We start from the raw sequence: 57671 nt of genomic DNA, 5'->3' as shown, positions 1-57671 counted from the left end.
AGGCTCTCGGTCAGGTACTTCGAGAAGATGTCCTGCGCGGCCTCCGCGTCCGGACGCTCGATCTTGATCTTCACGTCGAGGCGGCCGGGCCGCAGGATCGCCGGGTCGATCATGTCCTCACGGTTCGACGCACCGATGACGATGACGTTTTCGAGCCCTTCGACACCGTCGATCTCGGCGAGCAGCTGCGGCACCACCGTGGTCTCCACATCGGAGGACACACCGGAACCGCGGGTGCGGAAGATCGAGTCCATCTCGTCGAAGAACACGATCACCGGCGTGCCCTCGGACGCCTTCTCCCGGGCCCGCTGGAAGATCAACCGGATGTGCCGCTCGGTCTCACCGACGAACTTGTTCAGCAGCTCCGGGCCCTTGATGTTGAGGAAGAACGACTTCGCTTCCTTCGAATCGTCGCCGCGGGCCTCGGCGATCTTCTTCGCCAGCGAGTTCGCGACCGCCTTCGCGATCAGGGTCTTACCGCAACCGGGCGGGCCATACAGCAGCACACCCTTCGGCGGGCGCAGCGAGTACTCGCGGAACAGATCCTTGTGCAGGAACGGCAGCTCCACCGCGTCGCGGATCTGCTCGATCTGCCGGCCCAGGCCACCGATGTCGCTGTAGCCGACGTCCGGGACCTCCTCGAGCACGAGATCCTCGACCTCGGCCTTGGGGATCCGTTCGAAGGCGTAGCCGGCCTTGCTGTCGACCAGCAGCGAATCACCCGGGCGCAGCGTGAACGAGTTCTCGTCGTCGACGAGCACATCGGTCCTGTCGTCGGCGGCGGCCGCGGCGAGCGGGGCCGCCAGCCACACGATGCGTTCCTCGTCGGCGTGCCCGACCACCAGCGCGCGGGTGCCGTCGTCGAGCACCTCCCGCAGGGTGGTGATCTCGCCGACGCGCTCGAACCCACCGACCTCCACGACGGTCAACGCCTCGTTCAACCGCACCGTCTGACCGGGCCGGAAGGTGTCGAGTTCGAGATTCGGGGACACCGCGACCCGCATCTTGCGGCCCGAGGTGAACACGTCGACGGTCTGATCGTCGAACGTCTCGAGCAGCACCCCGTAGCCGCTCGGCGGCTGGGCCAGCCGGTCGACCTCCTCGCGCAGCGTGATCAGCTGCTGGCGCGCATCCTTGAGGGTCTCGAGCAGTTTGCCGTTGCGGACCGTGAGGGACTCGAGCCGGGCTTCGAGGTCGCGTACCTGATCGGACGGTTCGCCGAGCCGACGACGCAAGGTCGCCACCTCTGCGCGCAACTCTTCGATTTCGCGTGCCGCCGCAACCGCATCCGGCTTCTCTGACGAGCTCATAGCGACTCCCTCCACTGTCGGTCATTCCACGCTACCGGGACATCGCCCCACATGGGGGAGGACACGAAACAGTCGTGTTCCGAACATGTGTCGCGTGTGGGACGCGCCATGGCACCGCACACCCGACACGCTGTTAGGCTGCCCTAAATATCGTGCGTCGACCGTTTCTCTCGAAAGGTACTCCTCCGTGACCCCACGTCCAGTCCGCACACTCTGCGCCGCCACCGCGATCGCCGCCCTCACCGCCCTGACCGGCTGCAGCTCCGACGACGCCGGCGACGACACCGCCACCACGACCAGCGCGACGACGACCACCAGCACCACCGTGACCGCCGCGGTCACCGTCGAGCAGCTGCAGGAACAGATCGACGTGTTCTTCGACCCGGCCGCCACCACCGAGGACCGCGCCGCGGTCGTGGAGAACGGCACCGCGCGCACCGCCGTGCTCGACCAGTTCACCGGAGTGCTCGCCGGCTACCCGCTCACCGGCACCGTCGGCGAGATCACCACGGTCGACGCCGACACCGTCACCGCGACCACCGAGGTCGCCGGCCCGCACGGCGGCGCCCCGATGCCGCTGACCTTCGAGCAGATCGACGGCACCTGGGTCATCGCCGACGAGAGCGCCTGCTCGATCCTGGCCATGGGCACGCTCAGCTGCGAATAACCCCCGCCGGTCGGCGTCGGCTCAGCCCTTGCTGGGCCGACGCTGCGGCTTCGGGGTCTCCACCCCGTCCTGCAGACGCCGGGCACTGACCAGGAACGCCGTGTGCCCCTGCATCCGATGCTCGGGACGTACCGCCAGCCCCACCACGTGCCACCCGCGCACCATCGACTCCCACGAGCGCGGCTCGGTCCAGCAGGTCTGCTCCCGCATCGCCTCGACCACCCGCGACAGCTGCGTCGTCGTCGCCACGTAGACGATGAGCACCCCGCCGGGTACCAGCGCCTTCTTCACCGTCTCGAGCACATCCCAGGGGGCGAGCATGTCCAGCACCACCCGGTCCACACGGCCGTACTTCTCGACGTCGTAGTCCGCCAGATCCCCGAGCACCGTCGTCCAGTTCGCCGGGCGCTCCCCGAAGAAGGTGTCGACATTGCGCTCGGCGTATTCGAGATGGTCCTCGCGCACCTCATAGGAGATCACCCGGCCGCTCTCCCCGACCGCGCGCAGCAACGAACACGTCAGCGCACCGGAGCCGGCGCCGGCCTCGAGCACCGTCGCACCGGGGAAGATGTCGCCCTCCTGCACGATCTGCGCGGCGTCCTTCGGGTAGATCACCTGCGCACCGCGCGGCATCGACATCACATAGTCGACGAGCAGCGGACGCAACGCCAGATAGGGGGTGCCGTTGGTGGAGGTGACCACCACACCTTCGTCGGTGCCGATCAGGTCGTCGTGCAGGATCCCGCCGCGGTGGGTGTGGAACTCCTTGCCCGGTTCGAGCACCACGGTGTACTTGCGGCCCTTGGCGTCGGTCAACTGCACCCGGTCCCCCACCTGGAAGGGTCCGCTGCGCCCGAGTCCGCCTACTGCCATCGCCGTGTCCACCTTCGTTCCAGCCCCGCACCCGGGATCGGGCACGCGGGTCCGACACCGTGTCGGACCCGCGTCCTAGCCTGCCAGGTGTGACCACAGCTGCGCCCACACCCCCCACCGACACAGTGCGGCCGGTCGCCCTGTCCCCCTCCCGGGCCGCCGACTTCACCCGCTGCCCGCTGCTCTACCGCTTCAAGGCCGTCGACCGGCTCACCACACCCCCGACCCGCGCCCAGGCGCGCGGCACCGTCGTCCACGCCGCCCTCGAAGCGCTGTTCGGCCTCGACGGACCGGCCCGCACCCCCGCTGCCGCGCAGACCCTGCTGCCCGACGCCCTGGCCCGGGTCCTCGCCGCCACCCCCGATCTCGGCGTGGACACCGACGACGCGGGTTTCCTCGCCGAGGCCGCCGCGCTGCTGAGCACCTACTTCACCGTCGAGGACCCCACCACCGTCACCACCGGCGGCTGCGAACTGCGAGTGGAGACGACCCTCGACGGCGACGTTCCACTGCGCGGCATCATCGACCGCCTCGACGTCGACGCCACCGGGGCGGTGCACGTCGTCGACTACAAGACCGGCCGCGCCCCGTCCCCGCGCGGCGAGCGGGCGGCGCTGTTCCAGCTGAAGTTCTACGCGCTGATCCTGTGGCGGCAGCGCGGCGTCGTCCCGGCCTCGCTGCGGCTGCTGTACCTCGGCGACGGTCAGGTGCTGAACTACCGGCCCGACCCCGAGGAACTGTGCCGCTTCGAACGGATCGTGCGCGCGATGTGGGTGACGATCCGGCAGTTGCGCGCCAGCGGCGACTTCCGCCCCGACCCCGGTCCCGGCTGCCGGTGGTGCGATCATCGGGCATTGTGCCCGGCGTTCGGCGGTACCCCACCGCCGTATCCCGTCGACGGCGTTGCGACGCAGTCGATCCAGCAGTCGATCCAGTCGACCCGATCGACACCATCGCTCCAGTCGACACCGGGTGCGCCCCACCGCATCGAGCAGCAGGAGAATCCCGAGTGAGCGACGCCGCCTACTACGTGCCGGTCCCCCGGCCGACCACCCCCACCGGTCCGGTCGACGACGTCGAGATCGCGGTGTTCCGCCCCACCGAACACACCGTCAGCACCTGGGGACCACACCTGCAGCACGGCGCCCCACCCTCGGCGCTGCTCGCCCGCGCCATCGAACGGCACCGGCCCCGCCCCGACACCCGCCTGAGCCGGCTCACCGTCGAACTGCTCGGCCCCGTCCCGCTCACCGACCTCGAGGTGCGCACCCACATCGAACGACCCGGTCGCCGCATCGAACTGGTCGTCGCCGAATTGTGGGCCACCACCCCCGACGGCACCGACCGCGCGGTCGCGCGCGGCACCGGCTGGCGCCTCGAAACCGTCGACCTGCCGCAGGTCGCGCATACCTCGGAGACCCCGCTGCCCGCCCCCGGTCACCTCGAAGCCAGTGCCCCGCACCCTGCCTGGAAGGGCGGCTACATCGGCACCGTCGACTGGCGCATCATCGTCCCCTTCGGCGCTCCCGGCCTGTCGTCGGCGTGGATGCGCAGCGAGATCGCCCTCGTCGAAGGCGAAACCCCCAGCGGACTCGACCGGTTGATGAGCGTCGCCGACGTCGCCAACGGTGTCGGCTCCAAACTCGACGCCCGCGAGTACACCTTCCTCAACACCGAACTGACCGTGCACCTGTTCCGCGCCCCCGAGTTCCGCGAACAGGACTGGGTGGGGATCGCCGCGGAGATGTCCGTCGGACCCGACGGGATCGGCATGACCGCCGGTCTGCTCTACGACGAGACCGGCGCGCTCGGCCGCATCACCCAGAACGTGCAGGTGCGGCCCCGCTGATCAGCGGGGCCGCACCGGAAGATGTCGGGAACGGTGCGCGTCTATTCGGGGGCGCGCATCGCCCGGCACGAGCGGATGTTCGACGCGAGGATCGCGCGGGCACCGATCTCGGCGAGCCGGTCCATCACCGCGTTGTGGCCCTTGCGCGGCACCATCGCCCGCACCGCCACCGAGTTCTCGTTCGCCAGCGGCGAGATCGTCGGCGACTCGAGACCGGGCGTCACCTGTACGGCCTGGTCGAGCAGGTGCTTGGGGCAGTCGTAGTCGATCATCACGTACTGCTGCGCGAAGACCACACCCTCGAGGCGGGCGATCAGCTGGTTGCGGGCCCGATCCGAGCGATCCGAACCTTCCCGCTCGATCAGCACACCCTCCGAATCACACAGCGACTCGCCGAAGGCGACGAGATCGTGCTGCCGCAACGTCCGGCCCGAGCCGACCACATCGGCGATCGCGTCGGCGACGCCGAGCTGGATGGAGATCTCCACCGCACCGTCGAGCCGGATCACCTCCGCCTCGATGCCGCGGGCGGCGAGATCACGACGCACCAGATTCGCGTACGAGGTGGCGATGCGCAGCCCCTGCAGATCCTCGACCGACCAGTCGCGGCCCTTCGGCGCGGCGTACCGGAAACGCGAGGACCCGAAGCCCAGCGACAACCGCTCGGTGACCGGAGCCCCCGAATCCATCGACAGATCGCGGCCGGTGATCCCCAGATCCAGCTCGCCGGAACCGACGTAGATCGCGATGTCCTTCGGCCGCAGGAAGAAGAACTCGACATCGTTGACCGGGTCGATGACCGTCAGATCCCGCGAATCGGTGCGCCGACGGTAGCCGGCCTCCTGCAGGATCTCGGCGGCGGACTCGGACAGCGAACCTTTGTTGGGGACTGCGACGCGCAGCATGACGGATGGGGTCCTTTCGAACGACGAGCAGAAGCGAGGAAGGGATCTACAGGGCACGGACGGCGGCACCGACACAGCGGGCCACCGGCCGTCACAGATGCTTGTAGACGTCCTCGAGCTTCAGACCCCGCCCCACCATCAGCACCTGCACCCAGTACAGCAGCTGCGAAATCTCCTCGGACAGTTCCTCGTCGGACTGGTACTCGGCGGCGATCCACACCTCACCGGCCTCTTCGAGTACCTTCTTGCCCTGGAAATGCACGCCGGCGTCCAGGGCGGCGACGGTGCCGGAGCCCTCGGGGCGGGTCGCGGCGCGTTCGGACAGCTCGGCGAACAGGGAATCGAAGGTCTTCACAGGGGTCGATTGTTTCATGCCCCGCCACCGGCCCCGCAGCCAGGACACCGACACCCGCTCGGAAGATACCGACACCCGCTCAGAACTCGAGTTCGCGCCCGCTGACGAACTGCCGCGCCAGCCCGCTGATCGGATCGGTGAACTCCAGCGACCGCGCCAGCAACCGCAGCGGATCGGTGAAATCGTCCGCGTCGCGCCGCCGGAACCGCGGATAGAAGTTGTCCCCCACGATCGGCACCCCCAACGACGCCAGATGCAGCCGCAACTGGTGGGTGCGGCCGGTGCGCGGGAACAACCGGTAACGGGCCAGCTCCCCCCGCCGCTCGACCAACTCGATGCGCGTCTCCGAATTCGGCTCGTCGGCGAACTGCTCGGCCGTCAACTCCCCGTGCCGCTTGACGATCCGGGTGCGCACCACCTGCGGGAACGACAGGTCCGGCCGATAACCGGCGACCGCCTCGTACACCTTGCGCACCCGCTGCCGTTCGAACAGCTCCTGATAGGGCCGCCGCCACGCCGGGTCCGTCGTGCACAGCAGCACCCCGGCGGTCATCCGGTCGAGCCGGTGCACCGGCACCAGATGCGGCAACTCCAGCTCGCGCCGCAACCGCACCACCACCGACTCGCGGATGTGCGCGCCGCGCGGGATCGTCGCCAGAAAATGTGGCTTGTCCACGACCACGAGCCCGTCCTCCCGATGCAACACGTGCACCGGGAACGGCACCGGCACCTCCGGCGCCGGATCACGGTAGAAGTACACGAACCGCGTCGGCTGATACGGCGTGCACGCATCGATGCGGCGGCCGTGCTCGTCGACCAGCTCCCCCGCCGCCATGTGCGCCGCCCAGTCCTCCTCGGGATGGCCGGCCTGCAGGAACTCGACGATCGTGGCCGCGTCGACGTCACCGGGCATCCGGATGCGGTCGGGGCCGAGCCCGTCACGCACCGGCAGCGGTGCAGCACGCACCGGTCTACGCCTCCACGGGGTCCGGGACGCAACCCTCGCACACCAAGGTCAACTCCCGGCCGCGGAGGTCCGGATGATTCCGGTACCGCGAGGTCGGCGTCCCGCACAGGGCGCAGCGGCCGATCACCGTCGCCTCGTCGCTGAACTCGACGTTCATCCGCCCGTCGAAGACGTACAGCGAACCCTCCCACAGGCCCTCGTCACCGAAGGTCTCGCCGTAACGGACGATGCCGCCGTCGAGCTGGTAGACCTCCTCGAACCCGCGGTTGCGCATCAACGCCGACAGCACCTCACAGCGCACCCCACCGGTGCAGTAGGTCACCACCGGGCGGCCCTTGAGATGGTCGTAACGTCCACTGTCGAGCTCGGCGACGAAATCGCGGGTCGTGGCCACGTCCGGCACGATCGCGTCCCGGAACCGGCCGATCTGCGCCTCGAATCGGTTGCGGCCGTCGAAGAACACCACCTCGTCGCCGCGCTCGGCAACCAGCTCGTGCACGCCGTGCGGCGACAGATGGGTGCCGCCGTCGACGATGCCGTTCTCGTCGACCTTCACCTCGTCGGGCACCCCGAAGGTCACGATCTCCGGGCGCACCTTCACCGACAGGCGCGGAAAGTCGCCGCCGGTGCCGTCGGACCACTTGATGTCGATGTCCTTGAACGCCGCATAGCCGCGCAACCCACGGACGTACTTCTTCACGTCGGCGATGTCACCGCCGACGGTGCCGTTGATGCCGTGCTCCGAGATGAGGATCCGCCCGGTCAACCCCAGCGACGACGCGAGGGTGTGCTGCCACAACCGGATCGCCTCCGGGTCGGGCAGCGGGGTGAACTTGTAGAACAGCACGATCTTCGGAACCGCCACCTCAGGGCACCCCCGCACCGTGCAGCTCGTGTAGGTCCTCGGCGCTCAACCCCTCGAGCGTGGACCGGAACACCCGCCGCTCCGAGCCGGGCACATCCACCAGCGACGGCACCACCAGCACCGTGCACCCGGCCGCATCCGCCGCGGCCGCCCCGGTCGGGGAATCCTCCACCGCCAGGCACTGCGCCGGAGCCAGACCGAGCAATTCCGCGGCCCGCAGGTAGGGCGCCGGATCGGGTTTGCCGGCCGGCACCTCGTCACCGCACACCGAATGATCGAAATGCTCGCGGCCCAACGTTTCGAGGGCCACCTCGCACAACGCCCGCTCGGTGTTGGTCACCAGCACCGACCCCAACCCGGCCGCGCGGACGGTGCGCAGCGCCGCCTGCGCGCCGGGCCGCCACGACAACCCGTCGGCGAACAACCGGCCCATGTAGTCCGTCAGCCACGCCGCCGCAGCCGCCGCCTCGTCCGGGGTCGGTTCCAGACCGAGCCCGGCGAAGGTGCGCAGCACCGCCAGATCCATCGGCCCACCGATCGTGGAGATGCGGGTCTCGTCGCTCATTGGCCCACCGAGATGCAACGACAACTCGTGCATCCCGATGTCCCACAAGCGTTCCGATTCGAGCAAGGTGCCGTCCATGTCCCACAGCACCGCCCGCAGCGCACCGGTCTGCACCGCGAGCGGCGCCTCCACCCGATCAGACATTGAAGTACTTCGCCTCCGGGTGGTGCAGCACGAACGCATCGGTGGACTGCTCGGGATGCAACTGCAACTCCTCCGATAGCTCCACCCCGATCCGCTCGGGTTCGAGCAGCTCGACCAGCTTGATGCGGTCCTCGAGATTCGGGCACGCGCCGTAACCGAACGCGAACCGGGCGCCGCGGTAGGCGAGCTTGAAGTACTCCGCGACCTCCTCCGGATCCTCGTCCGCCGCCGTGCCGCCCTCGGCGAACGCCAGCTCCTGCCGCACCCGCCGATGCCAGTACTCGGCCAGCGCCTCAGTCAGCTGCACACCGATGCCGTGCACCTCGAGATAGTCGCGGTACGAATTCGACGCGAACAACTCGTTCGCGAAGTCCGCGATCGGCTGCCCCATCGTCACCAACTGGAACGGCCACACATCCACCTGACCCGACGCGAGCGCATCCTCCCGCGACCGCACGAAATCGGCGATGCACAGGAACCGCGAACGCTGCTGCCGCGGGAAGGTGAACCGGTAACGCTCGGGAGCATCCGGACGCGGCTCGGTCAGCACCACCACGTCGTCACCCTCGGACACCGCCGGGAAGTAGCCGTACACCACCGCGGCGTGCTGCAGGATGCCCTCGGTCGCCAACCGGTCCAGCCAGTACCGCAACCGCGGCCGGCCCTCGGTCTCCACGAGCTCCTCGTAGCTCGGGCCGTCGCCACCGCGCTGCCCGCGCAGCCCCCACTGCCCCAGGAACAGCGCACGCTCGTCGACCAGCGCCGCATAGTCCGCCAGCGGGATGCCCTTGATCACCCGGGTGCCCCAGAACGGCGGCGTCGGCACCGGCAGATCCTTCGCGACATCACTGCGCTCGGGGATCTCCGCCGGCGTCTCCGCGGCCTTGCGCTTCTCCGCGATCCGCTTGCTGCGCTCGTGACGCTCCTTGCGCTCGGCGGCCTTACGCGCGGCCTCGATCGCCTCCGGGCTGTCCGGCGCCGGACCCTCACCGCGCTTCTCGGCCATGACGCGGTCCATCAACGACAGACCCTCGAACGCATCGCGGGCGTAGGACACCTTGCCCTCGTAGACCTCTGCCAGATCGTTCTCGACGTAGCTGCGGGTCAGCGCCGCACCACCGAGCAACACCGGGAACTGCTCGGCGACCCCGCGAGCGTTGAGCTCCTCGAGGTTCTCCTTCATCACCACCGTCGACTTCACGAGCAGACCCGACATGCCGATCACATCGGCGCGCTTGTCCACCGCCGCGTCGAGGATCGTCGCGATCGGCTGCTTGATGCCGAGGTTGACCACCTCGTAGCCGTTGTTCGACAGGATGATGTCCACGAGATTCTTGCCGATGTCGTGCACATCGCCCTTGACCGTCGCCAGCACGATCCGGCCCTTGCCCTCGTCCCCGGTCGACTCCATGTGCGGCTCCAAAAAAGCCACCGCGGTCTTCATCACCTCGGCGGACTGCAGCACAAACGGCAACTGCATCTGACCCGACCCGAACAGGTCACCGACGGTCTTCATGCCCGACAACAGCGTGTCGTTGATGATCGCCAGCGGCGGAGTGGTCTTCATCGCCTCGGTCAGATCGTCCTCGAGACCGTTGCGCTCCCCGTCGACGATGCGCCGCTCGAGCCGCTCGAACAACGGCAACGCCGCCAGCTCCTGCGCCCGCGACTCGCGTGCCGACGCCGCCGACACCCCCTCGAAGAGCTCCATCAGCTTCTGCAGCGGGTCGTAACCCTCCCTGCGCCGGTCGTACACCAGATCCAGCGCCACCTGCCGCTGCTCCTCCGGGATCCGCGCCATCGGCAGAATCTTCGACGCGTGCACGATCGCCGTGTCCAGCCCCGCCTCGGTGCACTCGTTCAGGAACACCGAGTTCAGCACCTGCCGCGCCGCCGGATTCAGACCGAACGACACATTCGAGATACCGAGGGTGAAGTGCACCTCCGGATGCGCCTCGTGGATGCGGCGGATCGCCTCGATCGTCTCGATCGCATCGCGCCGCACCTCCTCCTGGCCCGTCGAGATCGGGAAGGTCAACGCATCGACGATGATGTCCTGCGGCGACAACCCCCACTTACCGGTCAGATCCGCGATCAGCCGCTCGGCGATGCGCACCTTGTGCTCGGCGGTACGGGCCTGGCCCTCCTCGTCGATCGTCAACGCGACCACCGCCGCGCCGTGCTCGACGACATGCTCCATGATCCGCTCGAACCGCGAACCCGGACCGTCACCGTCCTCGTAGTTCACCGAGTTCACCGCGCAGCGACCCCCGAGATGCTCGAGGCCCGCCTTGATCACGTCCGGCTCCGTCGAGTCGATCATGATCGGTAACGTCGACGACGTCGCGAACCGCGACGCCAGCACCGCCATGTCCGCCGCCCCGTCGCGCCCGACGTAGTCGACGTTCAGATCCAGCATGTGCGCACCGTCGCGGATCTGGTCCTTCGCGATGTCCAGGCACTTCTGCCAATCCGCGGCGAGCATCGCCTCACGGAACGCCTTCGACCCGTTCGTGTTGGTGCGCTCACCGATCATCAGGATCGACGCGTCCTGCTCGAACGGCACCGAGGTGTACAGCGACGACACACCCGGCTCCGGCTGCGGTGCGCGCGGCGCCGGCTGCACCCCGCGCACCGCCTCGGCGACCTGCCGGATGTGCTCGGGGGTCGTGCCGCAGCAGCCACCGACGAAGGTCAGCCCGTACTCGGAGACGAAACCGGCCAGGGCCTCGGCGAGCTCCTCCGGCTGCAGCGGGTACTCGGCGCCGTTCGCGCCCAGCACCGGCAGACCCGCATTCGGCATCACCGACACCGGGATCGTCGCGTGCTGCGACAGATACCGCAGGTGCTCGCTCATCTCCGCCGGACCGGTCGCGCAGTTCAACCCGATCAGGTCGATGCCGAGCGGCTCGAGGGCGGTCAGCGCGGCACCGATCTCGGAACCGAGCAGCATCGTGCCGGTGGTCTCCACCGTCACGTGGGTGACGATCGGGATCCGGCGACCGGCCTGCTCCATCGCCCGCTTGCTGCCGATGATCGCGGCCTTCGCCTGCAACAGGTCCTGGCAGGTCTCCACGAGGATCGCGTCGGCACCACCGTCGAGCATGCCCAGTGCCGCCTCACCGTAGGCGTCGCGCAGCACAGCGAACGGTGCGTGGCCGAGGGTGGGCAGCTTCGTACCCGGACCCATCGACCCGATCACCATGCGGGCCACGCCGTCGGCACCGGGGCCCATCTCGTCGGCGACCTCGCGGGCGAGGCGGGTACCGAGCTCGGACAGCTCACGGATGCGGTCGGCGATGTCGTAGTCGGCGAGGTTGGGCAGGTTGCAGCCGAAGGTGTTCGTCGAGACGACGTCGGCGCCGGCCTCGAAGTACGCCCGGTGGATCCCCCGGATCACATCGGGACGAGATTCGTTGAGGATCTCGTTGCACCCCTCCAAACCGCGGAAGTCGTCGAGCGAGAGATCCGCGGCCTGCAACATGGTGCCCATCGCCCCGTCTCCGATGACAACGCGCTGGGTCAGCGCATCGAGCAGGACAGAATGAAGTGGGGTGGACATGCCCTTCAGACTAGTGGGCGCCCGGATCGGGCCGGGTCGTAGGCTGGACGAGTGAGTACACCCGAGTATCCCGAGACCCCGGACCAGGACGTCCCCGTCCTGCGCGATCCGGTGCTCGTCGCCGCCTTCGAGGGGTGGAACGACGCCGGCGACGCCGCCAGCGGCGCCGTCGAACACCTCGAGCTGATCTGGGACGCCGAGCCCTTCGCCGAGCTGGACTCCGAGGAGTACTACGACTACCAGGTCAACCGGCCACAGGTCCGTCTCGTCGACGGCGTCACCCGCGAGATCGACTGGCCCACCACCCGACTATCGCTGTGCTCCCCGCCCGGCAGCGACCGCGACGTCGTCCTGCTGCACGGCATCGAGCCGAGCATGCGCTGGCGCAGCTTCTGCGACGCCATCATCGAACTCGTCGACGAGTTCGAGGTCCACACCGTCGTCCTGCTCGGCGCACTGCTCGCCGACACCCCGCACACCCGCCCGGTCCCGGTGACCGGCACCGCCTACAGCTCCGAGGCCGCCGAACGCTTCAAGCTGCAGACCTCCCGCTACGAAGGACCCACCGGCATCACCGGCGTGCTGCAGGACGCCTTCGTGCGCGCGGGCATCCCCGCCGTGTCCTTCTGGGCGGCGATCCCCCACTACGTGTCCAACCCGCCGAACCCCAAGGCCACCGTGGCGCTGCTGCGCCGCGTCGAGGACGTCCTCGACCTCGAGGTACCACTCGGCGAACTCCCCCTCCTCGCCGAGGAATGGGAACAGACCGTCACCGACATGATCGAGGACGACGAGGAGATCGCCGAGTACGTGCGCACCCTCGAGGAGCGCGGCGACGCCGAAGCGGAGGAGGACATCTCCGAGGTCATCGCCAAGATCGACGGCGACGCCCTCGCCGCCGAGTTCGAACGCTATCTGCGGCGACGGGGTCCCGGCGGCTTCAACAGGTGAGGGATCTGCGCGAACCGCTGCAGCGCACGGCGCTGTACGCGGGGGGCTTCCTCGGTCCCTTCGGCGGCAGTGTCGTCGTATCGATGCTGCCGGAGATCGGCGCCGACACCGGTGTGTCCACCGGAACTGCCGCGACAACCGTCACCGCCTATCTCGGTGTGTTCGCCGCCGCGATGCTGTTCTCCGGCACGCTCGGCGCACGGTGGGGACGCGTCCGCACCGTCCGCACCGCCTATCTCGTCTACGCGGCGGTCTCCATCGCCGCGGCGCTGGCGCCGACCTTCTCGGTGCTCATCGGCACCCGCATGCTGCAGGGCGCGGCCAACGCGTTCACCACTCCACTGCTGCTCGCGGCGCTGGCCGTCATCACCCCGAAGGACAGGCTCGGCCGTGCGCTCGGCTTGTTCGGGGCGATGCAGGCCGCCGGCCAGACCGTCGCCCCGCTGATCGGCGGTCTCGCCGCCGAGGTGAGTTGGCGATGGGCGTTCGTCGTGCTCGCCGGCGCCGCGCTGGTTCTGGCGCTCGCCGGCCTGCCCGAATCGGTGCGCGACGACCCGTCCGGTACCACCCGGGTCCGTCTGCGTGACGCGCTCACCCCGCGCGTCCTGCGTATCGGACTGGTCGCGTTGCTCGGCTGGGGTGCCCTCGGCGGGCTCGGGTTCCTCCTCGCCTTCCGGGTCGAGGACGACTTCGGGTTGTCCCCGTCCGAACGCGGCGTGGTACTCACGGTGTTCGGACTCGCCGGCATCCTCAGTTCCAGGCCGGTCGGGATGCTCATCGACCGCGTCGGTGCTCGCGCGATCGTGCTCATCGGCGCGGTGAGCGGCGCAGCGCTGGTCGTGGTCGTCGGTACCGTCCCGTGGCTCGTCGTTCTCGGCGTCGCGTGGTTCCTGGCGGGCGTCGCTTCGCAGTTCATCCTCGTCGGGGTCAACGCCGCGGTACTCGGTGGGCCGGGCGGCAACCGCGGTGGTGCGGTGTCCGTCGTGCAGGCCTTCCGCTTCGGCGGTGCAGCCTTCTCCCCTCTCCTGCTGACACCGGTGTACGGCGCCGATCCGGTCGTCGCGTTCCTGCTGCCCGCCGCGCTGCTCGGTGTGCTGGTCCCCCTGGCAATGACTCGACGCCCGGAGGCATCGAGCCGCTGACACCCCCGTTTTCTTGGCTGGGTTGGTGTTTGGTAGCTGGTGCCCTGGTGTGTGGTGAGTAGTTTGCAAAGGAGGATAGGTTCTGGTTTTCTATGATTTCCGTATTGTTCAGAATATCGCCAGGGGCTCTCGAACCGGTTCCCGCAGTGGCCTCAGACCGAGCGTCTCTCCCGTCGTCGCCCACCCGGCGTCCGGCCGGTCCACTGCTTGAACGCCACCGAGAAGCTCGACGCATCGGCGTAGCCCAGACGGTGCGCCACCCTCTCCACCGGCAGGCCCGCATCCAGCAGCTCCCCCGCCATCGTCCTCAGTGTCTCGGCCACGATCGCCCGGTACGAGGTCCCCTCCTCCCCCAGCTGCCGCCGAAGGGTACGCACGCTCGACCCCAGTTCCGCAGCTACCTGGTCCTGGGTGGGGCTCTCGGCAGCGCGACGCAGCAGCACTTCCCGCACGCGGGCACCGAGCTCGCCGTGATTCTGTCTGCGCTGCAGCAGTTCCGCGCACTCCCGTAGCAGTACGGCGGCGGCCTCCGGGCTCGCGGTCGGCATGGGCCGGTCCAACGCCCGCGCGTCCACCACCACCGCATGCGGCGACGCCGTCGTCTCCACCCGGAAACCCCGGTCGCGGAAGACCGGCGCGACCCGCTCACCGAGCGATTCGGCCACCTCGATGCGACGCACCTCCGACGGCTGCCCCCACAGCGCACCCCAATGGGCGAGGATCCCCGAGACGTCGCGCTCCAGCAGGAAGCCCCGCAGCTGCGCCGGCACGTGCCGGTCGTCGAGGCAGAAGCGGACCTCGTCGCCCGCATACTCCAGGGCGGCGCGCGAGAAGGCGAAGGTGAGATCGAAGAAGCGGGTGCCCACCTCGATGCCGTCGCGCACCGTCGCACAGCTCATCAGGGCGTAACCGAAGATCCCGTGCACCGCCGCCTGGTAGCGCAGACCGAGAGCGAACCCTTCCCCGGGCCGATCGTCCAGCGCGGTCACGAGATTCCCGATCACGGCCAACTCCTGGTCGTCGGTGATCTCCCCACCCGGATCGGTGATCTCCTCCTCCCCCAACCCGGTACCTGCCAGCAACGTGCCGGCATCGAGACCGCGCTCGCGTCCGAACGACACCATCAGGGCCGCGCTCGTCGCCGCGCGGCGGGAGGTCCAGGGGTTCACGAGGCTCCATCCTCGGCAGCGTGGCCGAAATTCACAAGAACTTGCCGATAGTGGCATGGATCACGGAGGGCTCGATTCGTAGCGTCGACTTCACCAGCACAGCGAGGAAAGGACGACACGGCATGAGACCGAACGTGCACGGCAAGAGGGTTGTCATCACCGGCGGAGCGCGCGGCATCGGACAGGCGACGGCCGAAGCCCTCGTTGCGGCCGGCGCGCGAGTGGCCATCGGCGACATCGACAAGGATCTCGTGCAGGACACCGCCGCCCGGATCGGTGCGCGCTTCGGCACCACGGTGCTCGGGTTGCCCCTCGACGTCACCGACCGAGGATCCTTCGACGAATTCCTCAGCCTGGCCCACATGGAGTTCGGCGGGATCGACGTGCTCGTCAACAACGCCGGCATCATGCCCACCGGCGCGTTCCTCGAGGAGACCGACACCGTCACCGACCGGCAGATCGACGTCAACGTCCGCGGTGTGATCCTCGGTTCGAAGCTGGCCGCCGCCCGGTTCACCGAACAGGGCTACGGACACATCGTCAATCTCGGCTCCGTCGTCGGCATCGAAGGCGCCCCCGGACTCGCGGTGTACTCCGCGACCAAGCACGCGGTGATCGGCCTCGGGTCGGTGCTGCGCCAGGAACTTGCCGGCTCGAACATCGTGGTTTCCACGATCGCCCCGGGCTTCGTGCGCACCGAGCTGATCGCGGGCATGAAGCCCAACGCGCTCATCGAGAAGCTCGCCATGGTCGGCCCGGACGAGGTCGCCGCCGCGATCGTGCAGGTGATCGCGACGGCTCGCCCCGGCCTGCGGTACGTGCCCCGCACGGCGGGCGCGATCCTCGGAGCGCTGAAGGCGGTGCCGGAGGCGACCCGTCACCGCATCTCCGCGGCGTTCGGTCTGCAGTCGCTGGCATTGAACACCGACGAGACCGCGCGGGCGGCCTACCGTCGGCGCACCGAGGCTCCGAATCAGGCGGGGGCCGGCGAGGGCTCGGTGGCGAAGGATACCTCCGGCAGCGCACGCTGATCCGACGCGCGCTGCCGGTCGGGCTCAGTCTCCGGTCGGCAGCGCACGCAGCGAGCGCACCGTGGCGTCGACGGCGCGAGCCGCCTCGGCGCCCTTCTTGACGAAGTGCCGCGTGAAGTACTCGACGTGCTCGTCGTGCTCGTGGAAGTTGTGCGGGGTGAGCACCACGGAGAAGACCGGCACATCGGTGTCGAGCTGGACCCGCATCAGGCCGTCGATCACCGCGGTGGCGACGAAGTCGTGCCGGTAGATGCCGCCGTCGACGACCAGCCCGGCCGCGACGATCGCGTCGTAGCGCCCGGTCTTCGCCAGTCGCTTGGCGTGCAGCGGGATCTCGAACGCGCCGGGGACCTCGAAGAAGTCCAGGGCGTCCTGTGAGACGCCGAGGCGGGTGATCTCGTCGGTGAAGCCTGTGCGTGCCTGGTCGACGATGTTGCGGTGCCAGGTCGCCTGAACGAACGCGATGCGCCCGGTGATGTCGGTCATGGTCACGAAACTAGCGCATGTCGCGTCATAGTTTGTCGTGCGGGAGGGGCGCTGTTCCGTCCTATGAGATTTCGTTTATTTCTCTTTTCCGTCATGCACAGAGTGACTACAGTGGTGGATGTGACACAGTCGGTTCCCGCCCCCGAGAACACCGTCGGTCCCCGCCCCGAGCGGTACATCGACATCTACCGCCGCGCCACCGCCCGACTCGAGGCGTGCTTGCCGCTCGGCTGGTCGCTGTCGAGCGACCGTCCCCGCTCCCCCGAGGCACCCACCCGGATGCTCGTCTCCGCCCCCGACGGCGACACCGTGTCCTTCTCCGTGGTCGCCTCCCGCGGTGTGCTCTCCGGCGACGTCGCCCGCATCGCCGCCGACCTGTCCGAGTCCGACCGCGGCTTCGTGTGCGCCCACTATCTGTCCGATCCGGTGCGCCGCCAGCTCGACCGGCACGGCATCTCCTACGCCGACGCGACCGGCAACCTCTCGCTCGTCGCCAACCGTCCGGCGGTGTGGGTCCGCGACCGCGGAGCCGACGCCGACCCGTGGCGCGGCCCGGGCCGCCCGTCCGGGGTGCTCACCGGCGAGCCGTCCGACCGCGTGGTGCGCGCGCTCGCCGATCACGTCGGGGAGATCTCCGTCCCGGAACTGATCAAGCTGTCCGGCGCGTCCACCGGCGCGACCTACCGGGTCGTCGAGGTGCTCGTCGAACGCGAGCTCGTGCGCCGAGTCCCGCGCGGCCCGATCGTGGAGGTGCGCTGGGAACCGATGCTGCGGGCCTGGGCCGCCGAACGGAAGGTGTGCGCGGTCCGGCGGTTCACCGCCGCCGAGGGCGTCACCGCGACCCGCGCGCGACTGGCCGAACGCATCGACATCCCATACGCGCTCACGGGCGTCGGCGCCACCGATTATGCGGCCCCGGCGTTGCTCGAGGTCTACGCCGACGACCCGGACGACTTCGCCGACAGTCTCGGTCTGCGCGCGGTCGAGCACGGTGGCGACGTGGTGGTGGCGATTCCCTGGTCGCCGGTGGTCTTCGAACGGATGGACCGTCGCGGCGGACTGCGCCACGCCGCGATCTCGCATGTGTACGCCGACCTGCTGGCGGGCCCGTTCCGCAACGACGATGCCGCCGAACACGTCCGCTCCCGGCTCACCGCGGACGAGCACTGGCGGCGTCCGGTGCGCTGACCGCTGTATCCGGCCGATCCGCCTCCCCGGATCCCCGGCCGAGCATTTCGATCTTTGTGTACGGTGCGAACCATGACGGGTCGCCGCGACGACAGGAGTACCGATCAGATGACCGCGCCGCGCACCGTGGAGGACCTGCCGTCGGCACTCGACGGCGCCGCCTTGTCCGATCGTCTCGCGGGCCGCCGGCCCGCGGTCTTCCTCGACTACGACGGCGTGCTCACGCCGATCGTCGCCCGTCCCGAGGACGCGGTGTGGCCGGATGCCATGCGCCGCACCGTCCGCGAGCTCGCCGACCGCGTGTCGGTGTGCATCGTCACCGGCCGCGACCGCGACGTCGTCCAGCAGCTCATGGGGGTCGACGATCTCGTCGTCGCCGGAAGCCACGGCTTCGATATCTGGAGCCCCACCGACGGGCAGATCGCCCACGACGTCCTCGACGACTTCACCGATCTGATCACCGAGACCACCGAGACCCTGCGCACCCGCCTGGACGGTATCGACGGCGTCGGCATCGAACCGAAGCGCGCGTCGGTGGCCGTGCACTACCGGCAGGCCTCCCCCGAGGTGCACGACCGGGTGGGTGCGATCGTCGAGACGCTGTTACAGGAGAACCCCGAACGGCTCGCCGTGGTGCCGGGAAAGATGGTCTACGAACTCAAACCGGCCGTGGACTGGAACAAGGGCAAAGCGGTCCTGCACCTGATCGAGGTCCTCGGTCTCGCCTCCGACGAGGTCGTGCCGCTCTATCTCGGCGACGACATCACCGACGAGGACGCCTTCCGGGCGTTGCGGGGTCGCGGCATCGGGATCCTCGTCGGCAGCCCCGACGACCCGGAGATGGCCGGACGCCGCACCGACGCCGAGTTCGTCCTCGCGTCGGTCGACGACGTCGAACGTTTCCTGTCGGCCCTGGGTAGATGACAGCGCCGCCGGGTGACAGCACCGCCGGACAGTTCGTGTCGACTACGACCCGCCAGGAGGTTCGCGTGTACGACCCGGAGTTCACCCTCGACTACGACGGTTTCGATCCCGACGACGAACCCCTGCGCGAAGCCCTGACCTCGACGGGCAACGGCTACTTCTGTTCACGCGGCACCGCCGAGTGGGAGGACATGGGCGAGGTCCACTATCCGGGGACCTACGCGCATCGTTGCTACAACCGCGAGACCACCATCATGGGTGGTAGCCCGGTCCTGAACGAGGATCTGGTCAACCTCCCGAACTGGCTCGTGCTGAAGCTGCGCATCGACGGTGGCGAAGCGATCCGCCTGGCGCAGGTGGAGATCCTCGACTACCGGCACGTCTACGACATCCGCACCGCCACCGTGGTCCGCGAACTGCGGTTCCGGGATCGGCACGGCCGCGAGACGTCGCTGCGCAGCAGACGGTTCGTGAGCATGGAGCATCCGAACCAGGGGGCGCTCGAATGGTCGCTGACCCCGGAGAACTGGTCGGGGCGGGTCGAGATCGTCACCGCCCTCGACGGCCGGGTCTCCAATCGCGCGGTCGCCCGCTACCGCGATCTCGAGGCGCGGCACCTCGATCCGGTCTCGCCGCGCACCTACGGTCCCGAGACGATCGCGCTGAAGGTGCAGATCCGCCAGTCCGACACCTACATCGCCCAGGCCGCACGCACCCGGGTGTTCCGGGAGGGTTCGGGAGGAGCGATGCTCGTCGACCGGGATCTGTACCAGATGGAGGACTACATCCAGCAGGTCCTCTCCTTCGACATCGCCGAGGGTTCGACGGTGCGGATCGAGAAGATGGTGGCGATGTTCACTTCCCGCGACGACGCGATCACCGAGCCCCTCGCGTCGGCGGGCCGGCACGTGCTGCGTTATCCGGATTTCGCCGAGGCGTACGACGAGCACGTCGCGGCGTGGGACGAGCTGTGGGACATCTGCGCCATCCGGTTGCCGCGGGAGTCGCGCGCGCAGTTGCTGCTGCGCCTGCACGTCTCGCACGTACTGCAGGTCTGCTCACGGCACACCGCGCGCCTCGACGCGGGAGTGCCGGCGCGCGGACTCAACGGCGAGGCCTATCGCGGGCACGTGTTCTGGGACGAGATGTTCGTCTATCCCTTCCTGAACCTGCGGGTCCCGGAGATCACCAAAGGCCTGATCCTCTACCGCTACCGCCGGTTGGGTGAGGCGCAGGCCGCGGCGAGCGAGGCCGGTTACCGCGGCGCGATGTTCCCCTGGCAGAGCGGCAGCGACGGCACCGAGGAGACCCAGACGGTGCATCTGAACCCGATGTCGGGTCAGTGGGATCCGGACCTGAGCCGGAACCAGCGGCACGTCAGCGCCGCGATCTTCTACAACGTGTGGCACTACTACCAGGCCACCGACGATGTCGACTTCCTCGCCGACTACGGCGCCGAGATGATGCTCGAGATCGCGCGGTTCTGGGCGTCGATCGCGCACTACAACCCGGATCGGGACCGCTACGAGATCCACGGGGTGATGGGCCCGGACGAGTTCCACGAACGGTATCCGGGAGCCACCGAGGGCGGTGTGCGCAACAACGCGTACACGAACGTGATGGTCGCGTGGATCGCGGCGCGCGCCCTCGATGTCTTCGAGGTGCTGTCGAAGAGCCGGCGCACGGCCCTGCGGGCTCGGTTGCGGGTCACCGACGAGGAACTGCGCACCTGGTCGGAGATGAGCCGGAAGATGTTCGTGCCCTACCACGACGGGGTGATCAGCCAGTTCGAAGGCTACGAGGATCTCGAGGAACTCGACTGGGAGCACTACCGCACGGAGTACGGCAACATCGGCAGGATGGACCGCATCCTGCGCGCCGAGGGCCGTGATCCGGATGCCTACAAGGTCGCCAAGCAGGCCGACACGGTGATGTTGTTCTTCCTGTTCGACGATGCCGAGTTGCGGCAGGTGTTCGAGCAGCTCGGTTATCCGTTCGGTCGCGACCTCGTGCGCCGCACCGTCGACTACTACGACCAGCGCACGTCGCACGGGTCGACGCTCAGTCACGTGACGTTCGCCGGTGTGCTCGCCACCTTCGATCCGCAGTCCTCGTGGTTGCGGTTCAAGCTCGCGCTCGAGAGCGACGTCAGCGACCTGCAGGGCGGCACCACCAAGGAGGGCATCCACATGGGGGTCATGGGCGGCACCCTCGATCTGGTGCAGCGCTACTACGTCGGTGCCCGTGCGTACGGCGACGTGCTCGTCTTCCGGCCCAAGCTGGTCTCGCACCTCGACGGGGTGTCGTTCTCCATGCGGTACCGCGGCACTCCCCTACGGGTGCGGATCGACGGCGACAAGCTGTCGGTGCGCGCCGAGACCGAGGGTTTCCGGGTGCCGGTGCGGGTCGCGGTGGACGGCGAACTCGTCGCGCTCGGCGCCGGCGAGTCGCACGAATTCCGGCTCGCCGCCGTCCCGGCCTGACCGCGAGGAGGACATCGTGGCCGAGACGCAGTCGCGGTTCCGCGCGGCGATCTTCGACGTCGACGGGGTGCTCGTCGATTCACCGCACGAGACGGCGTGGCGGGAAGCGCTGGCGGAGTTGATGGCCAGCGACTGGTGCGACCTGCAGCCCGAGACCTCCTGGCAGGAGGACGCGTTCACCGCGGAGGTGTACCGGCAGGTGCTGTCGGGCCGGCCACGGATGGACGGTGCCCGCGCCGCCCTCGAGTACTTCGCGGTGCCCGACGCCGAGCGCCGCGCGGTCGACTACGCCGAGCGCAAGCAGGCCCTGTTGCTGCGGTTGATCGACGAGCGCAGGTTCCGCGCCTACGACGACGGAGTGCGCTTCGTCGCGGCCGTGCAGGCGGCGGGGATCGCGGTGGCCGCGGCGTCCTCGTCGAAGAACGCCGGACTGTTCCTGCGGGCGATCCCCGCCCACGACCATCCCGGCGAGACGCTGCTCGACCGCTTCGACGCCGATCTGTCCGGGCGCCCGGTCGCCCACGGCAAACCCGACCCGGAACTGTTCCTCACCGCCGCCGACGAACTCGGGGTGCCCGCGCAGGCGTGCGTGGTGGTCGAGGACGCGATCAGCGGGATCCGGGCGGCGAAGACCGGCGGCATGTGGGCGCTCGGTGTCGCCCGTTTCGACGACACCGCCGACCTCGAGGACGCAGGCGCCGATCTGGTGGTGACCTCCCTCGACGAGGTCGACGTCGACGCCTTCACCGCCGGACGACTGGGCCGCCGCCGCTCGGTGTGACGCTCAGTCGATTCCGACGCCCTGCCAGTGCCAGTCGGTGATCACCGGCATGTCCTCGCCGTGGGTGCGCACGTAGCGGGTGTGCTCGGCGAGGATGTTCTCGAGTTCCTCGCGGGCGTGCCCGGCGATGGGCCGGATCCGCTCGACGCGGTCGAGGACGTCGAGCGCAAGGTGGTAGCGGTCGATGCGGTTGAGCACGCACATGTCGAAGGGTGTGGTGGTCGTGCCCTCCTCGATGTAGCCGTGAACATGGAAGTTCTCGTGGTTGGTGCGCCGGTAGACGAGACGGTGGATCAGCCACGGATAGCCGTGGTAGGCGAAGACCACTGGCTTGTCGGTGGTGAACAGCGCGTCGAAGTGCGCGTCCGGCAACCCGTGCGGGTGCGCCCGGTCGTCCTGCAGCCGCATGAGGTCGACGACGTTGACCACCCGGATCCGCAGGTCGGGGAAGCGGCGGTGCAGGATGTCGACGGCCGCGAGGGTTTCCATCGTGGGGATGTCGCCGGCGCAGGCGAGCACCACATCCGGTTCGGCGTCGCGGTCGGTCGAGGCCCACTGCCAGATGCCGATGCCCTTGCGGCAGTGGGTCATCGCGTCGTCGATGTCGAGGAATTGCACGGCGGGTTGCTTCCCGGCGACGATCACGTTGATGTACTGGCGGGTGCGCAGGCAGTGGTCGGCCACCGAGAGCAGGGTGTTGGCGTCCGGCGGCAGGTAGACGCGCACGACCTCGGGTTTCTTGTTGACGACGTGGTCGATGAATCCGGGGTCCTGGTGCGAGAACCCGTTGTGGTCCTGCCGCCACACGTGTGAGGTGAGCAGGTAGTTCAGCGACGGGACGGGGCGGCGCCAGCGGATCCGGTTCGTGGTGAGGAGCCATTTGGCGTGCTGGTTGACCATCGAGTCGACCAGGTGCGCGAAAGCCTCGTAGCTGGAGAACAATCCGTGCCGGCCGGTGAGCAGGTAGCCCTCGAGCCAGCCCTGGCAGGTGTGTTCGGACAGGATCTCCATGACCCGCCCGTCGGGGGCGACCCGGTCGTCACCCGGGTCGATGCGCGCGTTCCAGGTGCGGTCGGTGGCGTCGAGGACCGCGTCGAGACGGTTGGAGTTGTTCTCGTCCGGCGCGAACACCCGGAAGTTCGTGGCGTTGCTCCGCATCACGTCGCGCAGGAAGGTGCCGAGGATGCGGGTGGCTTCGCCGGTGGCGGTGGCCGGTTCGGGAACGTCTACGGCGTAGTCGCGGAAGTCGGGCAGGATCAGATCGCGCAGCACCGCTCCCCCGTTGGCATGCGGGTTCGCACTCATCCGCCGGGTGCCGCGCGGCGCGAGGTCGCGCAGGGCCGCAGCAGGGGCACCGTCGTCGTCGAACAACTCCTTCGGTCGATAGCTCTGCAGCCACTCCTCGAGAGCGCGGAGGTGCTCGTCGTTCCCGCGCGGATCGCCGATCGGCACCTGGTGCGCGCGCCAGGTGCCCTCGACCGGGGCGCCGTCGACCTCGACCGGGCCGGTCCACCCCTTCGGGGACCGCAGCACGATCATCGGCCAGGCCGGGCGGGTCGCGTTTCCCGAGCTGCGAGCGGTCTGCTGGATCTCGGAGATCCGGTCGAGCGCCGCGTCGAGGGCGCCGGCGAAGCGCCGGTGCATGTCAGCGGGATCGTCGCCGGCGACGACGATCGGTTCGTGCCCGTAGCCACGCAGCAGCGAGATCAGTTCGTCCTCGCCGATGCGGGCCAGCACCGTCGGGTTGGCGATCTTGAAGCCGTTGAGGTGCAGGATCGGCAGTACCGCCCCGTCGCGGCGCGGGTCGACGAATTTCGTCGAGTGCCAGCTCGCGGCCAGCGGCCCCGTCTCGGCTTCGCCGTCACCGACGACCGCGGCGACGATCAGGTCGGGATTGTCGAAGGCAGCACCGTAGGCGTGCGAGAGGGAGTAGCCCAGTTCACCGCCCTCGTGGATCGAGCCGGGGGTCTCGGGGGCGACGTGGCTGGGAATGCCGCCGGGGAACGAGAACTGTCGGAACAGGCGCCGCATGCCGTCCTCGTCGCGGGAGACAGCCGGATAGACCTCGCTGTAGGTGCCTTCGAGCCACGCCGCGGCGACCGGTCCGGGGCCGCCGTGACCGGGACCCATGACGTACATCATGTCCAGGTCGCGGGTGGTGATGGCGCGGTTGAGGTGTGCGTAGACGAAGTTCAATCCCGGTGTGGTGCCCCAGTGTCCGAGCAGTCGCGGTTTGATGTGTTCGGGCCGCAGCGGTTCGCGCAGCAACGGGTTGTCCATGAGGTAGATCTGCCCGACGGACAGATAGTTCGCGGCCCGCCACCACGCGTCGAGGTCTGCGAAGTCCGGATCGATCGCGGCCCCCGGCTCGGAGGTGGCGTCGGAACTGGTCTGCGGTGTGCGGAGTGACATCGGTTTCCTCGTCGTCGGCGACCGGGGTGCTCGTTGCAGCGGTACCCATCGGGTGAGGGGCTCACTCGCCCCGGCGGCGCACCATCTCACCGATCCAGGCCGGCGCGTACGGCGACGTGCAGCCCGGGGACGTCGGATAGTCCTTCAGCACCTCGAGGCGTTCGCCGATGTCGAGCGCGCGGGCCCGGTGGGCGGGGTGTTCGATGCCGATCTGCGCCAGGCACGTGTTCATCGCCCACTGCAGACGTTCGGGGGCGTCGCGCATCTGGGCGTCGATGGTGTCGAGCAGGCCGGACAGGTCGAGTCCGTCGGCGTTCTTGACGACGCGCTCGGCGGTGAGCGCCCATCCCGCGCTCGCGACGACCGGATCGGGATCGGTCATCCACCGGCCACGCAGTTCCTCGGCGTGCGGGTACTTCTTCACGACATAGTTCACGAACCAGTCGTGCACCTTCGGGGTGCCGGTCTCGCGGACCATCGCATCGAGCTCGTCGACGGTGAACGCCTTGGGGCGGCAGATCAGCAGCGCGAGCAGCCGGGCGGCGGTGTCGCCGGTGGCCCAGAGTTGCTGCGCGAGCTCGTGCTGGGTCTTCACCCGCTTGGCGATGGCCCGCAGGGCGCTGAGGTTCACGCCGTGGTCGTCGCCGTGTTTCTCGTTCACCGCGCGGATCTTCGAGTCGTCGAGCGCGGTGAGTTCGGTGAGCAGCTCGTCGACGGTCGGAGTGTCCGTTTTCGTCTGTGCCACCGTGATCTCCTGTCCGTGCGTGTCGGTCGCGCCTCAGCCTACGAGCGCCGGGCGACAGCCTGGGCCGGTTCCGTCGTCGATTCGGGTGGTTCGGCCCCGCTGAGCGGGGTCGGATCCACCCGAACCCGGTCACAGGTCGAGCTGGGTGACCGCGTTGCCGACGAGACCGGCGTGGTGGCGGCTGTACAGCGCGACCATCCGTTCGTCCGCGTGCCCGGTCTGCGTCATGATCATCTGCGTGGTCGCGCCGCCGCGCACCGCCTGGGTGACGAACCCGGCCCGCAGGCTGTGCCCGCCGAGGGTGGCGACGAGGTCGTCGCTGAACCCGGCGCGGCGGGCGCGGCGCTGGATCATCGAGTGCACGGACTGCCCCGACAGCGCGCTCGTCCCCACCGCGCCGCTGTGGTGCACCGGCCGGAACAGGGGCCGGTCGCCGTCCTGCGTGCGCCCGGCCGCCAGGCCGCGGCAGCAGTGCTCGGCCGGGTCGGCGGTGGCGTTGCCGAGCAGGTCGACGACGGCCTCGCGTCCGGACTCGTCCCAGGCGTCGAGCACCTCCCGCCAGCGCCGATAGGCGCACACCGGGCAGGTGTGCGGATCGGACCCGTACGGCAGGGTGACGGTGCGGCCGCGGGCGCTGCGGTCGGTCTTGGACCGGCGGACCGTCACGTAGAGCCCGTCGGCGCGGTGCGGGACGACGTCGGTGACGACGAGCCCGGTGAGCTCGGAGCGGCGCAGCGCCCCGGCCAGTCCCATGAGCAGCAGCGCGGCGTCGCGACGTTCGGCGACGCGTTCGGCCCACCCGCCGTCGGCGGCCTCGGCGCGCATCGCGGTGAGGATGGTGCGGATGTCGTCGGTGAGCAGCGGGGTGCGCCGCGCCGGCGGGGTGGCCCGGTCGCGTCGGATGCCACGCAGCAGATCCCGAACCGATTCGTGCCCACCGGGTTTCGGCAGGCCTGCCAGGGCGTGCATCTTGTTGATGGTCGACACCCACCGCGACAGCGTCGACGGCGCGTACGCCCAGCGTCCGTCGGGGCGCACTTCGGCGGCCTTCTCGGTGAGGAACCAGCTCAGTTGCTCGGCGGTGGCCGGCATCGGACTGTGCCCGGTGCGTTCGCACCAGCGGGTGAAGATCGTCCAGTCGCCGATCTGGGCGGCGCGGGTGTTCTCCGAGGTCGCCTTCTCCCGCAGTCGCCGCATCGCGGTGGCGACCGCGCCCGGTACCGCGGGCACCTCGGGACGGGGCAGATCCGGGCTGGTCACGGCGTGTTGATCCTCTGGACACGCAGGTCGCGGGCGAGATGGTCGCGCTGTTCGATCACCAGGCGTCGCAGCGCGGCCGGGGCGTCGGTGTGGGCCTCGAGCCAGGTGTCGACGGGTTCGAGGCTGTCGGCCGCGGGAAACAACCCGACGACGATCCGGCGGGCGATCTCGATGCTGCGGCTCGTCCACGTCTCGCGGAGCACCGCGAAGTAGTCGGTGTCGTAGGCGGAGATCAAGTCGCGGCGCGCCCCGGCGCGGAACCCGGCGATGGTCGCGTCGAGATGGTCGTTGGTGAGGGTGTGGTCGGCGAGGATCGTCGCCCACGCGTGCGCCTTGACCTCGGCGCGGGGGCGGGAGGCGAGTGCGCGCAGGTGCGCGGTGCGTCCCGAGGCGGTGTCGTCGTTGCGCAGTTCCTCGTCGAGGTCGGCCTCGTCGGCGTCGCCGGTGGTGGTCAGCGCCGCCCACCAGCTCCACCGCAGGTCGGGGTCGAGACGTAGGCCCTCCGGCGGTGCGACGTGGCCGCACAGGATCGCTCGCAGGTCGGCGGCGTGCCGGTCGTCGACGCTCGCCGCGACACCGACGGCGCGAGCGAACGCCAGCTGGGTGTCGCTGCCGGGTGCGGCACCGTGCATCCCGTCCCAGACCGCGTCGAACCAGCCACGCCGCGCGTCGGTGCGCGCCGAGTCGGGCACATAGTGTTCGACGGCCTGGGCCGCGTTGGCGAGCACGGCGGTGAGCAGCGCGATGTCGGCCTCGTGCGGGGCGAATCGCGCGGCCATGGACAGATAGCGGTCGACGGCGAGTTCCCCGTCGCGGGTCGCGTTCCACAGCGCCGACCACAGCAGGCCGCGCGCGAGCGGTTCGCGGACGCGGTCCAGGGAGGCCTCGACCGTGTCGAGCGACCGGGCGTCGAGGCGGATCTTCGCGTAGGTGAGGTCGTCGTCGTTGAGCAGCAGCAGCGCCGCCTCGGGCAGGTCGACGGGGGTGCGTTCGTCGGCGAGGTCGACTTCGACGCGGTGGGTGCGGACGAGGTCGCCGGAGTCGTCGGAGTCGTAGCAGCCGACGGCGAGGCGGTGCGGGCGTGGATCGCTCTGCACGATCTCGTACCCGGTCCCGGTCTCCTCGAGGTGCAGGGTCGACACCCCGGTGGTCTGCAACCACGCCTGCGCCCAGGACGACAGGTCGCGGCCGGAGGTGCTCGACAGTTCGACGAGCAGATCGTCGAGGGTGGTGTTGCCGAAGGCGTGCTTGCGGAAGTACCGGCGGGCCCCCTCGAAGAAGGCGTCGCGGCCGACATAGGCGACGAGCTGCTTGAGCACGCTCGCGCCCTTGGCGTAGGTGATGCCGTCGAAGTTCAGCTTCGCGGCCTCGAGGTCGACGATGTCGGCGACGATCGGATGTGTCGTCGGCAGCTGGTCCTGCAGATACGCCCAGGCCTTGCGGCGGTTCGCGAAGGCCACCCACGCGTCGGTGAACTTGGTGGCCTCGGCGCTGGTGAAGGCGCCCATGAAGTCGGCGAACGACTCCTTCAGCCACAGGTCGTCCCACCACTTCATGGTCACGAGATCGCCGAACCACATGTGGGCCATCTCGTGGAGGATCGTGTTGGCGCGCCCCTGGTGCTGGGCGGCGGTGGCGGCGCCACGGAAGACGTAGGCCTCGGTGAACGTGACGCAGCCGGGGTTCTCCATTGCGCCGAGGTTGTATTCGGGCACGAACACCTGGTCGTACTTGCCGAACGGATACGGATAGTCGAAGTGTTCGGAGTAGAAGTCCATGCCCTGCCGGGTGATCTCGACGATCTCGTCGGCGTCGAGGTGCTCGGCGAGCGAGGCGCGGCACAGCACCCCCAGCGGCACCGTCAGCTCGTCGCGGCTCCACGACGCGTCCACCCGGTGGTACGGGCCGGCGACGATCGCGGTGATGTAGGTGGAGATCGGCTGGGTCGGCGCGAACGTCACGGTCTGGGTGTCGTCGCGCTGCACCGTGCGCTCGGCGGCCTCGTTCGACAGCACCTGCCAGCGGCGCGGCGCGGTGACCACGAAGGTGAACGGCGCCTTGAGATCCGGCTGTTCGAAGCACGCGAACACGCGACGCGCGTCGGCCGGTTCGTACTGGGTGTAGAGATAGGTTTCGCCGTCGACGGGATCGACGAAGCGGTGCAGCCCCTCCCCCGACCGGCTGTACCGGCCGGTCGCGACGACGGTGACGACGTTGATTTCCTTCAGACCGCCGATCGTGATCCGCGCGCCGTCGTAGACGACGGGCACGAGCTCGCCGTTGATCGTCACCGACTCGACGGAGTCGCCGATGAAGTCGAGCCAGGCCTCGTCGGTGGAGGCGGTGAATTCGAGCGTCGTCACCGTGGGGAATCCGGTGCGGCGGGCATCGACGGCACCCCGCAGGTCGAGTTCGACGCGGTAGGAGTGCACGTCGAGTGCGCGGGCGCGCGCGGCGGTTTCGGCACGGGTCAGATTCGCGGAGCTCACGAGTCCCGATCCTGCCATCACGCGCCCGGACTCGACGGCATTAGCGGGTGTCAGGCACCGATCGCTTCGGCTGCCGGCGTGGCGGGGCGTCCGATGAGGCGTTCGAGATCTCCGCTGTCGGTGTCGAGCGCGCCGACGGCGATGCCCGCGTCGGAGTCGGCGAGCACGGCTGCGAACTGTGCGGGCACACCGGCGTTCTCGAGGATCTTCGCGTACTCCTCCTTCGGCAGATCCTTGTAGGTGACGGGCACGCCGACGATGCCGGAGAGGACCTCCGCCAGTTCGGTGTAGGTCAGTCGCTCGCCACCGAGTTCGTAGACGGCACCGGCGTGTCCCTCGGTCGTGAGGACCGCGGTGGCCGCTTCGGCGAAGTCCTTGCGGGCCGCCCCGGCGACGCGGCCGGCCCCGGCTGAACCGAACAGCGCACCGGAGGCAGCAGCCGCGGCGACCGAGCTGTCGTAGTTCTCCCAGTACCAGCCGTTGCGCAGCAGGGCGTGGTCGATGCCGGAAGCCGCGAGCAGTTCCTCGGTGGCCTTGTGTTCACCGGCGAGGATCAGCGGACTCGTCGCTGCGTGCAGGATCGAGGTGTAGGCGATGAACGCGACGCCGGCGGCCTTGGCGGCGTCGATGATGTTGGTGTGCTGGGGCAGTCGCTGCCCCACTTCGCTGCCGGAGACGAGGAGCAGCTTGTCGACACCGGCCAGCGCGTCGCGCAGGGCATCCGCATCGGCGTAGTCCGCAACACGGACCTGCACTCCGTCGGCGGCCAGATCTGCGGCCTTCGCCGCGTCGCGCACGACGGCGACGATGTCGCCGGCGGCGACTCCGCGGGCGCGGAGAGCGGTGATGGTCAGGCGGCCGAGGTGACCGGCGGCTCCGGTGACAGCGATGGTCATGGGACTCCTCGAAGTGGTCGAGTGGGATCGGGAACGACACCATTCCATCACTTACTTTTAGTAAGTGCAACCGATCGAGTCAGTACCATTCGTTCTCATAGCCGTCGTATACTCGGCGTTCATGAGCACCGATCGCCTCCCCGAAGCCGACGTCTTCGCGCGCGAGTGCCCGTCACGTCCGGTGCTGCAGAGCATCACCGGACGCTGGGGTGTGCTGGTGCTGGCGGCGCTCGTCGACGACACGCGCCGGTTCTCGGAACTGCGCCGCCGGGTCGACGGCGTGAGCGAACGCATGCTGTCGCAGACCCTGCAGACCCTCGAACGCGACGGTCTGATCCACCGCGCCGTGCTGGGGACGATCCCTCCGCACGTCGAGTACTCGCTCACCGCCCTCGGACGCCGCATCACCGCGCCCCTGCTGACGCTCATCGACGTCGTGGAGGAGTCGATGCCCGAGATCGTCGCCGCGCAGGACGAGTACGACCGCAGCCACTGATCCGGGCGGCGCGAACCACCCCCACCGGCCCGGATGCGACTGACAGAATGAAGCGGCCGGTCGCTCCGGCCGGTGTCGCCCGCCGGAAGGACATCCACGATGGCGCACGTCAATCTCGGTAAGCAGCACCCGGCCGCCTACAAGAGCGTGCTGGCATTGAACAAGGAGGTCGAGGAGGCCGTCGCACAGGCCGGCCTCGATCCGAAACTCGCCGAACTGGTGAAGATCCGCACGTCGCAACTCAACGGATGCGCATTCTGCCTGCGCATGCACACACGAGACGCTCTGGAGAAGGGTGAGACCACCGATCGCCTCGCCGTCCTCGCCGCCTGGTGGGAGTCGCAGTACTTCACCGACCAGGAGCGGGCCGCGCTCGCGCTCGCCGAAGAAGTCACTCACCCCATGGAGGCCGGTCGGCACGAGTGGGACAACGGTTCACTCAACGACGAGCAGGTCTCTGCGGTCACATGGCTTGCGATCGTCATGAACGCGTGGAACCGCATCGCGGTCCGGAGCCACTACCCCGTCGCCCCGTGACCCGCACCGGCCGACCGGCCTCCCTTGTCAGAAGTCGGTGAGGTTCGGGAAGAACAACACCTGCCCGACGGTGATCCTGTTCGGATCGGCGATGTGATTGGCAGCCGCGATCATCGCGAACATCTCCGCGTTCCCGTAGTGGTCCTCCGCCAGAGCCCGCAGGGTATCGCCGGGGACGACGGTGTGCCGGTAGTTGAGCCCCGGACGAATCAGCACGCGGCCGACCTCGACGTGGTCGGGGTCGGTGATGTGATTCGGGAAGGTGATCACCGGATACAGTTGCGCCTCGCCGTACCAGCGGCGTGCGAGCTCCGAGAGGGTCTCTCCCGCGACCACGGTGTGGTGTCCCACGTCCCCGAGTTCGGGAATCAGCAGCGAGCGACCGACCTGGATGACGTTCGGATCGGCGATGTGGTTGGCCGCAGCGAGTACCGGGAACAGCGTCCGGTCGCCGTAGAAGTGTTGTGCCAATCCCGACAGCGTCTCGCCGGACGCGACGGTGTGCCGTTCGGTGATGTACGGGATGAGCAGTTCCTGACCGACAGTGATCTCGTCCGGATCGGTGATGCCGTTCGGAACAGCGATGACGGGGAACAGCGTCGCGTCACCGTAGAACCTCTGCGCCAGCTTCGAGAGGGTGTCGCCTGCGACGACTTCGTATTTCGTAACCATGATCGTGCCTCGGTGGTGTGGAGCGTCCGCGATTCGAATCGAATCGACGAAGATCATGGTGGTCACTATCGGCGGCAGGCACACGCGTAGCGCGCTACCCGAATCTCGTATGAAAGTTCCGTCGACTACGTCGGTGGCAGCAGTTCGAAGACCGGATGATGATCGGCCTCTGCGACGAACCGTTCCACCGGGTCGTTCCTGCGTGCCTCGAAATACCGCCGGGTGGCGGACGCCACCTCGATGTACCGCTGCAACACCGGTCCGGCCTCGTCCGCGGATACCTCACGGATCGAGTAGCGGTGGGTGTCGCGACGCCTGCTGAGCTCGACCTCGCCGGCGGCACGCGCGTTGTGCACCCATCCCACCGATCCGTACGGGGCGACCAGCCAGCGTTTTCCGTACAGCTCGACGATCAGCACGGGGTTACGGCGGATCTTCCCGGTGCGCCGGCCGCGCGTGGTCAACAGGTAGGAGTGCGGCACCAGCCCCGCGCGAGTGAAAGCGCTCATCACGGCGTTCTCGAGGTGTCGCCACCGGCTCGGTCGGTAGGCGCGCTCGGGACGGAACGAACTGTCGGTCATGGTCTGCCCTCATGCCCGTCGCGTACGGCACTCGGAACGTGTTCGGCAAGGTTGGGGCACCGACGTCCGACGTACCCCGGGCTCCGTGGGCCGGGGCAGTGTGGCCGACATGTCCACATGTGGCCGGTCGGTCGGGCGACCTGTCAGTGCCGGCTGGTGGATTCGTCGGTGACGAGGCGGTACAGCACGTACACCGCGAACCACGCGATGAGCACCGACGCGATCACGAGCGCGATCTCGTAGAAGAGGACCATATGCTCGATGCTACGACCCGCCGTGGCTACCTGCCTGTTATCGCCGGAACTGTCCGCCGTGCCAGGTCGGCAGGTCGCGCGTTCCGAGTGCCACCTCGAGGGCCGCCTGTCCGGACAGTCGTGTCGAGTCCAGTACCGGCAACGGCGATTCGTCCGGGGAGACCAGAAGTGGGATTTCGGTGCATACCAGCGCGACCGCGTCGCACCCGGAGTCCGCGAGTCTGCCGACGAGGTCCACGAAGGACGCTCGGGTCTCATCCCGGAAGATGCCGTGCACCAGTTCGTCGAAGATCGCCGCGTGTACCAGGTCCTGATCGTCGTCGGTCGGGATGACGGCCTCGATCCCGCGTGCCGCCAGTTCGCGGGGATACAGAGGGCCCTGCATGGTGAACCGCGTTCCCAGGATGCCGACGCGTCGGTGCCCGGCACGCTGCGCTGCGTCGGCCACGATGTCGATCAGGTGCAGCCCGGGGATCGCGAGTGGCTCGCCGGGGGCTTCGAGCGCAAGGTGGGCGGTGTTGTCCGGGCACACGAAGAAGTCGCAGCCTGCCCGGGCCAGACGATCGACGCTGGTCGCGAGCACGGCGCGCACCGCTTCGTAGTCGCCACGCTCCCACGCGGGCATGCAGCGCTCGAAGGAGATGCAGTCCATGGTGACGTCCGGATGTGCCGGATGCCCGAGACGGTTGCTGTGCTGACACACCTCGCGCCAACACAGCGAGGCACCTTCCCAGCTGTGGCCCAGGATTCCGACGTGTTTCATGCTTGCACCCCCTCTGTCCTGCGCCTGTGGTCGCTCTCCGTGTGATGAGCGGAAGAGCGACCACGGCGGTGACGGATCAGGATCCGGACGACGATCCGGTCTCGATCAGCTGCGTGATGACGGCGACGAGAACATCCGCGAGGAAGGTCGCTGCAGAGCCCATTCGATTACCTATTCTCTTCGGTGTGCGGGTACGTGCGCTCGGACGAGCGCAGACTGCCCAGCGCTGCACTGTGTTTCATCGCATCCGCCGGCTGAGGCAGACAGTAGACAACTCCCACTCCACACACTTGGTGACCGGCGCCACAGTCGAGGAGCCCTTCTCTCTCGGCAGCCTTCCCGGTCCCCCGATCCCAGGGTGCACAGTTTCCGATCCTCGCGCGCGTTTGATCGTCATAAGTGGGGATTATGACGATCACAACTCACCCTCGATCCTGGATGATATCGAGTGGTCTCGACCGCGTTACTCGTTATGAAATCGGTGTTTATACGTTGATTTACCAGTTCACAGCGTTTCATATCGTTTCGTTTCATTACTTCTTCGTATCGTAATAACGTAACTAAATGCGCTACAATACCGGTGACCTGCGATTTCGACGCGCCACAACGAGGACATCCATGACCGACGCGCACTCCCCCACCCCCGAAGCGACCATCGATGAGGACGGCTCGGGCAAGCCTCGGGTGGGACGCCCCCGGAAGTACGCCACCGCGGCCGACCGCGTGCGCGCCTATCGCGAACGCGAACGTGCCAAGAAGGAAGCTGCCGGCATGGCCCCGACGGTCGTCGAGAGCCCGGACGATGCGGTCTCCGCCCTCACGGCTGCCACCACCGCACTACGCGCCCTGGCCACCAGCACCGTCGAGCAGTACTCCGCGATCGCCGAGCGGATCACCACCGCGGTCGACAAGCTCACCGACGCCGAGGCCCTCGAGGCGCAGATGACCCGGTCCGCCGCCGAACTCGCGAAGGTCAAAGCCGACGCCGACGCGAAGATCGTGCGGCTACGCGAACAACTCGCCCAGGCACTCGAGGACCGCGACAACGCCGACGCCGCAGTGGCCGCCGTGGACGCCGAACTCGCCGACGCTCGTACCGCACACACCGAACAGGTGCACCGACTCGACGAAACGCGTCACGCCGAGCTGACACGCCTGAAGGACGAGCACGCCGCAACACTGCAGCGGTGGAAGGACGATTTCGAGGCAGCGACCGCCGAGCACACACGGACCGTCGGCGACCTGCGAGCGACGATCGTTCAGCAGGACGAGTCCCTCACCGCGCAGCGACGCGAACTCGACGACGCGGCTGCCCAGCGTGAGCGCGCGACCGTCGAGATCACCGATCTGCGAGCCGAGATCGCGCGCCTGCAGGCCGCGCTCGACCGGGAGGTCGCAACCCGCGAGCGCCTCGATACCGAGCTCACCACCGAGCGCGACCGCACCTCCGAGCTACGGAGCCGACTCGAGGAATCGCGCATCACCGCAGCGACGGCCCAAGCGGCCGAGACCGCGGCGCGAACGCGCGGCGACGAACTGCGGGCCGAACTGTCGGCCTTGCGCGACGAGATCACTGCCCTGCGTGACGAGACGAAGACACTTCAGACGGAGAATCTGACGCTGAAGGCCGAATCGGCCTCTCTCCGTGCCGAACTGGATGCAGCGAGAACGGCCGGGACGAGCTGAACCGGCCGGACGATCATCGAGCGCGTGTCCGCGATCGGCGAGCGCGCACTCTGTCGAGCACCGTCGACCACGCCAAGCGGCTCGCCGCGGCCATATTGGGCGCGCGAACGGCGTCGCGGGTAAGAAGTGCGTTGGCCAGCACTTTCGTATGCCGCGACGCGGAACTGGCGTGACCGCTGTCGAACGGCGGGTCGGGGTCGTACTCGATCATCAACTGGATCGCCTTTGCGCGTTCCTCTCCCGCGATCCGGGCCGCGAGCGACAGTGCCAGGTCGATACCGGCGGAGACGCCGGCGCAGGTGACGAGCTTGCCGTCGAAGACCACCCGTTCGTCACCGCACGGCACGGCACCGAACGCACGCAGCGGCGTCAGGGCCTGCCAGTGCGACGCCGCGCGCCGGCCCTCGAGAAGTCCTGCCGCGGCGAGAACCAGCGCCCCGCCGCAGACGGAGACGGTCCACGTCGATGTCCGGTGTGCGCTGCGCAGCCATTCGCGGAGACGCTTGTCCTCGGCGGCGACGGCGATGGCTGTCCCCGATCCGGGTACGAGCACGATGTCCGGGGACGGTGTCTCGTCCAAAGTGTGTGTCGCGCCGAGGGCGAGCATTCCGCTGTCGGTGACGACCGGTCCGGTCTCGTGCCAGACGAAGCGCACGTCCGCGTCGGGGAGATATCGGAGCACTTCGTACGGTCCGACGACATCCAGTGCGGTCAGACCCGGGAAGACGACGATGGCGATCTGCACCCCGGCACCCTAGCAGTCTGCGCACGCATGTACTCAGACTTTCGGTGCCGATCTCCGCGGTGGGGACCAGCGTCAACCGAGCTGTTCGAACAGCGACACGATAATCCCGTCGGGTCCCCGTACGTAGGCCATTCGCACACTGTTCTCGTACTCACCGATGCCCCCGACGAGGCCGTATCCCTGCTCGGCGACAGCATCGACGGCAGCGTGGAGGTCGCCGACCTCGAAGGACACATTGCGGATCCCGAGCTCGTTGGGCATCGCCGTCGGCGAGCCGGGAAAGTGGTCGGGTGTGATGAACCTCGAGAGTTCGAGCCGGGCTCCTCCGTCCGGGGGGCGGAGCATCACGATGTCGCAGTGCGTGCCGGGAAGGCCGCAGACGGTCGCGGGAAAGTCGCCCTGCACAGAGCCGGTGCCTTCGACCTCGAAGCCGAGGCCGACGAAGAACGCCGTCGCGACGTCGAGGTCGGAGACGGTCAGGCCGACATGATCGAAACGCCGTACGTGTGCCATGGGATCCATCCTTCGATATCGTCTCGTCCGTTTACCTCTGGGACGGAGCCGGTGCTCGGATCTCGACATTCCGCGGACTCGCCGGGACACCGGATCGTTCCCCACCACCGCATCGATGAGCTACGACGCGCCCACCGCTCTGCGACGCACCCCTCTGATCCGAGCAGCCCTGACAAGCATCAGCAGGCACAGCCCGGTGCCCCATCCGATCTCCGACAGCATCACACCCACTCCCGCCTGACCGGTTTCGTCGGTACTGGCAACCACGCTGAATGCGGTGGTGAACCCTGCCGCCGTGCCGATTGCGGCGGCCAGTCCGCCGCTCACCACCCAGCGGGATCGACGAGCGGAAAGGAAGCATGCCAGCACGACGGTCACTCCGCAGGCGATCACCTGCCAGGTGGGGAACTCGTTCGGTGCGGGCAGGCCGGGGCCTCGGAACTCGCCGTCGTACTCGGCCGACCAACTCAACCATCCCGCGCAGGACAAGAATCCGAGTGTGAATGCGGTTGCACCGGTCGCCCACAGGCCGCGCCGGCCGAGACCCACGGGTCGATCACCGGTCTGCTCGTAGTCGCTCGACGGACTCCGGCCACCGGCACGCTCCCGCTGCCAGGCAACCCACACCATGCTCACGCCGATCAGGGTCGGCACGCCCACGAGGATGAGCACGATCCACAGGAATTGAGCCCAGGAGAAATCGAAACCGGTGGCCATAGGCAGACAGTATGTGAGTGGAGAGAAAGTCCGACGCACGGTCGTGATCGGCCTACGGTGCCAGGCCTACGATCGGACCGTGCACGTCGACGTGTGTGGGCTCGACATCGCTTTCGAACGCACCGGGACCGGGCCTGCCGTCGTCCTGGCGCACGGCTTCGTCGGTGATGCCCGCTCGACGTGGGGTCACCAGATCGAGGCCCTCTCGAGCGAGTACACCGTGATCGCCTGGGACGCACCCGGAGCAGGTGGGTCATCCGAACCTCCGGCCGGCTTCGACATGAACGCCTACGCCGATTGCCTGGCAGAACTCCTCCGGGCATTGCGGATCGAGCGAGCACACCTCGTCGGGCTCTCGTTCGGTGCGGCTCTGGCGCTCGCGGTGTTCCACCGGCACCGCAGGCTCATCTCGTCGCTCACCCTGGTGAGCGGATATGCCGGATGGCTCGGATCGCTCGGCGTCGAGGACTCGGAGCAGAGGCTGACCCGATCGCTGGAGGCATCACGGTTGCATCCCGACGAGTTCGTTGCCACGATGGCGCCGTCGATGTTCTCCGACTCCGCAGACAGTCGACTCGTGGCGCCGTTCCTCGACAGCGTCCGCGCGTTCCATCCCGACGGCTTCCGGGCGATGGCGCGCGCCAGCTACGCCGACCAGCGGCATGTGCTGGCCGAGATCGATGTTCCGACGCTCCTGCTGTACTCCAGCCACGATGTACGCGCTCCCGTCTCCCTCGGTGAGGACATCCACCGCGCAGTGCCCGGGTCGGAACTTGTCGTTCTGACCGGACCCGGTCACGTCAGCACGGTCGAGGCCCCGAACGACGTCACCCGCGAGCTGCGGCGTTTCCTACGTTCGGTCGAGTCATCCCTCGCATGAGGAGCGCGGTCACTTCGGGTACTTGCGTAGTTCGTTCTTGGCGATCGTGCGCAGGTGTACTTCGTCGGGCCCGTCGTAGATGCGCATGGCTCGGTGCCAGCCGTACATCGCAGCCAAGGGTACGTCGTCGCTCATACCCGCACCTCCGTGCACCTGGATCGCCCGGTCGATCACCTCGAGGGTCATGCGCGGCACTGCGACCTTCGCGGCGGACACGTACGGGGCGGCGGCCTTGTTCCCGTGTTCGTCGATGGTCTTGGCCGCAAGACGACACAGCAGCCGGGCCTGTTCGATCGCGACGCGCGATTCGGCGATCTGATGCTGCACGACACCCTGCTCGGCCAGTGTCTTGCCGAAGGCGACACGCCCTTGCGCGCGCGTGGTCATCAGCGCCAGGGCCCGTTCGGCGGCACCGAGTGCGCGCATGCAGTGGTGGATGCGGCCGGGGCCGAGACGTGCCTGCGCCATGGCAAATCCACCACCTTCCTCCCCGAGGAGGTTCTCGGCGGGCACGCGGACGTCGTCGTAGACGACTTCGCAGTGACCGTGCTGGTCGTGTCGTCCGAACACCGGCAGGTCGCGGACGATCGTGACACCCGGAGTGTCGATCGGCACCAGGATCATGGACTGCTGACGGTGGGTGTCGGCGGCGGGGTCGGTCTTGCCCATGACGATCAGCAACTTGCAGCGAGGATCCGCGGCGCCGCTGGTCCACCACTTGCGACCGTTGATGATGTAGCTGTCGCCGTCGCGCTCGATCCTGGTCTCGATGTTGGTGGCGTCGGAGCTGGCCACGGCGATCTCGGTCATCGAGAAGGCGGACCGGATCTCCCCGTTCAGCAGAGGATCGAGCCACCGCTTCTTCTGATCATCGGTGCCGAACAGGTGGAGCAGTTCCATGTTGCCGGTATCGGGAGCCTGCCCGTTGGTGGCTTCCGGTGCGAGATGCAGGCTCCAACCGGTGATCTCGGCGAGCCCGGCGTAGTCGAGCTGCCCGATACCGGATTCGGAGGGCAGGAACAGATTCCACAGACCGCGCTTGCGGGCCTCCTGCTTGAGGGTCTCGATGACGGGCGGGACGGTGTGGTCGTCGGGGCCGACGTTGTGGCGGTAGGCCTCGTATTCGTGTTCGGCGGGGAACACGTGGTTGTGCATGAACTCCACCAGCGCCTGTTCGAGTTCGAGCGCTCTGGGAGACGGTCGAAGATCCAGTGATCCGGTGTTCGTCTGCGCGGTGAGCATGCTGTTCGCTACGTCGGTCATACGGTTTCTCCCTCGAAGGTTCGGTCGGGACGTCGTGGAATGAGGTCGAGGTTCGGTCAAGGACCGCGGTCGAGGTCTGCGCCTCGGTACTGCATGAGATCGAGGGCGTACTCCACGTAGAGGTTCGCGACTTCCTCCGGACTCATCCGCCCGCCCGGTCGCCACCAGGTGGGGAGAGCGGTACACATCGAAACCACGGCGCGAGCGGCGTCCTCGGGGTTCCGGACCCGGAACGATCCGGCGCGCACAGCGGCCAACACCTTCTCGTCGACGACCGCTTGCTGCCAGTTCCTCTTGCTGGCGATGATCCGTCGGTTCTCCGTTGTGAGAGAACGCATCTCACTGGCACCGATGAAGCCGAGTTCGCGCCGGTGCGTGTGGTACAGCGCCAGGTTCTCGACCAGCAACGTGAAGACCGTGACGGGATCTCGGCCGGCGCCCTCGGCGAGTGCGCCGCGCGTGCGCTGCTCCAGATCGCCCATCGTCACCTGATAGATCGACATCAGGATGTCCTGCTTGCTGGTGAAGTAGTTGTAGATGCCGGGAACCGACAGGCCGCAGCGCTTGGAGATCTCGCGCATGCTCGTGCCGTGGTAACCCACGGCGAGAATCTCCTCGAGCGCGGCCTGGACCACGGGCGTGAGCGGCAACGGCTCGTACTCACGCCACTGCCGGCGAGCCTCGGTCTGTCCGAGGGGGTCTGGCCGGGCCGCAACGAGGGTTTCGGGTTCCACTACTGGTGCCGCGAGTGCCCCCCGACCGGCTTCGAGGATGTCCGCCGGCCTCACCCCGAGTACGTCGGCGATGCGATTCAAGCGATCGACGGTCAGTCCGGTCTTGTCGTTCTCGATCTGACTCAGCGTGGCCGGGCTGACCTCGATGCGCTGGGCCAGGCCCCGCAGCGTCATGCCGCGCGCGATCCGTACCTGGCGCAAACCGGCCCCGACCGACGCCGACCTGTCGACCGAAACCGCACTCACCGACAACTCCTGTGTTTGGAATAGCTGAACACTGACCATCCGGCCCGCGACCGTTCCGGGCAGCGTATCCACTTGCACGGCTGTCTCGCAGGGATTTTCGCGAAAATATCGAATCGTTGACGTCGACAGGTGTGACGTGCACCATAGTCGGCACCGAGCGTGTGCTCGCTCCCGCTGTTTACCCGATGGAGGACAACATGACCGAGGTCGACGCTCCCGCAATGCGCGAACTGCTCGGAGAGAACGCGCCGAGCAATTGGGGCAAGTGGGGACCCGACGACGAGCTGGGTGCACTGAACTACCTCGACGCAGGGGAGGTTCTGCGCGGCGTCCAGCACGTCAAGTCGGGCGAGACCTTCACGCTCCAGATCCACATGGGACGCGCCGAGAGCCCCGGCGACCCGCTGTGGCCGGGTCGTGAGGGGATCAAGCGGCAGAACGTGCTCGACGAGAGTTCCTGGGACGGCGACGGGGCGCCGGCCTTCCCGGGTGGCCTGCACTACGCCGACGACACCGCCTTGGTCTTTCTCCAGGGATCGACCCAGTACGACGCGCTCGGACACGTCTGGTACGACGGCAAACTCTGGAACGGATACGACGCCCGCAGCACCGTCGGAGGAATGGACAAGGCCTCCGTCCTCCCGATCGCAGAGAAGGGCATCGTCGGCCGCGGCGTCCTCATCGACATGGCCCGCCATCGCGGGAAGCCCTATCTCGACAAGGGTGAAACGTTCGACCACCGCGATCTCGAGGAAGCTGCGACCGCCCAAGGCGTGACCATCGAGCCGCACGACATCCTGATCATCCGCACCGGGTGGCTCAAGTACTGGTACGAGCTGAACAACCCCGAACAGTTCTACGACGGATTCTGCGAGCCCGGCCTCACCTATTCGCCCGAGCTCGTCGAGTGGTTCCAGGACAAGGAGATTCCGAACCTGGTGACCGACACGATCGCCAACGAGGTGACCTACGACCCGCAGAGCGGCGTCGCGCTGCCACTGCACTGCGCCCTGATGCGCAATCTCGGTGTCACGCTGACGGAGATCGCCTGGCTCGACGACCTCGCCGACGCCTGCGCCGCGGACGGCCGCTGGAGTTTCCTCTACACCGCCGCCCCGCTGAAGATCGTCAACGGCACCGGCGCCCCGGTGAATCCCATCGTCATCCGCTGAGGCGAACCATGACCATCTACGACGACAAGGTGTGGTTGTCGCAGTACGACGCTGCGCAGCGGCAACCACGCACGATCGAATTCGACGACGCCCTGGCGATGTTCCGGGCGACCGTCGAACGCGATCCGGACGCCGACATCATCCGCTACTTCGACGGCCGGATCACCGCAGGCGAACTCGACGAACTGAGCGACGCGTTCGCCGCCGGAATCCTCGACGCCGGGTTCCGGCCGGGTGAGCGGGTCGCGATCTATGCACAGAACGTGCCCCAGTTCGTCATCGCCCAACTCGGAACGTGGAAGGCCGGCGGCATCGCCGTGTCCGCCAATCCGATGTACCGCGAACGCGAACTCGAGGAGATCCTGCGCGACTCCGGGGCCACGGTCCTCGTGGCGCTGCAATCCCTCTACACCGAGGTGGCAGCGAAGGTCGTCGAGTCGACCGACGTGCGCACCGTGATCACGACGTCGGAACTGGAGTACCAGAGTGCCAACAGCGGCACCCTCGCCGGCGTCGAACGCATCTCGTGCGCGGGCACCACGGACATGGCGGAGATGCTCGCGGCCTTCCGGGGCCGGACCGTCCCTCCTGCCGAGATCGGCCCCGGCACGGTCGCTTTCCTGACGTACACCTCCGGGACCACCGGTCCGCCGAAGGGCGCGATGACCACCCACCGCAACGTGGCGTTCAATGCGCAGACCTACCGGGACTGGATCGACATCGGTCCCGACGACGTCATCCTCGGCGTCGCACCGCTGTTCCATATCACCGGACTCGTCGGCCACATCGCCCTGTCGCTGCTGACCGGCGCACCGCTGGTGCTGATGTACCGCATGGATCCGGCCGACACCATCGAGACGATCGAGAAGCAACACGCCACGTTCACGGTCGGGTCGATCACGGTGTTCATCGCGTTGATGAACGCCCCGAACGCGAGCAAGGAGGCCCTGGCGAGCCTGACCAAGATCTATTCGGGTGGGGCACCGATTCCACCGAGCACCATCGCGGCGTTCGAGGAGGGACTCGGCCACTACATCCACAACATCTACGGCCTCACCGAGACGACCTCCCCGTCGCACGGGGTGCCACTCGGCAGGCGGGCTCCGGTCGACGAGCTGACCGGAGCGACCTCCGTGGGCGTGCCGGTCTACGACACCATCGTGCGGATCGTCGACGACAACGGCAACGACCTTCCCCCGGGCGAGGTCGGGGAACTCGTGACGGCCGGACCGCAGGTGGTGGCCGGGTACTGGAACAAGCCCGAGGCCACGGCGAACTCGATCCCGAACGGCGTGCTGCACACCGGCGACGTCGGCTACATGGACAGCGACGGCTGGTTCTACATCATCGACCGCAAGAAGGACCAGATCAACGCCAGTGGCTACAAGGTCTGGCCTCGCGAGGTCGAGGACGTGCTCTACGAACACGACGCCGTTCGCGAAGCAGCGGTGGTGGGTGTACCCGACGAGTACCGCGGGGAGACTGTCAAAGCTTTCGTCAGCCTCCGCCCCGGAGCCACGGTCACGCCCGATGAGCTGATCGCATTCACGAAGAAGCGACTGGCGGCCTACAAGTGCCCACGCTTCGTCGAGATCATCTCCGACATTCCCAAGACGGCGACGGGCAAACTGCTGCGCCGCGAGCTACGAACGACGACACCGTCCTGACGATGGTCGCAGAGTTCCTCGCCCGCATGCGCACTCCGTAGGCGCTGCGACGAAGGCGGGTCTTCTTCGGTACAGAGCTACCGGAGAAGACCCGCCTTCTCGCTTGCGACCGGACGGCACACCATCACGACCCGCACATTGCGCGGATCAACCGCGCACGGTCGCCATCAGGGCATCGAGTGACTCGGCAGCAGGAAGTGCGAGCGCGGTTCCCGCGACCTCTGCGGCACTCTCCGGCGACAACCGTCCTTCGACGTTGAGATCGAACTTCATCGTGAGTTCGTCGTCGGAGAGCGGGTTCGCCGGACCACCTCGGTTGTGGTCGACGCGAGCTTCGTGCCAGGAACCGTCCCGGGTACGTACCCGGAGAACCGCCGGGAACTGGTGGGGGTAGATCTCGTCGCAGCGGTCGTCGCTGTAACTCGTGACCAGCCGCGCGAGTTCGAGTGTGCGCGGATCCTTCGCGGCAGCGTCGGTGAAATCGGCATGTCCCACACCGAGTCCCGAGCCACCGAGCAGTGCCCGTGCGACGGTGAACGGGCCCGAGAAGGCCGCGTGGTAACCGGATTCGGGAGCAGCCTTCGATGCCGGGGGCTCGGCGATCGTGCGTAGTACCGGCTTCGGCACGCCGAGCTGGATCTCCACGATATCGGCCGGGTCCAGGCCGTCGCGGACGAGCGCTCGTGCGGCGTCGATACCGGCGTGAGTGAAGTGATTGCACGGATAGGGCTTGAAGAAGATGCCCGGCAGTTCCCAGTGCTCGCCCAGTCCGTCCAGGACCTTCGCGGTGTCGGCCCGATCGCCGCAGAAGGCGTGCAGGAACCCGAAGCGTCCTTCGATCACGGTCGGCGGTCCCGTCAGTCCGGCCCGAGCGAATTCTGCCGAGGTGACACCGGAATGCGCCGCCCATCCGCAGTGCGTCCGCTTGACCGTGCCGCCGGTGCGGTTCGCTTCGAGCAATCCGGCACCGAAGCTCGCGGCGATGCCCATGGCATCCGCGATACCTTCGGCGTCGAGTCCGTACAGCATCGCTGCGGCGGCAGCCGAACCGACGGCACCGCAGATGGAGGTCGCGTGCTGGCCACGTTCGAAGAACTCGGAGTTGCCGAGTTCCTCGTCGTAGCCGCCCATACCGAGGCGAACCACGATCTCGATACCCACACCCGCGGCGTCGAGAACGGCTGCACCGGAGGCTCCCACGGCTTCACCCACAGCGAGCGCCGCCGGGATCACCGAGGCCGAAGGGTGCAGCACCGACGGCAGGTGGGTGTCATCGGAGTCCATCGAGTGGGCGAGTGTGCCGTTGACCAGCGCGGCAGTGGCCGCCGGGAATCGTTCTCCGGTGCCGATGCCGGTGGCCGCGGTTGCGCCGGACCAGTTGCGTGCCACCTCGGTGACGGCGCGAGCGGACGGCTGGTCGTGCGCCGCGAGGGAGTTTCCGAGCAGGTCGAGTACCCGGCGCGCGACGTCCTTGCGCAGTTCTGCAGGCAGTCCCGTGGTGCGGATGTCCGCGGCGAGAGCGGCGAGCCGGCCGACGACCGTTCCGGTCAGGTCGTGTCGAGTCTCGGTACTGGTCACGAGGCCACCACCGCGACGGGGCGCACGGGCGAACCGGTACCGCCGGTGATGCGCAGCGGTGCCATGACGAACGTGAATTCGGTCAGGCCGCGGGCACTGGCATCCTCGAGGTTGAGGTGCTCGATGATATGGATTCCGTTTTCCACCAGCAGTACTCGGTGAACCGGAAGAACGCTGTGCCCCTTGCCCGCCGGGATGTGTTCGAAGGCCGTCGTGTCTGCGCCGGCGGCTGCGATGCCGCTCGCCGCGAGCCACCGGCCCGCACCGACATCGGCACCCGGAACACCGTCCTGCTGGCCGAGATAGCGCTGCGGATCGTCGAAGTACCGGGCCCATCCGGTACGGATCAGCACGACATCACCGCGGCGCGGTGTCACACCGGCGGCGTCGGCCGCGTCGCGCAGGTCCTGCTCGGTGACCGCCTGCCCCGCATCGAGGGAGTCGACGCCGCGGACCCGGGCGACGTCGAGGAGCAGTCCGCGACGAAGCATGAAGGGAATGGACTCGGCGCCGAGCTGGGAGAACTTTCCACCGCGCTGGGCTTCCTCGGCGTCGATACCACCGTGCAGCTTCCCCTCGTGGCTGACGTGGGAGAGCGCGTCGACGTGAGTGCCGACGTGTCCGCCGGTCACGATGATCTCGTTCGATGCCGATCCGCCGTCGGGTCGCACCATGTCGCCGTGCCGGCGGATGAGCGTCATCCGGAAGCCGGGATGGTTCGGTGAGCAGGGCATACCGGTCGTGTGGGGATGTCCGAGCTCGACGATGTCGACGTCGGTGTCGACGACCGCACTCAGCAGTGCGTCGGGACCGGCGATGGTTTGTTCGGTCATGATGTGGCTCCTCGTACTGTGATGGCCTGGGCTCGGTCGAGAACGACGCGAGCGTTCGCAACGACCGCCGGGTCGATGAATCTGCCGTTCTCGTCGAGAACTGCGGACTCCCCCGCTGCCGAGGACGCGGACGCGTCGTCGACTATTCGCTGCGCCCGCTCTCGTTCTTCGGCCGAGGGCGTGTAGGCCTCGTTGACAATGTCGATCTGCTTCGGGTGGACGACGGAGCGTCCGAAGAATCCTTGGATGCGGCCGGCTCGGGACGATTCCGCGAGCCCGTCCAGGTCGTTCACTGCGGTCCAGACACTCTGGATCGGCGACGACAGTCCCGCCGCGCGTGCGGCTGTGACGATCCAGCCGCGCGCCCAGGTCAGTCCGTCGGGTTCGGTACGCAGGTCCGCGGCGAGGTCGGCTTCACCGAGCGCGATTCCGGTGACGCGGTGGTGACATCGCGCGATCTGCGGTGCGGCGAGCAGACCCGCAGCGGATTCGATGATCGCGTGGACCGGACAGTCGAGCCGATCCGCGGTCGCCGCAACCGTATCGGGATCGTCGGCCTTCGGCAGTCGAACGCCGGCCGGGGTTCGATCGGCGGCCGACAACGCGGCGATCTCGTCGTCGAGCCACTGCGATCCGATGGCGTTGAGCCGCAACCAGACCACGCGGTCGGAGGGTGCGCTGTGCACGGCCGCGATGGCGTTGTCGAGTGCACGTTTCTTCGCATCGACGGGTACTGCGTCCTCGAGGTCGATGACGACGGCATCAGCGGCACTGGCGAGCGCCTTGTCGATGCGGTCCGCGCGATGCCCCGGAACGTACAACCAACTGCGGGGCGTCATACCGGTTCTCCCACCGGGGCGTGAACCTGACGGTACCCGAGAGCGCGCGAAACCCTTTGTGCCGCTTCGACGAGCGCGTCCTCGTAGCGGTCGAATGCTTCGTCGGTCATGCGGTAGCTCGGCCCGCAGACCGACAGCGAGCCGACCACTGTGCCGTCTGCACCGAAAACGGGCGCGGCGATCGAGGCCGCGCCTTCCTGGCGTTCGCCGGTCGATCGGCACACACCGCGCTCACGCGCCTCCTGCAGCACTGCACGCAGCGCGGCCGGATCGGTGATGGTCTTCCCGGTCAGGCGCGTCAATTGCCGGGACAGCACGTCCTCCTGCTCGGACTCCGACAGGTACGCGAGGATGATGCGTCCCGAGGACCCGCTGTACAGCTCGAAGCGACGCCCCAACTCCACCGTCATCTTGATTTCCTGGGTGCTCTCGACCTGGTCGAGGTAGACGCGTCCGCCCGGCAGCCGGCCGGTCACCGTCGCGGTCTCACCGGTGGCACGTTGGAGGTCTTCCAGGGCACTGCGGGCGACACGACGCAACGGAGACACATCCAGTGCACGAGCCCCGAGCGTGGCAGCGGCGGGACCGAGCAGGTAGCGGCGGGTCGAGGGCTCATAGAGCAGTAGACCGCATTCGACGAAGGTCGTGAGGATGCGGTGGGTGACCGCCTTGGAGATCCCCGTGGAGCGGGCGATCTCCGAGACGCCGAGCGCGCTCGACCGGCGACCGAATTCGAGCAGCACTTCCGCGGCTCGCGCGGCGGAGGTGGTGCCGCCAGTTGAGGACTCCATTGTGGCTCCGTTCGCCGGTCGGTTCGGATGGTGAACACCTTGTCAGGTCTGCTGGACATGCTGCGGGAGCGGCACGACCGTTCAAGGCCTTGGACACTTTGTACCGCTTAGCGAAACGATTGTCCAGACATGACCACTCGCGTTACATCGAAGTTTCCCAGCGCAATTCGCCCAATTCCCACTTGCGCATCGATTCGAGGAGGCGCATAGTGCAGGAGATCACTTTCCAGTGTTCCGCTGAGCGAAACACCATCTAGGAGGCAGTGTGACAAGTCCGGAATTCGACCTCGTCGTCGCCGGCGCGGGCGGCGGACTCGTCGCGGCCCTGCGTGCCGCGGAACTGGGCGCGAACGTTCTGGTCATCGACGCCGACGAACACTTCCAGCGCGGCAACAACACCTCGATGTGCACGGCGATAATCCCCGCGGCGGGGACACGCTGGCAGGATGCGGCCGGCGTCGAGGACGATCCGCACCGTTTCCTCGACGACATCACCCGCAAGACCGCAGGTACGGCAGATCAGCGGGTCGCTCGGGCACTGACCGAGGTCAGCGGCGCACTCGTGACCTGGTTGGCCGACATTCAGGGCCTCGACCTCGAGCTCGTCACCGACTTCCGCTATCCGGGACACACCGCCGACCGCTGCCACAGCATTCCCGGCCGCCACGGCTCCCACCTGCTGCGTCACCTGGTGCACCGCGCCCAGGCACATCCTCGGATCGAACTGATCGCCCCGATGAGTCTGCGCGAGGTCCACACCGTCGACGGCCGCGTGACCGGAGTAGAGATCGCCACCCCCGACGGAAACACCGAACGGCTCACGACCGGGGCCGTGCTTCTGGCGACGAACGGCTTCGGTGCCGACCGCGACCTGGTCCGGACCCACATGCCCGAGATCGCGGACGCCCACTACCACGGTGGTCAGTTCAGCCGTGGCGACGCGCTCCGCATCGGCGGGCGACTCGGAGCCGACACCGGTTTCCTCGACGCCTACCAGGGCCACGCTGCGCTTTCGTCGCGCAGTCAGACGCTCGTCGGCTGGGCGACTGTGGTCCACGGCGGTATCGTCGTCGACAGCACCGGCCGGCGATTCGCCCCCGAGACCACCGGTTACTCGGAATTCGCCGCCCTGCTCGCCGCCCGACCCGGATCTGCCGGCTGGATGATCATCGACGAGCACATCGAAGAACTGTGCTCGGTGTTCGACGATTTCCGCACCGTCGCCGAGAGCGGGTCGCTGGTGCGGGCCGTCACGTCCACCGACCTCGCCGACGCCATCGGGGTGCCCGCATCAGCACTCGAGGACGAGCTCACTGCCGCCCACAGCGCCGCGGCCGGACTCGAGCCCGATCGACAAGGACGCACCGATACCCGACACCCCCTGACCGCGCCCTACATCGCGATCGCTGTCAAACCGGCACTGTTCCACACCCAGGGCGGACTCGTCGTCGACGAACACGCCCGCGTACTCGCCCACGGAGCCCCCATTCCCGGCCTGTACGCATCCGGCGGCGCCGCCGTCGGAATCTCCGGCCACGGAGCCGGCGGCTACCTCGCCGGCAATGGTCTGATCACCGCGCTCGGTCTGGCCTATCTCGCCGCCGAGCACGTGAGCAGCACCGTAACCGTTTGAAAACGCACCACCTGTCCCGATACTCCCCAGGAGATGACATGACCAGCTACCTCATCAAGAACGGCACCGTCGTCCGCACCGAGGACACCGCGGCCGCGGAAGGCGACATCGCCGACGTCCTCGTCGTCGACGGCAAGATCGCCGCCATCGGCCCCGACCTCCAGGCCGACGGTGCCGAGATCGTGGACGCGACCGACAAGCTGGTGTTCCCCGGTGTCGTCGACGCCCATCAGCACTGGGGCATCTACAACCCGCTCTCCGAGGACACCCACACGGAGTCCCGGGCCAGCGCGCAGGGCGGCGTCACGACCGCACTGACCTACATGCGCACCGGCCAGTACTACCTGAACAAGGGTGGCGCCTACGCCGATTTCTTCCCCGAGGTCCTCGAGGCCTCCGCCGGGCGCAGCTACATCGACTACGCGTTCCATCTCGCCCCGATGTCCAAGCAGCACATCGGTGAGATCCCCGCGCTCGCGTCGGAACAGGGTGTCACGTCCTTCAAGATCTTCATGTTCTACGGCAGCCACGGCCTGCACGGGCGCTCCACCTCGCAGAGCGACTTCCTGATGATCCCCGAGGACGAGCGCTACGACATCGCGCACTTCGAGTTCGTCATGCGGGGCGTCCAGAAGGCTCGCGAGCAGTTCCCCGAGCTCGCTCCGCACATCTCGCTGTCGCTGCACTGCGAGACCGCCGAGATCATGAGCGCCTACACCAAGATCGTCGAGCAGGAGGGCAAGCTCAGCGGCCTCGCCGCCTACAGCGCCTCCCGGCCTCAGCACTCCGAGGGCCTGGCCGTGACCATCGCGTCCTTCCTCGCCGACGAGACCGGCCTGCCGAACATCAACCTGCTGCACCTGAGCTCGGCGAAGGCACTGAAGGCCGCGATGAAGATGGCCGAGGCCTTCCCGCACGTGAACTTCCGTCGCGAGGTCACCATCGGCCACCTGCTCACCGACATCGACAACGCCAACGGACTCGGTGCCAAGGTCAACCCGCCGATCCGTCCGCGCGAGGACGTCGAGGCGCTGTGGGAGCACCTGCTCGCCGGCAACATCGACTGGGTCGTCTCCGACCACGCCTGCTGCAAGGACGAGGTCAAGTTCGGTGAGGACCGCGACGACGTGTTCGCCGCCAAGTCCGGCTTCGGCGGAACCGAATACCTCCTGCCCGGCCTGATCAGCGAAGGCCGCAAGCGTGGACTGTCCCTGCGCCGCATCGCGCAGTTGCTCTCCTCCAACCCGGCCGACCGTTACGGTCTGCCCGGCAAGGGACGACTCGCCGAGGGCGCCGACGCCGACATCGCGATCGTCGACCCCAATCGCACCTGGACCGTGCACGCGGCTGATTCCGAATCCACCCAGGAATACACGCCTTTCGAGGGATTCGAGCTCACCGCTGCGGTGACCGACACCTTCGTGCGCGGTAACCGGGTCCTGGCCGACGGAGCGGTCACCGGCACGCCCGCCGGCCGTTACCTCGCCCGCCCGTACTGAGGAGACACCCGTTGACCGACGACAAGCTCCCTGCCGGTCCCCTGCGGGGGATCAAGGTCCTCGACGCGTCCACCATCCTTGCCGGGCCGCTCGCCGCGCAGATCCTGGGTGACTTCGGCGCGGAGGTCATCAAGATCGAACATCCGGCGAAGCCGGACGGGATGCGCGGGCACGGCCTGGACAAGAACGGTGTCCCGCTCTGGTGGAAGATGGTCAGCCGCAACAAGCAGACCGTCACCCTGAACCTGAGCACACCGGAAGGCCAGGAGATCTTCCGCGATCTCGCCGCCGAAGCCGACGTGGTGGTCGAGAACTTCCGACCCGGTACGTTCGAGCGTTGGGGCCTGTCCTATGCCGAACTCGCCGAGCGGAATCCCGCACTGATCATGTTGCGGGTCACCGGTTTCGGACAACAGGGACCGTATGCGACACGTCCCGCGTTCGGCACGCTGGTGGAATCGATGAGCGGCTTCGCCCATCTCACCGGCCACCCCGACGGCCCTCCCACCCTGCCGGCATTCGGCCTCGCCGACTCCATCGCCGGAGTCGCCGGGTCCTCGGCGGTGTCGATGGCGTTGTTCGAGCGTGAACGCAACGGCGGTACCGGTCAGGAGATCGACCTCGATCTCCTCACACCGATCATGACCGCCGTCGGCCCCGGCGTGATCTACGCCGATCAGCTGGGCGTCGACCAACAGCGCACCGGCAACCGATCGCAGAACAATGCCCCGCGAAATCTCTACCGCACCAAGGACGACCACTGGGTAGCCGTGTCCACGAGCGCACAAGCGATCGCCGAACGGGTACTGCGCCTGGTGGGGCATCCCGAGGTCATCGACGAAGACTGGTTCGCCACCGGTCGCACCCGCGCCGAGCACGCGGACCTGCTCGACAAGTACGTCGGCGACTGGATCGCCGACCGTACTCGCGACGAGGTGGTCGTCGCCTTCGAGGAGGCCGGCGCCGCCGTGGCACCGGTCTACCGACCCAGTGACCTGCTGACAGATCCGCAAGTCGTCGCGACCGACATAGTCACCACCGTCGACGACGACGAACTCGGCCCCGTGCGCATGCAGAACGTCATGTGGCGCATGGGCCGATCCCCCGGTGCGATCCGCCACACCGGTCGCCCTGCCGGTGCCGATACCGACAGGGTTCTCTCCCACCTCGGGCGCAGCCCCGAGGACATCGACGAACTGCGGGCCCGGGGCGTCATCTGACCCTGCGACTGCGTCATCCGAGGAGTTCGCTATGAAATCGCGTTGGTGGACCATCGCCATCATTCTGGGCCTGGTAATCGTCAACTACATCGATCGCAGTGCCATCTCGTTCGCAGCATCCGATCTGCGCTCCGAGTTCGGGATCACTCCCGGTGAGTACGGCATCATCAGTTCCGCATTCTCGATCGGCTACATGCTCTTCGCTCTCCTGTCGGGACCGCTGGTCGACCGTTACGGTTCCCGGCGCGTGCTCATCGTGGGCATGTTCATCTGGGCCGCAGCCACGGCACTGACCCCGTTCGCCGGCGGGTTCATCGGCCTGATCCTGCTACGCATCCTCCTCGGAGCCGGTGAAGCGCCATGCTTCCCCGCAGCGACCCGCCTCGTCAGCCGTTGGCTGCCGGCGCAGGAACGAGGCAAGGCGCTGGCCCTGATCGGCGGTGTGGCGGTCTCCGGCAGCCTGCTCGTCGGCGGACCGATCCTCACCCAGCTGATCGCCCTCACCGGCTGGAAGGCGATGTTCTGGATTCTGGCGATCGTCGGAGTCGTGTGGGTCGTGATCGCCTATCCGACGCTGAAGAACTCGCCGAGCGAGGCCAAGTTCGTGTCGAAGGAAGAACTGGACTACATCCGCGCCGGCCAGCTGGACGGTGAGGAGACCGGTCACGAGTCGAGCACCGACTGGGGCGAGATCCTCCGCAACCGCAATCTCTGGCTCGTCGGTCTCGGATACTTCTCGTGGGGCTTCATGTTCTGGGCCTTCATGTACTGGCTCCCGCAGTACCTCGAGCACGAATTCGGTCTGTCCATCAAGGAGGTCGGTGCATTCTCCGTGGCGCCGTGGGCAGCCGGTGTGGTGGGCGCACTGCTCGGCGGAATCCTCGTCGACCGCGTGTACAAGCGCACGCAGAGCATCCGCTCGCGATTCATCATCATCGGTGTCGCGCTGCTGCTGGCGGGCGCGTCGATCGCACCGATCCTGTTCTTCCGCGGCAACATCGTCGTCGCACTGATCTGCATCTCCGCGGGTGTGGGCTTCGGCTTCATCACCGGCGGCATCTGGTGGGTCGCGTCGATCGATGCCGCTCCGAGCCAGCCCGGCACGGCCGCCGGTTTCGCCGATGCCTGCTTCGCACTGTCCGGCATCGTCGCTCCGTCGGTCATGGGCTTCAGTGTCGCTCGTACCGGCACCTACGACGGCGGATTCCTGGTCATGACCGCCCTGTGTCTGATCGGTGCTGTCGCGATGCTGTTCTTCACCAAGGAACCGCCGCGGCTGCAGGCATCGGACGACTCCGTCGACCACCGCGAGGCGGTCAAACGCGTCTGACACGCGTCTGACAGTGGTACCCCCTGCCGTGCAGGGACGATCGACGAATCGGACGGCGACGTCCACATGAGAGGACCGGCCCGAGCATTTCGGGCCGGTCCTTCGTCGTAGCTCCACGGTGAGAGGAACCGGTACCGTTGCAGGAACTGGTGACGTCGATGATGGAAGGGCCTCAGGGGGTGGGTCGGTCCACGTCCCCGCGCCACCCACCGGTCTCGTGTCCGCGCTGCTCGATGAACTCCTTGAACTTCCTCATGTCGTTCTTGACCCGGTTGCCGAGAACACCGAGTTTGTCGGCTACATTCTCGACGAATCCTTCCGGGTCGATGTCCATTTGGGCTGTCACTCGGGTCTTCTCGTCATCGAGACGATGGAACGTGATCACTCCCGCGTGGTTGGGTCCCGAATCCGACGTCCACGCCACCCGCTCGTCCGGATGTTGCTCGGTGATGGTGGCATCGAACTCGCGGACCTGACCTGCGATATCGATCACCCAATGAACATGCGTGTCGTCGAGTTGCCGGATCTCTCGAACCCCTTCCATGAAATGAGGAAACGATTCGAATTGTGTCCACTGGTTGTATGCGACGCGGATCGGTACATCGACATCGATGGCTTCCGTGATTGTGCTCATGGCGATCGCGTACCCCTTCCCTGAGAAGGCCACACCCGACCCCATGCCGCAACTGTCGTGTATCCGTCTTCCGGCCGTGTCGGATCGGAACCGCGGCCGGGAATGCGACCGCTCGACGCGTCCGGCTCCCCGAGCCGGGGCCGGTGATTGTGCAGGGACAGAATACGTTCGGGGTGGGGCCGTCGATCTCCCCCGGCGGCAATCCAGGCCTGCGTCGCCCGATGGGCCCGCTCGATCAACTCGCCGGCATGGCTGAAGTCGATCGGCGACACGGACACCGGACACAGTGGGGGTAGTACGTGCAGTTCGACCCGTTCGGAGAAGTCGGCGACCTCGAGCAGCAGGCGCTGGTGAGTGAGCAGCGTCAGAGCCTGCACCGCGGTGGCCAGCGCGGTGGTCGGAGGACGTGGCAGGGCACATGCGTAGCCGGCGGGCAGCACCCATACGTCGTCCGCGCCGAGGGCCACTGCTTGGGACAGAGCCGCATCGTCGGCGATACCCCCGTCGACGAGACTCAGACCCTCGCGTTGCAGGGCGGGCAGAACACCGGGGACGGCGGCACTGGCGAGCACGGCACTGACGGCCTCACCCGTAGAGAGCAGCACCTCGCGGCCGGTGAGCAGGTCGGTGGCCACGAGGTGCACGGGGATCGACGCGTCCTCGAGATCACGGTAGGGCAGGTGTGATTCGATGAGCTGCCGCAGGTTCCGGTCGGAACACAGCGAGGAACGGAGTCCGGTCACGGCCAGTAGCTGACGTACCGGATCGAGGGGGAAGACGTCCTGTCGGCGCAGATTCCGCCAGATCGCCGCCAGTTCGTCCAGAGCCGGGAGGCCGGTACCGCGACCGGCGACGTAGGCGGCGTTGAGCGCACCGGCCGACGTCCCGATCAGCAGATCGGGACGGATGCCTCGTTCGGTGAGCGCATAGAGCATCCCCACCTCCACGGCACCGAGACCGGCGCCACCACCGAGGACGAAGGCGGTGGTCATCGCCAGGGCGGGTCGTACACGGACGCCAACCGCGCCAGGGTCAGAGCCGCAAGCAGCAGTCCGACGTCTCGCAGGGCGACATCGTAGAAGCCGGGATAGCTCAACAGGTTGATCACGATTCCTCCGAGCCAAGCGGCGACGATATACGCCGCGTATCGCGGTTTGATCGCGACGGCGATACCGGCGACGATCTCGATCACCCCGACCACCAGCATCACCTGCTGCGCGCCGAGGGGACTGAGATCGACGATCCACGGCGCCAGATAGCCCTGCCAGGAGGTGAGCACGTTGGTGAACTTGTCGATGCCCATGACGATCGGGAGCGCGGTGAACCCGATGCGTAGCAACACGAATGCCCCGTAGGCGGGATCACTGCGAGCGCGGTGCATCACGTCGCCATGTGCAGGTGCACCGGGCGCTGTGGAAGACGAGTGAGCTGCGGGAGTGGTCATCACGGACCCCCTTTGTAAAAACAATAGTTTATGTTTTTAGAGTCTCTCCACTGACCCTATTTGTCAATACTTTTTGGTGTTAGAGTCGGGACATGTCCACTCCCCGGTCTGCCGCACCGACGGCGCTGGCGGCATTGAGCAATCTGGACGATCCGTTGCGGCGCCGGTTGTTCGAGTACGTGGCCGAGAGCGAGGAACCGGTCTCGCGCGAGGAGGTGGCGGCTGCTCTCGATATCGGCCGGACCCTCGCGGCCTATCACCTCGACAAGCTCGCCGACGCCGGCCTGGTCACGGTCGACTACCAGCGACCTGCCGGGCGCGGCGGCCCCGGCGCGGGACGCCCGGCGAAGGTCTACACGAGGACGACGACGGAAATGACCGTCAGTGTGCCGCCGCGCGACTACGAACTGCTCGCCAGGCTGCTCGTCTCCGCGGTCGAACAGGACACCGACGGAACGGTACGAGCGGCGGTGAACGAAGCCGCACGCGACGCCGGACGACGAGCGGTCGCCGACTCGGGAGGCGACCTCCTGGAGGCGCTGCGCGGCTGCGGATACCTGCCCCGAGCCGAGGGCGACGGCCACGTCCACCTACGCAACTGTCCCTTCCACCTCGTCGCCCAAGATCATCTGGATGTGGTGTGCGGATTGAACTTACGCCTGATCGAGGGCGTGATCGCCGGCAGCGACCACCTCGACGCGCATGCCGAACTGCACCCGCGGCCGGATCGGTGTTGTGTGGTGATCGAGTACGACGCCGAGTCGCATCCTCGCTCGTCCGCACCGCCGGCGCCCATCGATGACGAAACACATCCGGACTGAGCCCGACCGAGTCCGGTCTCACCGAGACGAGAGCACTACGAGTGGTTCACGCGGCGTACCCGGGGTTCGCGACCATGAGACGAGCCGCGACCGTTTGCCGCACCGCCTTCTCGACGGAGGCTTCCCCCATCGTCCGCTTCCCGTCCCGCAGCGCCAGCGCCAACTCGGTTTCGTCGGCCACGCCCACTGCGTCGAGCGCGGCCCGATGCTGCGCCCGCAGATGCGCACCGTGTTCGGCTTCCCGGGCGACGATGTCGAGAACCTTCGATGCCACTCGCGCCTGGTAGCGAGACGGTGCGTCGGTCGCCGGATGGTCGACGACGAAAGCCTTGACCGCCCGCGACAATTCCGCGGCCGAGGGCATGCCGAACAGATCCTGCCGGGACTCCTCGTCCGAAGTGATGGTGGCCGGGTCGAAATCGCCGGCGGGTTCCAGCAACTGCAGGAGATCGTGCTCGCATTCGGCGATGCGCCGGCCGATGGCCAGGAGTTCGAGGGCGTTTCCCTCGCCGTGGACGAGAGCGCGGTTGGCCTGGATCCGGCACATTACCGCCCACCGCAGGGTGCCGTAGAGCTCCCACCACCGCACCGCCTCGGGATCCGGCGCAATTCCGCTTTCGTCTTCATAGCCGCGGAACAGTTCGTCGCGGGATCCGAAACCTCCGACGGGTTCGACGGCACCGAACCTCCAGGTCTTCACGCACAACCAGCCGAGATCCTCCATCGGATCCCCGAGGTGCGTCAGCTCCCAGTCCAGGACGGCGCGGATGCCCGACTCGTCGATGAGCACGTTGCCGTTGCGGAAGTCGCCGTGGACGACGGTGGTGCGCGTGGACGGTGACCGATGCTCGTGCAACCAGCGGAACGCGAGTTCGAGGCTCGGCAGCGGTGGTCCCGTCTCGACATAACGGGCGAAGAGCTCGTCGAGTTGATCTCCGGCCGGGAAGTCGGGCAGTGCGTCGATCGGTATCCGGTGGATGCGGGCGAGCGCACGACCCAATGCGTAGGAGAGGTTCTTGCGCACCGCGCTGTACCGGTCGTCGCGGAGCAGGCGCTGCGGGAGCGCTTCGCCGGGGACCTTCTCCATGAGGAGATACGCCGCGCCGAGGCCCTCGACCCGGTCGCCGTCGCTGTGATCGAGCAGTTCGGGGACGGGAACACCCGCAGTGTGGGCCTCGCGGAGAACAGTCGCTTCGCGGGACATTCGAGCCGGATCCTCGGCTTCGGGAGGGTCGCGTCGCAGGATCAGTTCACGTTCGGCGCCGGCATCGTCGGTGACGGTGAGGAGCCAGGTCTCGCGACTCGCGCCGCCGGTCAGACGAGCCAGGTCCGTGAGCGTCCCACGAACCCCGTCGAGTCCGGAGAGGTGCCTGGTCAGCGCCGCGCGCAGGTCGTCGATGCTCATCACGGATCCTTTCGGTACCCGACGGCGTCGAGGGCGATGTCCTGGTAGCGGGCGGTGACCTCCTGCGCGGTGAGCGGTCCGTCGGGATGGAACCACCCGGCGACAGCGGTACAGGCACTGACGATGAAGCGCGCGGTGTCCACCGGGGTCTTCGTCGTGAACACCCCACGGTCCACGCCGTCGACGACGACGCGGTCGAACATGCGTCGCTGCACGTCACGCTTGGTCACCACCACGGCGTAGTGCTGCGGTTCGAGGCTGCGCAACTCACTGTTCCCGAGCAGGCTTTCCCGGGGAGCCTTCGTGTGCTGCCCTACATGCACGCCGACGATTGCGCGCAGCCGGTCCACGGGATCACTGCCCGCGGCGAGCAGCGCTTCCTCGGTCTCCTCCACGAGGGCGTCGAGCCCTCGGTTGAGGATGAGCGCGAGCAGCTCCTGCTTCGAGCCGAAGTAGTTGTACAGCGAACCCACCGCCACCCCGGCCTCAGAGGCGATATCGCGCACCGAGGTGCCGTGGTAGCCCTTGGCGGCCATCGTCGCCACCGCGGCGGTGATCAGCGTGGCGGCGACCTTGTCGTCGGTCCCGCGCACGGCGAAGGACATCGCACGCGGTGGGTTCTTCTCGGTTGAGCGGGGCATGTTCCTCCTGGTGACTCCACTATGAACGATCGCTCACGGTCGCTGGACTGTCAATCGG

General features: G+C 67.8%; 53 protein-coding genes (1 of these 53 only partly in view). 21 read left to right on the top strand and 32 right to left on the bottom strand.

Annotated features, from left to right (window positions below; genetic code table 11):
* A protein-coding gene (arc, locus tag ACWPOC_RS18590; RefSeq protein WP_120282828.1) for a proteasome ATPase crosses the window boundary here: on the bottom strand, positions 1-1310 show its 5' portion. It extends 460 nt beyond the left edge of the window; 1310 of the gene's 1770 nt are visible here — the first part of the coding sequence; its start codon is at positions 1308-1310; the stop codon falls past the left edge of the window.
* Positions 1311-1497: 187 nt separating this feature from the next.
* Between arc and ACWPOC_RS18585 the strand changes: the two genes are divergently transcribed.
* On the top strand, positions 1498-1977 hold the full coding sequence (locus ACWPOC_RS18585; protein ID WP_120282826.1) for a nuclear transport factor 2 family protein: 480 nt from the start codon (positions 1498-1500) through the stop codon (positions 1975-1977).
* A 21-nt stretch (positions 1978-1998) separates the two neighbouring features.
* Here ACWPOC_RS18585 and ACWPOC_RS18580 read toward each other — a convergent pair whose 3' ends face one another.
* Entirely contained in the window at positions 1999-2850 is an 852-nt protein-coding gene (locus tag ACWPOC_RS18580) for a tRNA (adenine-N1)-methyltransferase (protein ID WP_060653154.1), read from the bottom strand.
* Positions 2851-2939: 89 nt separating this feature from the next.
* On the opposite strand from ACWPOC_RS18580, the gene ACWPOC_RS18575 reads away from it, so the two are divergent.
* Both ACWPOC_RS18575 and ACWPOC_RS18570 read left to right on the top strand, forming a co-directional pair.
* Positions 2940-3863 (top strand): RecB family exonuclease, encoded by a 924-nt coding sequence (locus ACWPOC_RS18575; RefSeq protein ID WP_120282825.1) that lies wholly within the window; start codon positions 2940-2942, stop codon positions 3861-3863.
* Complete coding sequence (locus ACWPOC_RS18570; protein ID WP_120282823.1) at positions 3860-4699, top strand: thioesterase family protein; 840 nt, start codon at positions 3860-3862, stop codon at positions 4697-4699. The genes ACWPOC_RS18575 and ACWPOC_RS18570 overlap by 4 nt, the downstream gene beginning before the upstream one ends.
* Before the next feature lie 41 nt (positions 4700-4740).
* Here ACWPOC_RS18570 and hisG read toward each other — a convergent pair whose 3' ends face one another.
* The 6 genes from hisG to metH form a co-directional block, all read right to left on the bottom strand.
* Complete coding sequence (gene hisG, locus ACWPOC_RS18565; RefSeq protein ID WP_120282821.1) at positions 4741-5604, bottom strand: ATP phosphoribosyltransferase; 864 nt, start codon at positions 5602-5604, stop codon at positions 4741-4743.
* Positions 5605-5695: 91 nt separating this feature from the next.
* On the bottom strand, positions 5696-5977 hold the full coding sequence (locus tag ACWPOC_RS18560; protein ID WP_170318512.1) for a phosphoribosyl-ATP diphosphatase: 282 nt from the start codon (positions 5975-5977) through the stop codon (positions 5696-5698).
* Positions 5978-6038: 61 nt separating this feature from the next.
* Positions 6039-6926, bottom strand: a complete 888-nt coding sequence (locus ACWPOC_RS18555) for a pseudouridine synthase (RefSeq protein ID WP_455409139.1) — start codon at positions 6924-6926, stop codon at positions 6039-6041.
* A 4-nt stretch (positions 6927-6930) separates the two neighbouring features.
* The gene (gene trhO / locus ACWPOC_RS18550; protein WP_120282817.1) at positions 6931-7791 is read right to left on the bottom strand and encodes an oxygen-dependent tRNA uridine(34) hydroxylase TrhO; all 861 of its coding nucleotides are present in this window, start codon (positions 7789-7791) and stop codon (positions 6931-6933) included.
* Between the two features lies 1 nt (position 7792).
* Positions 7793-8500 carry an HAD family hydrolase gene (locus tag ACWPOC_RS18545; RefSeq protein ID WP_455409138.1) on the bottom strand — a complete coding sequence of 236 codons (708 nt, stop codon included), beginning with the start codon at positions 8498-8500 and terminating at the stop codon, positions 7793-7795.
* On the bottom strand, positions 8493-12062 hold the full coding sequence (metH, locus tag ACWPOC_RS18540; RefSeq protein ID WP_120282813.1) for a methionine synthase: 3570 nt from the start codon (positions 12060-12062) through the stop codon (positions 8493-8495). The genes ACWPOC_RS18545 and metH overlap by 8 nt, the downstream gene beginning before the upstream one ends.
* 51 nt (positions 12063-12113) lie before the next feature.
* On the opposite strand from metH, the gene ACWPOC_RS18535 reads away from it, so the two are divergent.
* Positions 12114-13013, top strand: a complete 900-nt coding sequence (locus ACWPOC_RS18535; RefSeq protein WP_016690813.1) for a PAC2 family protein — start codon at positions 12114-12116, stop codon at positions 13011-13013.
* A complete protein-coding gene (locus ACWPOC_RS18530) occupies positions 13010-14155 on the top strand; it encodes an MFS transporter (protein WP_120282811.1) in 1146 nt (381 codons plus the stop codon). The genes ACWPOC_RS18535 and ACWPOC_RS18530 overlap by 4 nt, the downstream gene beginning before the upstream one ends.
* Before the next feature lie 152 nt (positions 14156-14307).
* Here the strand turns inward: ACWPOC_RS18530 and ACWPOC_RS18525 are convergent, their stop codons facing one another.
* Positions 14308-15324, bottom strand: a complete 1017-nt coding sequence (locus ACWPOC_RS18525) for an AraC family transcriptional regulator (RefSeq protein WP_183070708.1) — start codon at positions 15322-15324, stop codon at positions 14308-14310.
* Positions 15325-15446: 122 nt separating this feature from the next.
* Here ACWPOC_RS18525 and ACWPOC_RS18520 point away from each other — a divergent pair, with 122 nt between their 5' ends.
* Positions 15447-16355, top strand: a complete 909-nt coding sequence (locus ACWPOC_RS18520) for an SDR family oxidoreductase (RefSeq protein WP_455409137.1) — start codon at positions 15447-15449, stop codon at positions 16353-16355.
* Between the two features lie 24 nt (positions 16356-16379).
* Here the strand turns inward: ACWPOC_RS18520 and ACWPOC_RS18515 are convergent, their stop codons facing one another.
* Positions 16380-16841, bottom strand: a complete 462-nt coding sequence (locus ACWPOC_RS18515; protein ID WP_059384465.1) for a 6,7-dimethyl-8-ribityllumazine synthase — start codon at positions 16839-16841, stop codon at positions 16380-16382.
* 120 nt (positions 16842-16961) lie between these two features.
* Between ACWPOC_RS18515 and ACWPOC_RS18510 the strand changes: the two genes are divergently transcribed.
* The 4 genes from ACWPOC_RS18510 (at position 16962) to ACWPOC_RS18495 (ending at position 22217) form a co-directional block, all read left to right on the top strand.
* Positions 16962-18029 carry a helix-turn-helix domain-containing protein gene (locus tag ACWPOC_RS18510; protein ID WP_120282805.1) on the top strand — a complete coding sequence of 356 codons (1068 nt, stop codon included), beginning with the start codon at positions 16962-16964 and terminating at the stop codon, positions 18027-18029.
* Positions 18030-18101: 72 nt separating this feature from the next.
* Positions 18102-18953 carry a trehalose-phosphatase gene (gene otsB, locus ACWPOC_RS18505; protein WP_455409136.1) on the top strand — a complete coding sequence of 284 codons (852 nt, stop codon included), beginning with the start codon at positions 18102-18104 and terminating at the stop codon, positions 18951-18953.
* A 65-nt stretch (positions 18954-19018) separates the two neighbouring features.
* Complete coding sequence (locus tag ACWPOC_RS18500; RefSeq protein ID WP_455409135.1) at positions 19019-21436, top strand: glycoside hydrolase family 65 protein; 2418 nt, start codon at positions 19019-19021, stop codon at positions 21434-21436.
* Between the two features lie 16 nt (positions 21437-21452).
* Complete coding sequence (locus ACWPOC_RS18495; RefSeq protein ID WP_455409134.1) at positions 21453-22217, top strand: HAD family hydrolase; 765 nt, start codon at positions 21453-21455, stop codon at positions 22215-22217.
* Between the two features lie 3 nt (positions 22218-22220).
* Here ACWPOC_RS18495 and ACWPOC_RS18490 read toward each other — a convergent pair whose 3' ends face one another.
* The 5 genes from ACWPOC_RS18490 to ACWPOC_RS18470 all read right to left on the bottom strand — a co-directional run bounded on the left by ACWPOC_RS18490 (position 22221) and on the right by ACWPOC_RS18470 (position 30019).
* The gene (locus tag ACWPOC_RS18490) at positions 22221-24629 is read right to left on the bottom strand and encodes a phosphoketolase family protein (RefSeq protein ID WP_455409133.1); all 2409 of its coding nucleotides are present in this window, start codon (positions 24627-24629) and stop codon (positions 22221-22223) included.
* A gap of 61 nt (positions 24630-24690) precedes the next feature.
* Positions 24691-25374, bottom strand: coding sequence for a DNA alkylation repair protein (locus ACWPOC_RS18485; RefSeq protein WP_455409132.1), 684 nt, complete (start codon positions 25372-25374; stop codon positions 24691-24693).
* Between the two features lie 129 nt (positions 25375-25503).
* The gene (locus ACWPOC_RS18480) at positions 25504-26634 is read right to left on the bottom strand and encodes a tyrosine-type recombinase/integrase (protein ID WP_455409131.1); all 1131 of its coding nucleotides are present in this window, start codon (positions 26632-26634) and stop codon (positions 25504-25506) included.
* Positions 26631-29123 carry an aminopeptidase N gene (gene pepN / locus ACWPOC_RS18475; RefSeq protein ID WP_455409130.1) on the bottom strand — a complete coding sequence of 831 codons (2493 nt, stop codon included), beginning with the start codon at positions 29121-29123 and terminating at the stop codon, positions 26631-26633. Before pepN ends, ACWPOC_RS18480 begins: the two co-directional genes overlap by 4 nt.
* 50 nt (positions 29124-29173) lie before the next feature.
* The gene (locus tag ACWPOC_RS18470) at positions 29174-30019 is read right to left on the bottom strand and encodes an SDR family oxidoreductase (protein WP_455409129.1); all 846 of its coding nucleotides are present in this window, start codon (positions 30017-30019) and stop codon (positions 29174-29176) included.
* 121 nt (positions 30020-30140) lie between these two features.
* Between ACWPOC_RS18470 and ACWPOC_RS18465 the strand changes: the two genes are divergently transcribed.
* Together ACWPOC_RS18465 and ACWPOC_RS18460 are read left to right on the top strand one after the other, a co-directional pair.
* On the top strand, positions 30141-30515 hold the full coding sequence (locus ACWPOC_RS18465) for a winged helix-turn-helix transcriptional regulator (protein WP_159418215.1): 375 nt from the start codon (positions 30141-30143) through the stop codon (positions 30513-30515).
* A gap of 99 nt (positions 30516-30614) precedes the next feature.
* The gene (locus tag ACWPOC_RS18460; RefSeq protein ID WP_120282790.1) at positions 30615-31052 is read left to right on the top strand and encodes a carboxymuconolactone decarboxylase family protein; all 438 of its coding nucleotides are present in this window, start codon (positions 30615-30617) and stop codon (positions 31050-31052) included.
* 27 nt (positions 31053-31079) lie between these two features.
* Here the strand turns inward: ACWPOC_RS18460 and ACWPOC_RS18455 are convergent, their stop codons facing one another.
* From ACWPOC_RS18455 to ACWPOC_RS18445, 3 genes are all read right to left on the bottom strand, one after another.
* Positions 31080-31724 carry a LysM peptidoglycan-binding domain-containing protein gene (locus ACWPOC_RS18455; RefSeq protein ID WP_455409128.1) on the bottom strand — a complete coding sequence of 215 codons (645 nt, stop codon included), beginning with the start codon at positions 31722-31724 and terminating at the stop codon, positions 31080-31082.
* Positions 31725-31849: 125 nt separating this feature from the next.
* Positions 31850-32305 carry a nitroreductase family deazaflavin-dependent oxidoreductase gene (locus tag ACWPOC_RS18450; RefSeq protein ID WP_230791807.1) on the bottom strand — a complete coding sequence of 152 codons (456 nt, stop codon included), beginning with the start codon at positions 32303-32305 and terminating at the stop codon, positions 31850-31852.
* Positions 32306-32596: 291 nt separating this feature from the next.
* Positions 32597-33322: an aspartate/glutamate racemase family protein gene (locus ACWPOC_RS18445; protein WP_159418219.1), complete on the bottom strand. Its 726-nt coding sequence runs from the start codon at positions 33320-33322 to the stop codon at positions 32597-32599.
* 618 nt (positions 33323-33940) lie between these two features.
* Between ACWPOC_RS18445 and ACWPOC_RS18440 the strand changes: the two genes are divergently transcribed.
* Positions 33941-35008, top strand: a complete 1068-nt coding sequence (locus ACWPOC_RS18440; protein WP_120282784.1) for a coiled-coil domain-containing protein — start codon at positions 33941-33943, stop codon at positions 35006-35008.
* Between the two features lie 13 nt (positions 35009-35021).
* Here the strand turns inward: ACWPOC_RS18440 and ACWPOC_RS18435 are convergent, their stop codons facing one another.
* From ACWPOC_RS18435 to ACWPOC_RS18425, 3 genes are all read right to left on the bottom strand, one after another.
* Positions 35022-35753, bottom strand: coding sequence for a DJ-1/PfpI family protein (locus ACWPOC_RS18435; RefSeq protein WP_455409127.1), 732 nt, complete (start codon positions 35751-35753; stop codon positions 35022-35024).
* 72 nt (positions 35754-35825) lie between these two features.
* A complete protein-coding gene (locus ACWPOC_RS18430; RefSeq protein ID WP_159418221.1) occupies positions 35826-36266 on the bottom strand; it encodes a VOC family protein in 441 nt (146 codons plus the stop codon).
* A gap of 120 nt (positions 36267-36386) precedes the next feature.
* On the bottom strand, positions 36387-36983 hold the full coding sequence (locus ACWPOC_RS18425) for a hypothetical protein (RefSeq protein ID WP_159418222.1): 597 nt from the start codon (positions 36981-36983) through the stop codon (positions 36387-36389).
* 79 nt (positions 36984-37062) lie between these two features.
* Here ACWPOC_RS18425 and ACWPOC_RS18420 point away from each other — a divergent pair, with 79 nt between their 5' ends.
* On the top strand, positions 37063-37863 hold the full coding sequence (locus ACWPOC_RS18420; RefSeq protein ID WP_159418223.1) for an alpha/beta fold hydrolase: 801 nt from the start codon (positions 37063-37065) through the stop codon (positions 37861-37863).
* Positions 37864-37872: 9 nt separating this feature from the next.
* On the opposite strand, the gene ACWPOC_RS18415 is transcribed toward ACWPOC_RS18420, so the two are convergent.
* Together ACWPOC_RS18415 and ACWPOC_RS18410 are read right to left on the bottom strand one after the other, a co-directional pair.
* Positions 37873-39126, bottom strand: coding sequence for an acyl-CoA dehydrogenase family protein (locus ACWPOC_RS18415; protein WP_159418224.1), 1254 nt, complete (start codon positions 39124-39126; stop codon positions 37873-37875).
* Between the two features lie 56 nt (positions 39127-39182).
* On the bottom strand, positions 39183-40106 hold the full coding sequence (locus ACWPOC_RS18410; RefSeq protein WP_308257004.1) for a helix-turn-helix domain-containing protein: 924 nt from the start codon (positions 40104-40106) through the stop codon (positions 39183-39185).
* 197 nt (positions 40107-40303) lie between these two features.
* Here ACWPOC_RS18410 and ACWPOC_RS18405 point away from each other — a divergent pair, with 197 nt between their 5' ends.
* Positions 40304-41278: a cyclase family protein gene (locus ACWPOC_RS18405; RefSeq protein ID WP_159418225.1), complete on the top strand. Its 975-nt coding sequence runs from the start codon at positions 40304-40306 to the stop codon at positions 41276-41278.
* 8 nt (positions 41279-41286) lie between these two features.
* The gene (locus ACWPOC_RS18400; protein WP_159418226.1) at positions 41287-42945 is read left to right on the top strand and encodes a class I adenylate-forming enzyme family protein; all 1659 of its coding nucleotides are present in this window, start codon (positions 41287-41289) and stop codon (positions 42943-42945) included.
* Positions 42946-43092: 147 nt separating this feature from the next.
* On the opposite strand, the gene ACWPOC_RS18395 is transcribed toward ACWPOC_RS18400, so the two are convergent.
* Genes ACWPOC_RS18395 through ACWPOC_RS18380 form a run of 4 tightly spaced genes read right to left on the bottom strand, consistent with a single transcriptional unit; the run spans position 43093 to position 46986 of the window.
* A complete protein-coding gene (locus tag ACWPOC_RS18395; RefSeq protein WP_230791808.1) occupies positions 43093-44523 on the bottom strand; it encodes an MmgE/PrpD family protein in 1431 nt (476 codons plus the stop codon).
* Positions 44520-45356, bottom strand: coding sequence for a cyclase family protein (locus ACWPOC_RS18390; RefSeq protein ID WP_016690780.1), 837 nt, complete (start codon positions 45354-45356; stop codon positions 44520-44522). Before ACWPOC_RS18390 ends, ACWPOC_RS18395 begins: the two co-directional genes overlap by 4 nt.
* A complete protein-coding gene (locus ACWPOC_RS18385) occupies positions 45353-46195 on the bottom strand; it encodes an HpcH/HpaI aldolase/citrate lyase family protein (RefSeq protein WP_016690779.1) in 843 nt (280 codons plus the stop codon). Before ACWPOC_RS18385 ends, ACWPOC_RS18390 begins: the two co-directional genes overlap by 4 nt.
* Complete coding sequence (locus tag ACWPOC_RS18380) at positions 46192-46986, bottom strand: IclR family transcriptional regulator (RefSeq protein ID WP_016690778.1); 795 nt, start codon at positions 46984-46986, stop codon at positions 46192-46194. The genes ACWPOC_RS18385 and ACWPOC_RS18380 overlap by 4 nt, the downstream gene beginning before the upstream one ends.
* 265 nt (positions 46987-47251) lie before the next feature.
* Here ACWPOC_RS18380 and ACWPOC_RS18375 point away from each other — a divergent pair, with 265 nt between their 5' ends.
* Genes ACWPOC_RS18375 through ACWPOC_RS18360 form a run of 4 tightly spaced genes read left to right on the top strand, consistent with a single transcriptional unit; the run spans position 47252 to position 52668 of the window.
* Positions 47252-48619: an FAD-dependent oxidoreductase gene (locus tag ACWPOC_RS18375; protein WP_455409126.1), complete on the top strand. Its 1368-nt coding sequence runs from the start codon at positions 47252-47254 to the stop codon at positions 48617-48619.
* 38 nt (positions 48620-48657) lie between these two features.
* Positions 48658-50118: a dihydroorotase gene (locus tag ACWPOC_RS18370; protein WP_016690776.1), complete on the top strand. Its 1461-nt coding sequence runs from the start codon at positions 48658-48660 to the stop codon at positions 50116-50118.
* 11 nt (positions 50119-50129) lie between these two features.
* Positions 50130-51338: a CaiB/BaiF CoA transferase family protein gene (locus ACWPOC_RS18365; RefSeq protein WP_016690775.1), complete on the top strand. Its 1209-nt coding sequence runs from the start codon at positions 50130-50132 to the stop codon at positions 51336-51338.
* A 31-nt stretch (positions 51339-51369) separates the two neighbouring features.
* Positions 51370-52668, top strand: coding sequence for an MFS transporter (locus ACWPOC_RS18360; RefSeq protein ID WP_016690774.1), 1299 nt, complete (start codon positions 51370-51372; stop codon positions 52666-52668).
* A 172-nt stretch (positions 52669-52840) separates the two neighbouring features.
* On the opposite strand, the gene ACWPOC_RS18355 is transcribed toward ACWPOC_RS18360, so the two are convergent.
* Genes ACWPOC_RS18355 through ACWPOC_RS18345 form a run of 3 tightly spaced genes read right to left on the bottom strand, consistent with a single transcriptional unit; the run spans position 52841 to position 54746 of the window.
* A complete protein-coding gene (locus ACWPOC_RS18355; protein WP_060653105.1) occupies positions 52841-53302 on the bottom strand; it encodes an SRPBCC family protein in 462 nt (153 codons plus the stop codon).
* Positions 53299-54294 (bottom strand): patatin-like phospholipase family protein, encoded by a 996-nt coding sequence (locus ACWPOC_RS18350; protein ID WP_159418229.1) that lies wholly within the window; start codon positions 54292-54294, stop codon positions 53299-53301. Before ACWPOC_RS18350 ends, ACWPOC_RS18355 begins: the two co-directional genes overlap by 4 nt.
* A complete protein-coding gene (locus ACWPOC_RS18345) occupies positions 54291-54746 on the bottom strand; it encodes a membrane protein (protein WP_026060865.1) in 456 nt (151 codons plus the stop codon). Before ACWPOC_RS18345 ends, ACWPOC_RS18350 begins: the two co-directional genes overlap by 4 nt.
* Before the next feature lie 92 nt (positions 54747-54838).
* Here ACWPOC_RS18345 and ACWPOC_RS18340 point away from each other — a divergent pair, with 92 nt between their 5' ends.
* Positions 54839-55567 carry a helix-turn-helix transcriptional regulator gene (locus tag ACWPOC_RS18340; RefSeq protein ID WP_159418230.1) on the top strand — a complete coding sequence of 243 codons (729 nt, stop codon included), beginning with the start codon at positions 54839-54841 and terminating at the stop codon, positions 55565-55567.
* Between the two features lie 46 nt (positions 55568-55613).
* Here the strand turns inward: ACWPOC_RS18340 and ACWPOC_RS18335 are convergent, their stop codons facing one another.
* Positions 55614-56972 carry a phosphotransferase family protein gene (locus ACWPOC_RS18335; RefSeq protein WP_159418231.1) on the bottom strand — a complete coding sequence of 453 codons (1359 nt, stop codon included), beginning with the start codon at positions 56970-56972 and terminating at the stop codon, positions 55614-55616.
* Positions 56972-57613: a TetR/AcrR family transcriptional regulator gene (locus ACWPOC_RS18330; RefSeq protein WP_159418232.1), complete on the bottom strand. Its 642-nt coding sequence runs from the start codon at positions 57611-57613 to the stop codon at positions 56972-56974. Before ACWPOC_RS18330 ends, ACWPOC_RS18335 begins: the two co-directional genes overlap by 1 nt.
* Positions 57614-57671 lie beyond the last annotated feature (58 nt).

It is taken from the genome of Rhodococcus sp. 5G237 (genome assembly GCF_053764735.1).
This window is presented reverse-complemented; position numbering and strand designations above follow the sequence as displayed.

Excerpts from the sequence above, each read along its gene's own strand:
- ACWPOC_RS18350 (WP_159418229.1), bottom strand. The coding sequence starts at position 54,294 with ATGACCACCGCCTTCGTCCTCGGTGGTGGCGCCGGTCTCGGTGCCGTG.
- ACWPOC_RS18355 (WP_060653105.1), bottom strand. The coding sequence starts at position 53,302 with ATGAGCACAATCACGGAAGCCATCGATGTCGATGTACCGATCCGCGTC.
- ACWPOC_RS18470 (WP_455409129.1), bottom strand. The coding sequence starts at position 30,019 with ATGACCATCGCTGTCACCGGAGCCGCCGGTCACCTCGGCCGCCTGACC.
- ACWPOC_RS18580 (WP_060653154.1), bottom strand. The coding sequence starts at position 2,850 with ATGGCAGTAGGCGGACTCGGGCGCAGCGGACCCTTCCAGGTGGGGGAC.
- ACWPOC_RS18430 (WP_159418221.1), bottom strand. The coding sequence starts at position 36,266 with ATGGCACACGTACGGCGTTTCGATCATGTCGGCCTGACCGTCTCCGAC.
- ACWPOC_RS18380 (WP_016690778.1), bottom strand. The coding sequence starts at position 46,986 with ATGGAGTCCTCAACTGGCGGCACCACCTCCGCCGCGCGAGCCGCGGAA.
- ACWPOC_RS18545 (WP_455409138.1), bottom strand. The coding sequence starts at position 8,500 with ATGTCTGATCGGGTGGAGGCGCCGCTCGCGGTGCAGACCGGTGCGCTG.
- ACWPOC_RS18345 (WP_026060865.1), bottom strand. The coding sequence starts at position 54,746 with ATGACCACTCCCGCAGCTCACTCGTCTTCCACAGCGCCCGGTGCACCT.
- ACWPOC_RS18445 (WP_159418219.1), bottom strand. The coding sequence starts at position 33,322 with ATGAAACACGTCGGAATCCTGGGCCACAGCTGGGAAGGTGCCTCGCTG.
- ACWPOC_RS18360 (WP_016690774.1), top strand. The coding sequence starts at position 51,370 with ATGAAATCGCGTTGGTGGACCATCGCCATCATTCTGGGCCTGGTAATC.
- ACWPOC_RS18415 (WP_159418224.1), bottom strand. The coding sequence starts at position 39,126 with ATGACCGACGTAGCGAACAGCATGCTCACCGCGCAGACGAACACCGGA.
- ACWPOC_RS18340 (WP_159418230.1), top strand. The coding sequence starts at position 54,839 with ATGTCCACTCCCCGGTCTGCCGCACCGACGGCGCTGGCGGCATTGAGC.
- ACWPOC_RS18450 (WP_230791807.1), bottom strand. The coding sequence starts at position 32,305 with ATGACCGACAGTTCGTTCCGTCCCGAGCGCGCCTACCGACCGAGCCGG.
- ACWPOC_RS18400 (WP_159418226.1), top strand. The coding sequence starts at position 41,287 with ATGACCATCTACGACGACAAGGTGTGGTTGTCGCAGTACGACGCTGCG.
- otsB (WP_455409136.1), top strand. The coding sequence starts at position 18,102 with ATGACGGGTCGCCGCGACGACAGGAGTACCGATCAGATGACCGCGCCG.
- ACWPOC_RS18440 (WP_120282784.1), top strand. The coding sequence starts at position 33,941 with ATGACCGACGCGCACTCCCCCACCCCCGAAGCGACCATCGATGAGGAC.
- ACWPOC_RS18465 (WP_159418215.1), top strand. The coding sequence starts at position 30,141 with ATGAGCACCGATCGCCTCCCCGAAGCCGACGTCTTCGCGCGCGAGTGC.
- ACWPOC_RS18385 (WP_016690779.1), bottom strand. The coding sequence starts at position 46,195 with ATGACGCCCCGCAGTTGGTTGTACGTTCCGGGGCATCGCGCGGACCGC.
- ACWPOC_RS18405 (WP_159418225.1), top strand. The coding sequence starts at position 40,304 with ATGACCGAGGTCGACGCTCCCGCAATGCGCGAACTGCTCGGAGAGAAC.
- ACWPOC_RS18490 (WP_455409133.1), bottom strand. The coding sequence starts at position 24,629 with ATGTCACTCCGCACACCGCAGACCAGTTCCGACGCCACCTCCGAGCCG.
- ACWPOC_RS18370 (WP_016690776.1), top strand. The coding sequence starts at position 48,658 with ATGACCAGCTACCTCATCAAGAACGGCACCGTCGTCCGCACCGAGGAC.
- ACWPOC_RS18425 (WP_159418222.1), bottom strand. The coding sequence starts at position 36,983 with ATGGCCACCGGTTTCGATTTCTCCTGGGCTCAATTCCTGTGGATCGTG.
- metH (WP_120282813.1), bottom strand. The coding sequence starts at position 12,062 with ATGTCCACCCCACTTCATTCTGTCCTGCTCGATGCGCTGACCCAGCGC.
- ACWPOC_RS18515 (WP_059384465.1), bottom strand. The coding sequence starts at position 16,841 with ATGACCGACATCACCGGGCGCATCGCGTTCGTTCAGGCGACCTGGCAC.
- hisG (WP_120282821.1), bottom strand. The coding sequence starts at position 5,604 with ATGCTGCGCGTCGCAGTCCCCAACAAAGGTTCGCTGTCCGAGTCCGCC.
- ACWPOC_RS18520 (WP_455409137.1), top strand. The coding sequence starts at position 15,447 with ATGAGACCGAACGTGCACGGCAAGAGGGTTGTCATCACCGGCGGAGCG.
- ACWPOC_RS18330 (WP_159418232.1), bottom strand. The coding sequence starts at position 57,613 with ATGCCCCGCTCAACCGAGAAGAACCCACCGCGTGCGATGTCCTTCGCC.
- ACWPOC_RS18560 (WP_170318512.1), bottom strand. The coding sequence starts at position 5,977 with ATGAAACAATCGACCCCTGTGAAGACCTTCGATTCCCTGTTCGCCGAG.
- ACWPOC_RS18460 (WP_120282790.1), top strand. The coding sequence starts at position 30,615 with ATGGCGCACGTCAATCTCGGTAAGCAGCACCCGGCCGCCTACAAGAGC.
- ACWPOC_RS18390 (WP_016690780.1), bottom strand. The coding sequence starts at position 45,356 with ATGACCGAACAAACCATCGCCGGTCCCGACGCACTGCTGAGTGCGGTC.
- ACWPOC_RS18335 (WP_159418231.1), bottom strand. The coding sequence starts at position 56,972 with ATGAGCATCGACGACCTGCGCGCGGCGCTGACCAGGCACCTCTCCGGA.
- ACWPOC_RS18455 (WP_455409128.1), bottom strand. The coding sequence starts at position 31,724 with ATGGTTACGAAATACGAAGTCGTCGCAGGCGACACCCTCTCGAAGCTG.